This window comes from Halorubrum sp. Ea8, assembly GCF_002252925.1.
In the GTDB taxonomy this organism is placed as follows: domain Archaea; phylum Halobacteriota; class Halobacteria; order Halobacteriales; family Haloferacaceae; genus Halorubrum.
This window is the reverse complement of sequence record NZ_NHPF01000100.1, coordinates 57,672-113,528: the sequence shown is the minus strand read 5'-3', so window position 1 is coordinate 113,528 and position 55,857 is coordinate 57,672. Positions and strand designations below refer to the sequence as shown.

Below are 55,857 nucleotides of genomic sequence, written 5' to 3'. Positions count from 1 at the left end.
CCCCGTCGGCGGCCCGGCCTCGGCCAGCGCTTCGAGTCCGACGGACGCCGGCTCGCCGAGCTCGTATATCGGATTCTCGCCCTCGTGGACGGCGTACGCCCCCGGCGTGACCCAGACGGCGCCGTCGGTCGACGTGTCCGCGGGATAGAACTCCGCGGACGCGACGTTCTCGATCCGGACGCGGACCGTGGCGGATTCCGTCATCTCGTCGTCGCCGTCCATCTCATCGCCATCGTCCATTCCGTCGCCACCGTCCATCTCATCGCCCTCGTTCATGCCGTCGTCCGTTTCGTTCCCGTCCATCCCGTCGTCGCCGTCCGCGTCGGCGCCGTCGCTTCCGCCGTCGCCGAGGCAACCGGCGAGCCCCAGCGTTACCAGTCCACCGCTCGTCGTCAGGAACCGTCGCCGCGTGTCTCGGTCCGTCATGTTCCGGACGAGGGCGATGACGGGGATATAGATTTTTCAACTACCGGACAACTTTGGTGCAGAGTCGGTCCGGGATCCGTTCAAACTTCGGTCGGGATCCGGACGCCGTCATCGATATCCGGTCGAGGTCCGGACGCCACGGCCGGAACTCGCGATGGGAGGGGTATCGTCGGAAGCGCGGAAGCGAGCGGGCAGAGAGAGGAACGAGAGCGCCGGAGCGAGCGGGCAGAGAGAACAGCGGGGGCGCGAGCGACGTCGGGTCAGGCCTCGCCGAGGTCTCGGAACATCGCGCGGTAGTCGTCGGAGGAGAGCGTCTCGCCGAGGTCGTCGATGTCGGTGTCGAGGTTCTCCAGCCGATCGACGAGATCGGCGTACGCCTCGTTGCCCTCGCGCTGGGCGGCGGGCTTCTGCGAGCTGAGGACCGCGCGCTTGCTCGCCAGCGCCGCCGCCTCCTGAACGAGGTCGTCGTACTCGCTGCGGGTGAGAAGGGTCTCGATCGCCGTCAACAGCTTCGAGCGGCTGACGGGCTTGGTGAGGTACAGATCGAACCCCATGTCGATGATGTCGAAGTCGGGCTCGACCGCGGTGACCATCGCGACTCGGCAGTCGTGGCCGGCCTCGCGGATGTGTTCGAGCACGTCGTCGCCGCTCCCGTCGGGGAGTCGACGGTCGAGGAGCACCACGTCGACGCTCGCGTCGACCCGGTCGATCGCCTCCGCGGCGGTCTCGGCGAGGTCGACGTCGTACTCCGCCTCGAGGAAGCCGGCGTACAGCGCGGCGATGTCGGGTTCGTCCTCGACGACGAGGACCGAAGGGTCGCTCACCGCCGATCACCGCCGGGGTCGACGGGAGACGCTTCACCGGGCATATACAAACGGGCGGCGTGTCGAGAAATAAAGCTGTCGGCGTCGGTTCGACCGATCGGCCGCGTCGGATCGTCTTTTATATACTCCCGTCGCCAATGGTGGGACGAATGTCAGAACTCGTCTCCACCGGGGTCGAGGGGCTCGACTCGATCCTCACCGGCGGCATCACGAAGCGGTCGACGGTGCTCGTCTCCGGGAACCCCGGGACCGGCAAGAGCATTTTCGGAATCCAGTACCTCTACCACGGCGTCACGGAACACGACGAGCGCGGCGTGTACGTCTCGTTCGAGGAGGACGAAGCGGACATCCGCGGCGCCGCGGAGTCGATCGGTCTCGACGGGTTCGGCGACGCCGTCGACGACGGCGATATCGTGATCTTAGACAAGCGGGAGATGCTGCGCGAGACCGACTTCTCGACGGCGGTCGACCGACTCCTCGACACGATCGAGGACGCCGACTTCGACCGGCTCGTGCTCGACTCGCTGTCGATGTTCCAGCTCTTCTTCGACGCCGAACAGGAGAAGCGGACGTATCTGTTGAAGTTCTCCGACATCCTCAAGGCGAACGGGCTGACCTCGCTGCTCATCAACGAGCAGGGCGCCGTGTTCCCGGACACGGAGGTCGGGCTGGAGAACTTCCTCACGGACGGGAACATCTACTTCATCCAGACGCCGACGGATTCGGGCGTCAACCGGTACGTCTGGGTGGCGAAGATGCGGAAGCAGGACATCGACACCGACATCTTCCCGATGGAGATCGGCGACGGCGGGATCACCGTCCACGAGCGGGCCGGCGGGTTCTCGATGATGGGGCGGTCCGACGAGCCGTCGTTCTGACGCGGACCGAGAGGGGAGACCGCGCGTCTCGGCGGCGCGGAAGGGGGAGGCGGTGCGGGAGGTCTCGGGACGCTACTGACTCGACGAGAGGTCGCGCCACACGTCGTCCAGCCGGTTTTTCACCGCGGACCGATCTTCGACCTCGACAGTGAGCCCGTCCGTGAAGTCGACCTCGACGCCGTCGACTTTCCGGCGGTACACCTTCACGCGCCGGTGCTCGTCCGAGAGCGGTCGGTCGTGGAGCTCGAGGAGGTCGGCCTCCTCGAGCTCGTTGATCCGGCGGTAACACGTCGCGATCGGGACGTCGAGCTCGTCGCTCAGGTCCTGCGCGGACATCGCGTCTCCGGTCGCGGTCAGGATGTCCGTGTTGTACTTGTTACCGAGCACTGTGATCAGGTCGTCCCCCACCATTCACGTTATCGCTGTTGATTTTTGCGTCTTAAAAGGATACCGGTGGTTGCAGGCGGCGTAGATTCCGGGACGGGGCCGCGTCGGGAGCCGTACCGGGCTCTGCGGGTCTGTCACCGCGAAATGCCGTGTTATCGCCGGTGATAGCCGCCACCGTGGGTTTATGTGTCGACTCCGAGGAGGGCCGGTATGGAGCTCATCGAGGGGTTGTATCTCGTGACGACCACCGTGTTGGCGGGCGCGAGCGCGACGCTGGCGGCGTTCGCCGTCGCCGCGTACCGGTCGTCGGGCCGCACCGCGATGGCGTACTTGGCCGTCGGCTTCGGACTGGTCGTCGTCGCGGCCGTCGCGACGCCCGTCGCCGGCTTCCGGACGTCGTTCGCGGACGCGGCGGCGCTGCTTTTGATCAACACCGGGCTGCTGGCGGCGTCGATGGCGCTCGTCGCCGGGAGCCTCGCCGTCTACGAACCCGGGACGCGGGAGCTCGTGATCCCCGAGTCCGAGCTCGCGCGGATCCAAGACCGGTAGCGGCTCGCGAGGCATCGAAACGCGGGGCGTGGGAAGCGATTCCACTCGTTCGTCCGCCTGTTCGTCCGCTCTTTCCAGGGACGTGACTCGTCGACCAGCCTCGGCATCGAGTCGACCCCGTCTGTATCGACGGCGGATCACCCGTCGTCCGCGCGGACGCACAGCGACGGCCCGAGTATCTAATCCGATAACCGAAACGAGACATCGTTAATAATTATAGAAATTATTGTCTCGTAATTAACGCGATAATCGCATGACTGCAGTTTTTTATCAGTTCGGATAATCTGCACGGAGTCTTTATTAGTGAAATACCACTTCGTAGCGATAACGCCCGCCGGGCAGACCGGGGGCCGACGCAACACACAATGTTCGAAACCATACTGGACGAGGAAGAGCGCGGTCAAGTGGGGATCGGGACCCTCATCGTGTTCATCGCGATGGTGCTGGTGGCGGCGATCGCCGCCGGCGTCCTGATCAACACGGCCGGCTTCCTCCAGACGCAGGCGGAAGCAACGGGCGAAGAGAGTACACAGCAAGTGAGTGATCGGCTTCAGGTCGTGAGTCAGTCTGGAACGTTCGACGATAGTCAAGGGAACGGACAGATCGTCGAGCTGGACTTCGTGCTCGCTCAGTCGCCGGGCGCATCCAATATCGACCTGAGTGAGACCTCGGTTGAATTGATCGGGGAGAGCGGGCAGGCGACGTTCACACTGAGTGAGAGCTCTGGCGATGGGACGATAATCGACATGTTCAAAGGCGAAAATAATGTCGTCTTCACCGATTCCAGTGATCGGGCGCAGGTGACTATTACTCTTGACGATGGTGGCAGCCCGACGACTGGTGGGGCTAACGCTGGTGACAGCGCCTACGTGCTTGAGGAAGGCGACTCTATGGTGGTAACGTTCACCACGGCGAGTGGTGCGACAACGACCTCAGAGATCCGCGTGCCGAGTACCGTCGTCAGCGAATCAGTGAGGCTGTAACAATGTTCGAATTTATCACTAACCGCGAGGATCGCGGCCAGGTGGGGATCGGAACCCTCATCGTGTTCATCGCGATGGTCTTAGTGGCGGCGATCGCCGCCGGCGTCCTGATCAACACGGCCGGGTTCCTCCAGACACAAGCAGAGGCAACGGGCGAAGAGAGCACGGACCTCGTCTCCGAACGGATCGACGTGATGAGCGAGGTCGGGATCGTCGGTAACCCGAGTCCTGGTGAGTTAAGCGAAATCCGGCTGGGTGTTTCCGGCGCTCCCGGTGCTGATCAGATCGACTTGACGGAAACGACCATTCAGGCGGTCGGTCCCGGCGGGCAGGAGAACCTCGTCTTCACGAGCTCCGCGTCCGGCGCGAGCGAAGTGACGCAGGTGTCCGTGCCGTCGCTCACTGCCAGTCAGCCCCAGGTGGACATCTCCGTGGATTATAGTAATATTGACGGGTTTAGCTCTGGTGACTCTCTGACGATGGAGGTCGGAATTGACACTAATGACGATGGGAATGCCGACGTGACAGACTCGATAACTGCTAGTGACCTCTCTACTACGACCGTCAGCTTCAGTGATGGTTCTGGTGGTGACATTGCGTTCGACGGAACATCACTGAGTTCGGGGGACGACGTCATCGTCGATGTCAAAGACGGTGGCAGTAGCGTTCTAGAAGAAACGGTTACCCAAACGGTCGACGGAGTTGCACTCTCGGCGGGCCCTATTTCGGACGGTGCAACCGAAGTTACTGTGAATCTTAACTACGACAATATTGAATCGATCGACGACTCGGATGACACCCAAGAAGTGCTGGTTACATACACTCCGTCAGGTACTACGACAACAGTAACGGCTGCCGACATCACCAGTGGCTCGGTGACGATCACTGCGGTCGACGGTACCGCTAGCGGTAATACGGAAATTGATGCCTCCGGCGGCGCCACCGCTGGCGAGTTCAGTTCGACCGAAGACATCACATTTGAATTGTCTGACAGTAGTACCAGCCTTGGCACTACTACAACGACTGTTGGCGACGCTAGCGCAGCAGAACTCATCTCAACCACTACGGCCAAGGCGACGGCTATCTTCAGCAACAAGGTCGCTAACCTCGGCGCGAACGAGTTCGCCATCGGTTCGGACGGTAACTTCCGGACTTCGGCGGTGCTCAACGAGGAAAAGGACTTCACGATCCTGATCAATCCCGACGCCGGGGCGCTGAAAGACACGAACGCTAACGAAGCGTTCGGTGAGAGTGACTCAGCCACGCTCGACATTGTCTCCCCCGCCGGTGCGACGACGAGTGTCGAACTCCGCGCACCAGACCTATTCAACAATAAGGGCGAGGCAGTCCGGCTCTAACCAGCCCCGAACCACCCGCTAACCACTTTCAGCGGAACCGATCCGCCCGGAACACCTATTTTCTCGCGCGTTCACGGCGTTACTATGAGCGACCGCGATGCACCGGCCGCCGACCCCGACGCGCCGCCGGCCGACCCCGACGAGCTCGACTTCACCGACGACGAGAACGTCGTCGAGATCGAGGAGGGGCGGTACGTCGTCGGGACGAACGGCCGCCCTAACGTCGGACGATCGCGGGAGCGGCAGCGGGAGCAGCGGGCGAACGAGGGATCCGGATTTACCGCCGCGGAGCCCGCGAGCCCGGACGACCGCCGGCCCGCCGGCGACGACCCGCGCGCGAACGCGGCCGGGCCCGGCGTCGAGGACCGCGATCGGCGACAGGCCGGCGGGGAGGGTCACGCAGCCGGACAGGGACGCGGCGGCGGAGGCGGACGGAACGACCGCCGGGAAAGCGCCGGTGCGGGCTCAGGCGGACAGCGGTCCTCGACCGGCGCGGACGCAGTCGACCGGCAGGCGGTGAGCCGGTGGCTGGCGAGCTCCTTCGACGGCGACGGCTTCGACTACGGGATCGACGCGACGCTCCACGCGGAAGGCGACACCACCCGCCAGCGGACCGTGTCGAACGACGTGACGGCGACGTTCGACACGCTCCTCACGTGGTTCGCGTCGAACGCCGGGCCGAGCTCGCCGACGCCGGAGGCGATCGGGCTGCTGCTCGCCGCCTCCGAGACGACGGTCGACCTGCCGCCGGTGATGATCAAGCGGTTCGCGGCGAGTCAGGGGCTCTCCGCGAGCGACAGCATCGGCGACTTGGTGCGCGCCGCCGAGGACGCGGGTGGATTCCGAATCGACTGAATCCGCTGACGGAACACTACAGCAGGAACAGCAGCGCGGCGCCGATCACCGCGAAGATCGCGTACAGCCCCGCCATCACCTCGCGTTTCAGCGGGCTCCCGAGCGGCTCGGCGGTGAGTCGCCGTATCGGCGGGAGGATCGCGACCCCGGCGAGGATCAGCGGGAAGGCGCCGACCGCCGGAACGAGCGTGAGCGCGACGACGACGGTCCCGTACCCGACGACGTAACAGCCGCGCCGCCAGAGCTGTTCGCGGTCGCTGAGGTCGGCCATGTCCGCGAACCCGTCGGAGTCGCCGGCGTCGCCGCCGCCTCCGCCACTGCCGGCGACCTGTTCCGCCTGTCGCTGGACGTACTCGTCGAGCTCCTCGGCCGCGTCCTCCGTCTGCGGGGCGCCGCACTGCGCGCAGTACCGGGCCTCTTCGGTTACTGACGCCTCACAGCGGGGACACGATGGCATCGTGATTGGAAGCGCGCTCGCGTCGGATATAATTCTTCGGGAGGCAAGTCGACGGTTACCCCGCCGGAGTCCCCCGATTTCCGTCTCCGAGGGGGTTCGGCGAGCCTTGCGGTTCTCCGCGTTGATAATCCGGGGCGTACGTTTTAGTCGTCGACCCGCGGAGCCGAGGACGAACGACGCGGGCCGCCGACCGGCGGCCCACGCGCCGACTACACGATGTCACGGACACTCTCGCACTCCCCGAAGGACGCCCGCTCGCCCTCCGCCGAGCCGTCGACCGCTCCCGGCCGGTCCGACCGACGCCGCCGAACTCGCCGACTCGCGCGCCGTGTCGCGTGGCTCCTCTGTGCCGCGCTTGTCGCGTCGCTGCTCGTTGCCGGCGCCCCCTCGGCCGGCGCCGTGTCAGCGGACGGCGCGCCCGCGAGCGACGTGTCGGGCCTCGATCGCGGCGCGGCTTCGGCGGCGATCGACGCGGACGCCCTCGGGGACGCGCCGGCCCAAGCGAACGCCACCTTCAGCCGAGAGATATACGCGACGACCGCCGGCGATCCGGTCGAGTTCACCGTCCTCGTCGAGGAGCAGGCGTACCTCCTCGTCGGCGGGAACCGCCTGAGCGACTCCGGGACGTCGGTGGGATTCACCGACGTGATCAAACTGGAGCCCGGCGACGGGACTCGGATGGACGTAACGCTCAACACTCGCGTCGCAGGGACGGGAGCGGAGTACGTCTCCGTCTCTGGCGACGGGACGGCGACCAGCTGTTCGATCAGTGGCTGTAATCTTGATTTCATCGACGAGAACGGCGGCGACGTCAGCAGCCTCTCCGAGCTCTCTACCGCGACCGGCGCCGGCGGCCTAGTTCGGCCGCTCGCCGCCGAGCGGTACCGACTCGCGGCCGTCGAGAACGCGACCTTCACGGTCACAGGCGACGGCGTCGTCTCCCCGGCGGCCCCCGCGACGCGGTCGAACGTCCTCGTGGTCGAGCCCGAGCGACACCTCGGCGAAGAGATCGACCTGTTCACCACGATGCCCTCGGATTCGGACGGGTCGGTCGAATCCCTCGGCGCGCTCCGGAGTGAGGGCCTCGAACGGTCCGCCGTCACGAAGGGCGACCGGCTCGTGATCGGCGTCGAGGCCGCCGGGATCTGGGGGGCGCTGTCGCACGTCGCAAACGACGGCGGTGCCCCCGGCACCGCCGTCGTTNNCACCGCCGGCGACAACGCGAGCGGCGAGGTGCTGGAGGACCTTCTCGCCAAGGAGGAGGGGATCGACCTCCGGATCGAACACACGAACCCCGGTCAGAACCGCCAGCCGACCCGGATCGACTCGTCAGCGATTAAAGACGCCACGCTGCTGTTCGAGTCGGCCAACGAGTTCGAGGCCGCGTCGGCCGACCCGAGCGCCGGCCGGCTCTACCTCGTGATCGACACGAGTGACGACAACGCGATCGGCGAGCGGCTCGACCCCGGCGAGGAGTACCGCGTCACGTTCGAACTGGCCGGCGAACAGGGGGAACGCTACCGGTTCGCGGAGGAAGCTGACGGCCCGTTCGACGCCGCCTCGGTCGGCGACAGCTCGGTCCCGGAGCAGTTCCCGTACTTCGCGTCGGACGAGGCCGGCGTCTCAGTCGAAACGACGTTCTCGATCCAAGAGCGGTATATCGAGTACGACCATCACACCGACGAGGGGGAGATATTCGCCGACGGCAGTGAGATCACCGGCACCACGACCCTGCTGCCGGCGACCGAGCTGACCGCCGAGTTCACGTACGACGGCGGCGACAGGCCGCAGCTGTCCGAATCGACGGTCTCGATTGACGACGACGGTAACTTCAGCGCCGACCTCGGTCTCTCCGGTGTACCGCCCGGCCACCGGGTCCTGTTTGAACTCCGCGACGACTCCGGACTGCGCGACAGCCGGACGGTCATCGTCGCCGCCGACGCCGCGGACCCGCATCGACTACGGTTGACGAACACGACGACGAACGTCACGGTGACCAGGAAGGAGTCGCTTTCCGGCCTCTCGACGACGATTCGGAACGTCGGCGTGGTGGAGAACCGAAAACAGCTGTCGCTCGACGTCGCCGACGGCGCGATCGTTGAGGAGCGTTACGTGACAGTAAGCCCGGACGCACCGCGCAATGAGACGTTCGACGGTATCGATGCCGACCTCGAACCGGGCGAGTACCCTTACACGCTTTCGATCGACGAGGATCGGATCAACGGAACCGTCACAGTCGAAGCCGATCCGGCGGTAACTCGTATCGACTCGAACGGGAACGGAACGTCGGTATACGATGCCTCCGACGGGAACGGTTCGAATCCCGACTCGGACGGCGGTGAGCGGCCGGCTTCGGACGAGACCACCGGGGACGACTCAGACCCGAGTGCGTCCTCTCCCAGTAGTTCGAACAACGGCACCGATCCGAACGGAACGGATGCTGGTAATGAGACGGGCACTGGCGACGATCCCGAAGTCGGGGGCGCCCCTGGAGACGACACTCCGTCAGAGGAGCCTCCAACGGACGGGTCCGGCACCTTCCTCCCGTTCGGGATCGGCACCCGTGAGGCGTTCGGCGGGACCGTCCTCGTCGGCGTGATTCACATCCTCGGCCACTGGGTGTGAGACACGGTTTCTTTCGACGACCCGCGTCCGTTCTCAGCGCTGAGAACCGCGGGGGAGCCGTTAAGTGATCGCTGTACCCGCCTTCAGACAACAATGGCAACGCGCGTGCTTATCGCAGACGATTCGGAGTTCATGCGGAACCTCCTTCGGGAGATCCTCGAAGGGGAGTTCGAGATCGTCGGCGAGGCCGAAAACGGCGTCGAGGCGGTCAACATGTACGAGGAACACGGCCCGGACCTCGTGATGATGGACATCGTGATGCCGATCCGCGACGGGATCGAGGCGACGACGGAGATCTTAGAGGAGAACCCGCAAGCGACGGTGATCATGTGCACCAGCGTCGGTCAAGAGGAGAAGATGAAGGCCGCCATCAAGGCCGGCGCGGAGGGGTACATCACGAAGCCGTTCCAGAAGCCGAACGTGCTCGACGCCATCGGATCGGCGGTATAATGCGGGTCGACGTGCGTGCGCTCGGCGCGTGTAACCGCCTGGCGGAACGCGGGGCCGAGCAGGCCGCCGGCGCGCTCGCCGACCTCACGGGGACCGACCTCGCGGTCGAGGTCACGGGCGCGAGCGTCGCCAGCGGCGAGGACCTCGCCGAGGCGTTCGCGGGTCGCGAGTCGATCGGCGTGAGCGTCGGACTCCGCGGCGGGCTGGACGGCGAGGCGGTGCTGGCGTTCGACGCCGCCAACGTCGACGCCCTGCTCTCGCTGCTCCCCGGCGGCGCGTCGATGGAGCGCAGCGCGGTGACCGAGGTCGGCAACATCGCGCTCGGCGGCTTCCTCGACGGCTGGGCGAACTACCTCGGGAAGGCGATCGACATGACACCGCCGCGCTACTTCGAGGCCGACGGCGCGGCCGTCCTCCCGGACGGGGCGCTGGCCGGCGACGGCGTGTTCCTCTTCGAGAGCCGGCTGGACGCGACGACGACGGACCTCGACTTCTCGATCTACATGCTGCCCGACTCCGGTCCCTTCCGCGACCTCATCGTCGGGAAGACGGCGCCGGCGGCGACGGCGGGGGCCGAGGCGACGGGAGACGGCGGACCGGGGGCCGGAGCCGCCGGCGAGGGCGGGAGCACCGCGGTCCCGTACGAGTCGCTGTCGACGTTCGCGTCGCTGGCGAAGCGCGGCTCGGCGAACGCCGCCGACAACATCGCGATGATGACCGGCCTCGACACGACCGTCGACGTGAGCCGCCTCCGGTTCGTCCCGCTCGCGGACGTGCCCGCGGAGGTCGGCGTCGAGCCCCACGCCGGCACCGTCTTCGAGTTGCAGGGGGAGCCGAGCGGCTACCTCGCGATACTCTTCGAGGAGGAGTCGGCCGCGGCGATCGCGGAGTCGATGCTCCCGACCGAGCCGGACGAGCCCCTCGGCGGGATGGCGGAGAACGCGCTCTGCGAGCTCGGCAACGTGATGACGAGCGGGTTCATCGACGGCTGGGCGAACGTGCTCGGCACCTCGATCAGCCACTCGCCGCCGGAGTTCGTCCACGACATCGGCTCGGCGACGATCAGCCCGCTGGTCGCCAAGCTCAGCCGCCGGCAGGACTACGGGTTCGTGATCGACGCCGCGATCCAGACGGAGGGCGTGCAGGCGCGCTGCGACGTGTACGCGCTCCCGGACGAGCGCGAACTGGCCCGGGCCCTCGACCGCCTCTCAGAGACGTGAGCCACCCCTCGTCGTCCCGCGGTCGCGGGTCGCGAGACCGCGACGGGAGCGACGGCTCCGCGAAGCGCGGCGACGGCCAAGCGCCTGGAGACGTCGGGACCGGCGGTGCGACCGAGCGCCGGATCAAGGTCGGTGTGGGCGAGCTGGCCGTCGCGACGCGGGGGGAGACGCTGACGACGAGCGGACTCGGCTCCTGCGTCGCCGTCGCCATCGCCGACGAGCGGGCGAGCGTTCGCGGCCTCCTCCACGCGATGCTGCCGACGGGCGACGAGACGCGTACGGCCGCCGCCCGTCGAGGGAAGTACGTCGACGCCGGCATCGACGCGCTCGTCGACGACCTCGTCGACGCCGGCGCGGTGCCCGGTCGATTGGAGGCGCGCGTCGCCGGCGGCGCCGAGATGCTCGACCTCACGGACGCCGTCGGTCCCCGAAACGTCGAGCGGGCCGAGCGGTGCCTCGCGTCCGCCGACGTTCCGGTCGTCGCCAGCGACGTCGGCGACGGCGTGGGCCGCACGGTCCGGTTCGTCGCCGGCGGCGGGCTCGTCGTCCGGGCGGCCGACGGGTTCGAGCGCACGCTCTGATCCGGGCGCTCGGCGCACCCGTTGAGCGAGTCGGACGACGGGCCCGCCGCGGACGTGACACGCGTTCGCCGTCCCCGAGTGTGGTGTTTTCTCACTGTTGATATTTTGAGGGGTGAATTGAAGTGTGTTCTGCGGGTCGTACTCGGTAATGGGCCTCGAACTACCGGTGTGGGGAGCTCCAACGGCCACCTGGATAGTCGCCACGCTGGGGCTCGTCGGTGCGAGCGTCCTCGACCGTTTTCTCGACGACGGCGGCTCCGACGACGACTCCGGAGGCATGGGCGGCGACGACGATCCCTTCGGCGGCGGAGGGATGGGCGGCGGCGGCGGTGGCGGCGGTAGCGGCGGTGGCGGCGGCATGGGCGACGACTTCGACGACTTCGACGGGATGGACGAGTGGGACGACGGCTTCGACGACGGCGGCGGCGGTGGCGGCGGCGGTGCCGGCGCCGACACGGACGAGCTGGAGAAGCGGCTCGACGACCTCGAGAACGAGGTCGCGTCGCTCTCCTCGACGGTGTCCACGGTCCGGTCGGAGAACGAGGAGATCTCGGCCGCGGTCGACGATATCGAGGAGGACGTCAGGAACCTGCTCGACATCTACGAGATGGTCACCCGCGGGATCAACCCCTTCGTCGACGACTCCAGCGGCTTCGACAGCGTCAGCGGCGGCGGCGAGGGGTCGTTCGGCCTCTTCGACGACGAGGAGGAGGACGACGCGGGGGACGACCTCGACGAGGACGTCGCGAACGCGGACGCCGACGGGTTCTTCGACGACGAGATGCTCGACGACGACTTCGACGACGGCGGCGACGAGTTCGGCGAGCTGGACGGGGAACCGGACGACGACCACACGGACGACGGCGACTCCGCCGACGCCTCGTCCGAGACCGCGGCGGCGGACGAGGGAGACGACATGAACGACGACGGAAAGAGCTTCAGCGAACTGAAAGAGGAGTACGACGCCGGGGAGGCCGACTGGGCCGACGAAGAGGGGGGAGACGGCGACGCGGCCGCCCCCGCGGACGAGGACCCGTTCGACGACGGGGACGCCTCGTTCGACGACGACCTCGGCGACGAGACGGATCCCTTCGACGACGACCTCGGTGACGAGACGGACCCGTTCGACGACGGGGACGACTCGTTCGACGGGGAGCCGGCGACCGACGCAGACCCCGCGACGAACGGCCACGAGCCGGACCCCGAACCGGAACCGGACCCCGAACCGGAGCCGGCGGCCGATCGCACGCGCGGCCGACAGCCCGGCGGCGATCCGGCCGAGGCGAACGGCGGCGGCTTCGAGTACGTCGGTGAGGACGACCTCTCCGGGAGCCGCGGAAAGCCGTACCTCACGGAGCTCCCCGGCGACTACGTCGGCGACCTCCTCGTGATGGAGTGGCTGGAGTTCCTCGTCTCGGAGAGCGACGTCACCGACGCGGTGCGCGCGATCAACTACTACGAGCGCATCGAGTGGGTCGGCCCGGAGGCCGCCGCGCGGCTCCGCGACTTCCTCTCCGGCTTCGGCACGATCGACCGCAACCTCGTCGACCGACCGGGGACCGATCGACTGGTCCGGGAGCACCACACTCGTAGCCTCCGGTACGTGACGCAGCTCAACGGGACGAGCGGACACCTGCTGCTGCTCGACCGGTGGGACGACCTCGCCGGGGGCTCGCTGGTCGGCGGCGGCGCGCCGCGGGTCGGCGGGCGAGACCACGGGCGGGACCGACGCGAGGAACGCGGCGGCCGGCGTCGAGACGGCTCCGAGGAGCGCCGGCACGACGGCTCCGAGGAGCGCCGGCACGACGGCTCCGAGGGGCGACGCGCGAACGGCCACGGCGACGCTGAACGGCGGGACGAGCGGTCGGGACGCGCAGAGGGGCGGACGGACCGCGGCGGCGAGCGACCCGACGGACGCGAGCGGAACGGCGGCTCCCCGCGTCCGATGAACGACCCGAACCCGCGTTCCGACCGCGCCGACCCGGCCGACGGAGGGTGGGGAGATGGGCGTTAGCGTCTCCGCGTCGACGGCCATCATCGTCGCGGGGCTGTTCTTCGCGTTCACCGCGTTCTACCCCGTCGCGGCCAACGGCTTCGACCGCGTCACCGACGCGCAACAGGGGATCCAAGAGCGCTCGCTGGAGCGGCAGAACACCGAGTTCGCCGTGACGAACGCGACGTACGACGACGGCGCGGGCGAACTGGTCGTCAACGCCACCAACGACGGCTCGGTCGGGCTGGTCGCGAGCGACGCGACGCTGGTCGTCGGCAACGAGTACGTCGACGTGGGCGGACCGAACGCGACCACGACCGTCGACGGCGACGGCGACACCGAGCTCTGGCTCGGCGGCGAGACGCTGACGGTGACGGTCGACACGACGACCGTCGACACCGCGATCACGACCGGGAGCGACCCCACTCGCGTCGTCCTCGTCGTCGAGTCCGGCGTCCGCGACGCGGCGGAGGTGAGCGCGTAGATGGCCAGCGTACCGGTCTCTCACCTCATCCTGTTCATCGCGAGCCTCGTGATCGCCGCGGGCGTCGTGGGCACGATCACGACCGGCGTCGACCGGGTGAGCGCGGCCGTCGAGGACGCCGGGATCGACGCGACCGAGCAGCTCCGGACCGACGTGACCGTCATCTCCGACGCGAGCGCCGGGGTGTACAACGAGAGCGGGAACGAGAACGTGACGCTGCTGATAAAGAACACCGGGACACAGCGCCTCAACCCGGACGGCTCCGGCGTCGACGTCGTCTTCGACGGCGCCTACGTCCCGCCGAGCGCGACGGAGGGCGAGCTCGCCTCCGCCGGAACGGGCGCGGCGTGGAGCCGCGGGGACGTCCTGCGGCTCACGATCGACACCAACCGGCTGGGCGAGACGAGCGACGGTCTTGACCCCGGAACGGACCACCGCGTGTACCTCACGGTGAACGGCGACGAGGAGCTGTTCCAGTTCCGCACGGAGGCCAACTGACATGCCTCGCACAGACAATCTGCTTTCCATCGGACTCGGCGAACGCGACCGCTTGAATAAGGAGCTCGGTGGGGGGATCCCCCGCGGCAGCATCGTCCTCATGGAGGGCGACTACGGGGCCGGGAAGAGCGCCATCTCGCAGCGGTTCGCGTACGGACTCGTCGAGGAGGGAGCGTCCGTCACGATGATGTCGACGGAGCTCACCGTCCGCGGGTTCATCGATCAGATGCACTCGCTGGAGTACGACATGGTGAAGCCGCTCCTCCAAGAGGAGCTGCTGTTCCTCCACGCCGACTTCGACTCGGGGGGCGCGTTCTCCGACGGCGACGGCGAGCGGAAGGAACTGCTCAAGCGGCTGATGAACGCGGAGGCGATGTGGAACTCCGACGTCATCTTCCTCGACACGTTCGACGCCATCTTCCGGAACGACCCGACGTTCGAGGCGCTCGTCCGGAAGAACGAGGAGCGGCAGGCCGCCCTGGAGATCATCTCCTTCTTCCGCGAGATCATCTCGCAGGGGAAGGTCGTCGTGCTCACCGTCGACCCGTCGGCGGTCGACGACGAGGCCATCGGCCCGTTCCGCTCGATCGCCGACGTGTTCCTCGAGCTGGAGATGATCGAGGTCGGCAACGACATCCGCCGGCAGATCAACGTGAAGCGCTTCGCGGGGATGGGCGAACAGGTCGGGGACACGATCGGGTTCTCTGTCCGGTCGGGTACCGGAATCGTCATCGAGAGCCGCAGCGTGGCGTGATGACGCCGCCCGCCCGCGACGGACCCGCCGTCCCGCGCGGGCGGGACGCGAACGACGGACCGCTCGCGACGGCGCGCGCGGTCAGGACCCGCGGAGGCGGCGAGTAGACCATGACCGAACACGGAACCGCGAAACCGTCGGAAGAGCTCCGCAAGGCCGCCATGCGGCGGCCCCACCTCCGGGAACACCTCCGGGAGTTCAAGCAGATCACGGGGGAGTTCCCGCAGTTCATCGAGGAGCCGAAAGGCGAGTACGAGTCGAACCGGCCGAACGTCATCTACCCGGTCGGGGGGCCGATCTACAGTCACATCTACGGCGACCTCGGACAGGACACGAAGTACTACGCCATCGAGCCGGAGATCACCGGTACCCAGGCGGAGGTCCTCACAGAGGTCAAGAACCGCCTCCTCAGGACGAGCGGGCAGCACACCGCTCCCGACAGCGAGGCCGAGTACGACGACCTCATCGAGGAGCTGTTAGAGGAGGTCACTCACATCGACGGGCAGAACGAGGGCATCCGAGGGAACCTCTCGAAGGTGCTGAACATGGGGAAGCTCTCCGTCACCGAGGAGACGTACGAGAACATTCGCTACCGGCTCAACCGCGACATCGTCGGACTCGGACCGCTCGAGCCGATAATGCGCGACCCGGCCAACGAGGACATCCACGTCATCGGCCCGAAGGAGTGCCACGTCGATCACGGCACCTACGGGATGTTGGAGACGACCGTCGACTTCGGGACGCCCCAGGAGTTCGACAACTGGCTCCGCAACATGGGCGAACGGATGGGCGACCCGCTCTCCGACTCCGACCCCATCGTCGACTCGACGCTGCCGGACGGGTCGCGTATCAACATCATCTACTCCGACGACGTGTCGCTAAAAGGCTCCTCGCTCACGATCCGGCAGGGCGACGAAGTGCCCCTGTCGATCAACCAAATCACCCACTGGGGAACGCTCTCGCCGCAGCTGTCGGCGTACCTCTGGCTCTGTCTGGAGAACGAACAGACCGTGTTCGTCGTCGGGGAAACGGCGTCGGGCAAGACGACGACACTGAACGCGATCCTGTCGTACATCCCGGACGACTCGAAGATATACACCGCGGAGGACACCGCCGAGGTCATTCCCCCGCACAACACCTGGCAGCAGCTGCTGACCCGCGAGGGCGGCGACGAGGGCTCCTCCGACGTGGACATGTTCGACCTCGTCGCCGCCGCGCTGCGGTCGCGGCCCGACTACATCATCGTGGGCGAGGTCCGTGGCGCCGAGGGTCGTATGGCGTTCCAGGCGGCTCAGACGGGTCACCCGGTCATGCTGACGTTCCACGCGTCGGATATCGTCTCGATGATCCAGCGGTTCACCTCCGAACCGATCAACGTCCCCGAGACGTTCATGGACAACGCCGACGTGGCGCTGTTCCAGAACCGCGTGAAACAGGGCGACGACGTCCTCCGCCGCGTGACGAGCGTTCAGGAGATCGAGGGGTACTCCAAGGAGATGGAGGGGGTCGTCACCCGGGAGGTGTTCAGCTGGGACCCCGTCGAAGACGACATCGTGTTCCAAGGGATGAACAACTCCTACGTCCTCGAAGAGCAGATCGCGACGCTGCTCGGCTACGCCGACACCCGCGACATCTACGACGACTTGGACTTCCGCGCGGAGCTGATCGAGCGGATGATCCAGGAGGGGATCATGGGGTACCACGAGGTGAACGAGGCGATCAACTCCTTCCAGCGCGACGGCGTCGAGGGGCTTCCCTTCGACATGCACCGGAACGTCGGGTGAACCGACCGATGAGCGAGGCTGACGTGTAATGGCGGTGAAACAGGTCGGAAACGGGCTCGCGACCGCGGCCGAGCTGACCTCGGCCGTCATGGAGTCGTACGATAAACTCGACATCTCGAAGCGGAAGTACGTCGGGCTCGTGTTGATCCCGGCGCTGCTCGTCTTCGCCGCGAGCGTCGTCGGCCTGTTCGCGCTCCCGCTCCCGTTGGCGGCGCGGGTTCCCGTCCCGATGTTCGGGGGGCTGGTGTTGGTGGCGGCGGTGATCTACCCGAAGATCTACCTCTCCAGCCTGGAGAACCAGATCGACAACCAGCTCCACCTCGTGATGACGCACATGACCGTGCTGTCGACGACGAACATCGACCGCATGGAGGTGTTTCGGACGCTCGCAAAGGAGGAGGAGTACGGGGTCGCCGCCGAGGAGATCGGCCGCGTCGTCCACCTCGTCGACACGTGGAACCAGAGCCTCGACGACGCCTGTCGCCGGCGCGCCGAGGAGGTACCCTCAGACGCGATGGCCGACTTCTTCGACCGCCTCGGCTACACGATGGGGGCGGGCCAGTCGTTAGAGGAGTTCCTCGTCTCAGAGCAGGACGTCATGCTCGCGAAGTACGAGACGGTGTACGAGTCCTCGCTGGCGAACTTAGAGGTGATGAAGGACCTGTACATGTCGATGATCCTCTCGATGACATTCGCCCTCGTCTTCGCGATCGTCCTCCCGATCCTCACCGGGAACAATCCGACCGCGACGGTGGCGGCCGTCATCGTCCTGTTCGTCTTCGTCCAGCTCGGCTTCTACGCGATGATCCGGGCGACCTCGCCGTACGACCCGATCTGGTTCCACCCGGACGAGCGCGCCCCGGGCGACCTGAAGCTGTGGGCGTCGCTCGGGGTCGGCGGCGGGCTCTCCTTCCTGATCATCGGGATCACCGCGGCCGGGATGTTCGGCTACGGCTCCGGGCTCCCCGGGCTGCTCTTCTTCGTCGACGACGTCCGGCTGCCGCTGTACCTCGCGGTCCCCATCTCGCCGCTCATCATCACGGGCGTCGTCCTCAGGCGAGAGGAACAGCAGATCACGGCCCGCGACGGCGAGTTCCCCTCCTTCGTGCGCGCGCTCGGCGCCACCGAGAGCGCCAAGCAGTCGACGACGACCGACGTGTTGACCACGCTGCGCGACAAGAACTTCGGCGACCTCTCGCCGGCGATCGAGCGGCTCTACCGCCGGCTCAACATGCGTATCAGCACCGAGGGGGCGTGGGAGCAGTTCACGTACGACACGAGGTCGTACCTCATCCAGAAGTTCTCCGAAATGTACCTCGTCGGCCGGCAGATGGGGGGAGACCCGAAGATGCTCGGCGAGCTGATATCGAAGAACATGAACGCCGTGAATCAGCTGCGTGAGCAGCGGCGACAGGCGGCGATGACGTTCATCGGCCTCCTGTACGGGATCACGGCGGCGGCGACGTTCGCTTTCTTCATCGGGCTGGAGATCGTCGCGATCCTGGCCGAGCTCACGGCCGACTTCGGGCTCGAGGAGATGGACATCGGCCAGATCGTCTACCCGGGCGCGTACGACATCCCGCTGATCGAGTACCTCCTCCTGACGGTCGTCCTCTTCAACGCCGCCCTCTCCTCGCAGATGATCCGGCGGATCGACGGCGGCAACCCCGCGAACGGCTACATCCACTTCGTGCTGCTGACGTGGCTCGGCGCGGCGACGGCGATCGCGACCCGGACGCTGGTGAACGCGATCCTGACGATTTAGGAGACGGGGCGGGCTGTCGTATGTATATACGTCGTTCTCGGCGGTACAGCGTGCGGCTCCGAGATCGCGGCCGTTCGTAGAGAAAGTTCGTTCTACCAACAGGTATTTTATGTACTGGTGATCTGGGAGCGATATGGCACTCAGTGCTCGCAACAGACTCACGGGAACAGTCAAGTCCATAAAAACGAACGACGTCATGGCAGAAGTGGTCATCGAACTGCCCGACGGACAGGCGATCGCGTCTACTATCACTCGGTCATCCGCCGATCGGCTCGATCTCGCCGAGGGCGACGAGGTTCAGGCTGTTATCAAGGCCAGCGAAGTGATGGTCAATAAGGATTGAAGCCGCACCCTCCGACTGAGAACCGTTCGAACTGCGGGCACCCACCAGTCAGTACGCGCTCTTCAGTAACCGGGGTTTCAGCGTTATCTCTGAAGACGGATTTCAACAGCGTCCAAGACTCCGTTCGGCGTCTATCGCTCGAACAGGACCGGTTCGGGGACGCCCTCGTCGGCCGCCTCGCGCCACGACCGACTCGGCGTCCACCCGAACAGCCGCTCGGCCGTCGCGACCGCGTAGGCGCCCCGCTCGTCGCCCTCGGCGAGCGCGCTCTCGTCGACGGCGCAGTCGTTCGGAATCGCACCGTACGACTCCCGCAGGAGGCCGAGTAGGGGCCGACCGAGCGCGTTGTCGGCGGCGACGCAGTTGACCGCCTCGTGGGACCCCGGAGCCACCGCCGGGTCGGGCCCCGCGGTCTCCGCGAGCGCCGCCGCGACGAGGTCGGCGACGTCGCGGGCGTCGACGTACGACCAGAAGTTGCCGGCGCCGGCGTCCAGATCCCCGACGTACTCGTCGCTCCGACAGGCGTACGCGCCGGGGTACTGGATCCACGACGGCCGGATGGAGACCGCCGGGACGCCCTCGCGGCGCGCGACCGCGCCGGCGGCCGCCTCCGCCGTCACCTTCGAGAGCCCGTACGGGTCCTCCGGGCGGAGCGGGTGGTCCTCGGTGATCGGCAACTCCTCCGGAAACGGCGTCGGATCGGCGAAGAAGAAGCCGTACGCGCCGTCGCTCGACGCCTGCACGACCCGGGCGTCGACGCGACCGGCGGCGTCGAGGACGTTCTTCGCGGCGCGGACGTTCGTCTCGAACACGCGACCGTCGGGGTAGGTGCCCGCGACCGGGATCGCCGCCCAGTGGACGACCGCGTCGGGGTCGACCGCGTGGACGACGTCGAGCGCCTCGCCGCGATCGGCGAGGTCGGCCGCGCGGAACGAGACGTTCGGGACCGGGTCGGCGTCGAGGCCCGGGTGGTCGTAGTCGACGACGACGACCTCGTAGTCGCCGGCGAGTCGGTCGACGACCCAGCGCCCGGAGGCGCCGCGGCCGCCGGTGACGAGGACGGTCTCCATGCGGGCGGGTCGGCGCGGCGGCGGAAAAACGCACCGTCGTCCGGCGACCGAGCGGCCGCGGCGTCGCTCCGGGAACCCCGGCAGGCTTTAATCCGACGAACGGTAAAACTCGGGTATGGAATGGAAGACCGACTGGGGACTCCGTGGGCGGATGGCGTTCACGATGTTCCTCCTCTTCGCCCTCTACGTCGTCTTCGTCGGCGTGCTCACCGTATACTTCGGCGACTTCCTGTTCCCGCTGGTCATGCTCGGCGGGTTCGCGATCGCCCAGTACTTCTTCAGCGACAAGCTCGCCCTGCGGAGCATGGGCGCCCGCGAAGTGAGCCCCGACGAGTACCCCGACCTCCACCGGCGGGTCGAGCGACTGAGCCAGCAGGCCGACCTCCCGAAGCCGACGATCGCGGTCGCGGACACGCAGGTGCCGAACGCGTTCGCGACCGGCCGGAACAAGAAGAACGCGACCGTCGCGGTGACGACCGGGCTGCTCCGATCGTTAGACGAGGACGAGCTCGACGGCGTGCTCGCCCACGAGCTCGCGCACGTGAAGAACCGCGACGTGATGGTGATGACCATCGCCTCGTTCCTCTCGACGATCGCCTTCTTCATCGTCCGGTGGGGATGGCTGCTTGGCGGGAACAACCGTCAGGGCGCGCCCGTCATCGTCGCGGTGCTCGTCTCCATCGTCGTCTGGATCGTCTCGTTCCTGTTGATCCGCGCGCTCTCGCGGTACCGCGAGTACTCCGCCGACCGGGGCGCCGCGCTGATCACGGGGAAGCCCGGTGCGCTCGCGTCGGCGCTGATGACGATCGACGGGCGGATGGACCGCGTGCCGGAGGAGGACCTCCGCCAGGAGGCGGAGATGAACGCGTTCTTCATCATCCCGATCAAGGCGGGGTTCGTCGGCAAGATCGCCTCGACGCACCCGTCGACCGAGAACCGCATCGAGCGGCTCCGGGACCTCGAGCGCGAGATGGAGACGGCCTGATTCGGGCCCGGTCGCTCGCCGCGGGACGGCGAGCCGGAAGCGATCCCCAAGGCCGCGGGCCGGAAGCGACCCTCCGCCGTTATCACTCGTCCGTCGGTCGACGAGACAGTCGAAGAGCCGGAGTCGCGACGCCGCCGTCGCGGCCGGAAATCCCTCCCGTCTCAGTTCGTATATGACAGACATTGGTACATCATCGTACTATTATACGTTCGAATTCGTTGGGGCGTAAGTGACGGCGAAACAAAAAGATAGATCGGACGTGAGCGACACAGCTCGGATCGGTCCGTCGCGTTTTATAGGCCCGATACACGGTACTGAGACACTCACGGTGCGAACGGAGGCCGACGAGAGACGACTGGTGATCGCCGCCGGTCGTCGCTCTCCGTAGCGTTGCGAAGAGTGTTGAAAAGCGGCCGTTGGCGGTGAAGTCGTCGTTTGAGGTCTCAGAGCAGATCGAGGGCGTAAACACCGTCGCGAGCGGAGCGATTAATTTCAGCTCCGTAATGTTCACCCGATCGTGACACACTTATGAATCACGTGCTGAGGACCCGATTCGGTGTCGGGGGTCCGGTTCGGACGGGGCGGATCGACTATCCGGAGCCGAGTTAAGATAACAAAAGTACTCCTGTTATTTTGAGCCGCGACAAGAGATCGGGCGGTTCACGGATGACCGATAACGGCGTTCTATCATATCGAACGAACGGACGCCGCGAACGGACGGACGCCGCGTACGGACGAGCACCGCGAACGGCCGGGCGCGGCGCTACGTGTGCGCGATGTTGAGTTCGAGTTCGTTCGCCGCGCCGAGCAGGAGGTCCGGGATCTCGGACTCGAGTCGATCCCCGTTCAGGCGGTGCGAGGGGCCGGTGACGCTGAGCCCGCCGATCACCTCGCCGTCCGGGTCACAGATCGAGACGCCGACGGCGTGGGTACCGCGGAGCGACTCCTCCCTGTTGAAGAAGTAGCCGCGCTCGCGTCCCGCCTCAATCTCCGCGCGGAGCTCGTCCGGGTCGGTGACGCTGTGTTCCGTCACCGGCTCGAACGACATGCGTTCGAACATGTCGGACAGTTCGGGCTCCGGAAGCTCGGCGAGGATCGCCTTCCCGGCCGACGCCGCGTACAGCGGAATGCGGCTGCCGATCCCGGGGTCGGTGCGGACCGCCCGGTCCCCGACGGCCCGCGCGAGGTACACCGCCTTCCCGTGTTCCTCGACGAAGAACTGGGCGCGCTCCCCGGTGACCTCCGCGATCTCCTCGACCTTCTGGCGCACGAGGTCGTACCCGCGGTAGCCGCTCCGTGCGGTGACGCCGATCTCGAGGAACCGGAGGCCGACGTGGTACCCCCCGTCGCGCCGGACGACGTAGCCGAGGTCCGCTAGGGTGTGGAGGTGTCGGTGCACCGTGCTCTTCGCGTAGTCGAGTTCGGCCGCCAACTCGGCCAGGGACGCGCCGTCGTTCTCGACGAGGCGTTGCACGACGTCGAACATCGTTTCGGCGGTCCGTACCGCGTCTTTTTCCGGCGTATCGGCGTCTTTCGGCCCTCCGTTCATACTCACGCGTCGGACTCCAAGTATAAAAGCGTTCGATTACGTCGAACGTTTTTTGACGGTCGCTGCCGCCTCTCGGCGACGGAGCGGGACCGCCGCGCGACCGCCTGCCCCTACGCGTAGGTTTAATCCGGACGACCGTCTGCGGCCATGCGTGGTATCCCGCTCGTCGATCGCCGGAGCCGACTCGGGGATCGTCCGAGAGCGACCCTTCCAGCTGCTGCTTCTAATCAACGTCCTCCCGCCGCTCGGCACCGCGCTCCTCTCGCCCGTGCTCGGATCGCTCGTCGAGCCGCTCGGGGCGTCGACGGCGAACATCGGGCTCATGATGTCGGCGTTCACCGCGCCGTCGATCGTCGTCATCCCGATCGCGGGCGTGATCTCCGACCGATACGGGCGGCGGCCGGTGTTGCTCTTCGGACTCGTCTGGTTCGGGCTCACCGGCACCGCCATCGCCTTCGTCTCCGCCTTCGCCGCGGCGCTCGCCCTGCGCGCGCTCCAAGGGATCGGGTTCGCCGCGCTCACGCCGATCATCATCACCAGCCTCGGCGACCTGTACGCGGGCACGAAGGAGGCGACCGCGCAGGGGCTCCGGTTCACCGGCTCCGGGCTGTCGCAGACGGCGTTCCCGCTGGCCGCCGGGGTGCTCGTCGGGATGGCGTGGCAGTACCCGTTCCTGCTGTACGCCGTCGCCTTCCCGATCGCGGCGGTCGTCTACCTGTACTTCGAGGAGCCGCTCGATAGCGAGGCGGCGGACGATGGTTCGGAGGCGGGGATCCGGGCGCAGATCGGAGACATGCGCGCGCTCGTCGCGCACCGCCGGGCGTGGACGATGGTCGTGGCGCGCGGGAGCGCGAACGTCGCGTGGTTCGGCTTCCTCACGTACAACTCGATCCTCGTCGTCGACGTGCTCGGCTACACGCCGGCGGAGGCGGGGGTCCTCGCGGCGGTCGCGAGCCTCACGTACGCGCTCGCCGCGACGCAGGCCGGGCGGATCGCCTCCCTGTTCGACGACCGGCTCTACCCGCTCGTCGCCACGAACCTGTCGATGGGCGCCGGGCTCGCGCTCGCGTTCCTCGCGCGATCGTTCGCGGTCGCCGCCGTCGGCGTCGTGTTCATGGGGATCGGGTTCGGGCTCGTGCTCTCCATCTACCGGAGCGTCATCACGACGCTCCCGCCGCCGGACCTCCGGGGCGGTCTGGTCAGCCTCGGCGAGGGGAGCGGGCGCGCGGCGGCGACGGCGACCCCGGTTGTCATGGGCGTCGCCGTCGCGGTCGCGACCCGCCCGCTCGGGTTCGAGGCGGCGGTCCGCGCGGTCGGCGCCGGCACCGGCCTCGTCGGCGCGGGCGTCGGGATCGGCTGCCTGCTCCTGATGAGCGCGTCGCCGCCGATCCGGATGGGGGAGTAGCTCCGGGGGACCGCGACGGACGCGGGCCGACGCCGCCGACGACCGCGACCCCGGGTACTTTGTCGACCGACCGCGACGCGTGGAGCATGTCCACTATCGACGTCGCGGTGCTCGACCACGACGCGCACGGAATCCCGGCGGCCGACTACGCGGAGATTCTCGACCGACGCCTCCCCGACCGGGAGGTGCGCCTCGCCGCGACGCCCGACGACCACCGGCGCTACCTGCGGGAGGCCACCGTCGTTGCCGGGAAGTACATCGACGCCGAGGAGGTGGCGGCCGCCGAGAACCTGCGGCTGTTCGCGTGCAACGCCGCCGGCGTCGATCACCTGCCGCTGGACGCGCTCGCCGATCGCGGCGTCGCGGTGACGAACGCGTCGGGCGTCCACGGCCCGAACGTCGCCGAGCACGTGCTCGGCTGGGTGCTGACGTTCGCGCGGCGACTCGACGAGGGGCGCCGCCGCCAGCGGCGCCGGGAGTGGCGCCGCTTCCAGTCGTTCACGGAGCTCGCCGGCAGCACCGTGACCGTCGTCGGGCTGGGCTCGATCGGCGAGACCGTGGTCGAGCGGTTCGAGGGGTTCGACGTCGACACGGTCGGCGTCCGCCACACCGTCGAGGACGAGGGACCGACCGACGACGTGGTCGGCTACGACGACCTCGCGGACGTCCTGCCGGGGACCGACGTGCTCGTCCTCGCGTGTCCGCTCACGGAGACGACAGAGGGGCTGATCGGCGAGCCCGAGCTCGACGCGCTGCCGACGGACGCGATCGTCGTCAACGTCGCGCGCGGCGGCGTGATCGACACGCCGGCGCTCATGGACGCGCTGCGGGCGAACGCGCTCCACGGGGCCGCGCTCGACGTCACCGACCCCGAGCCGCTCCCGAGCGACCACGACCTGTGGGGGTTCGAGAACGTCTTCCTGACGCCCCACGTCGCGGGCCACACGCCGAAGTACTGGGAGCGCTGCGCCGACGTCCTCGTCGAGAACCTCGAGCGGGTCGCCGAGACCGGCGAGTACAAGGGGCTCAGGAATCAGGTCGTTTAAAAAGGCGCCGTCGGAGACGGAGCGAGCGCCGGACTACTGGTACGCCTGTATCCCCGTGATGTCCTCGCCGAGGATCAGCGTGTGGATGTCGTGGGTGCCCTCGTAGGTGTAGACGGTCTCCATGTTCGCCATGTGACGCATCGGCGAGTAGTCGGCGGTGATCCCGTTGCCGCCGAGCATCTCGCGGGCGATCCGTGACTGGTCGCGCGCCATCCGGACGTTGTTGCGCTTGGCCATCGAGACGTGTTGCGGGCGCATCTCGCCCGCCTCCTTGAGGTCGGCGAGCCGGTGGGCGAGCAGCTGCGCGAGCGTGATCTGCGTCGCCATCTCCGCGAGCTTCTGCTGTTGCATCTGGAAGCCGCCGATCGGCTTCCCGAACTGCTCGCGGTCGGTGGCGTACCCCTTGGCGACCTCGAAGCAGTCCTGCGCGGCGCCGACCGCGCCCCACGCGATGCCGTAGCGGGCCTGCGTCAGGCACGACAGCGGCCCCTTCATCCCCTCGACGCCGGGGAGGCGGTTCTCGGCGGGGACGCGGACGTCCTGGAGGCTGATCTCGCCAGTGATCGACGCGCGCAGGCTGAGCTTCTCGTCGATCTTGTTGGTGGTGACGCCGTCGCGGTCGGTCTCGACGAGGAACCCGCGCACGGGGTTCCCGTCCTCGGTGCGGTCCTTCGCCCAGACGACGGCGACGTCCGAGATCGGGGAGTTCGTGATCCACGTCTTCGACCCGTTGAGCACGTACCCGTCACCGTCGGCCTCGGCGCGCGTCTCCATCGCGGAGGGGTTCGAGCCGTGCTCGGGCTCGGTGAGCCCGAAGCAGCCGACCGCCTCGCCGGTGCCGAGCTTCGGCAGCCACTCGTCTTTCTGCTCGTCGCTTCCGAAGGCGTGGATCGGGTACATCACCAGCGCGCCCTGCACGCTCGCCATCGAGCGGAGCCCGGAGTCGCACGCCTCCAGCTCGCGCATCAGCAGGCCGTACGCCGTCTCGCTGACGCCGGGGAGACCGTACCCCTCAAGATTCGGCGCGTAGAATCCCATCTCGCCCATCTTCGGGATGAGTTCTTCCGGGAACGTGCCGTCGATCCAGTGCTGGCCGATGTCGTCGACCTCGCCGTCGATGAACGACCGGGCGGAGTCGACGAGCATCCGCTCCTCCTCGGACAGAGTCGACTCCATGTCGAAGTAATCGAGCATACGATCGCTTGCGATCCCAAGGATAAATAAGTATACTCTTGGCCGGCGAGCGGCTGGGATCGCGGGTCGCTTCGCGTGTCGATTCGCGGGTCGGGGCGAGTCGAGAGCGCGCCTGCGACGGGCGCGGCTCAGAACCCGTCGGTCCCCTCGAGAAGGTGCGCCTCGACGACGTCCATATCGAGCTCGATCCCGAGCCCGGGGGCCTCCGGCACCGCGATTCGCCCGTCCTCGATCAGCGGCTCGTCGCGCGCCAGCAGGTCGTCCCACCAGTCGACCTCCAGGGCGTGGTACTCCAGCAGGTCGAAGTTCGGCGTGGCCGCGCCGAGGTGGACGCAGGCCATCGTCCCCACCGGGCTACAGACGTTGTGCGGGGACATCGGCATGTAGTTCTCCTCGGCGCGGTCGGCGATCCGCGTCGTCTCCGTGAGCCCGCCGACCGTCGCCGGGTCGGGGGTGACGACGTCGACGCCGTGCTCGTAGATCAGGTCCGACAGCTCGAAGACGCGGAACCGGTTCTCGCCGGTCGCGACCGGCGTCCGCGTCGCCTTCGTCACCTCCTTCTGGGCGTCCATGTTCTCCGGCGGGATCAGGTCCTCCAGCCACATCAGGTCGAACTCCTCTAACTCGTGGGCGAGCCGCTTCGCGCTCTCGACGGAGTAGTCCCAGTGGCAGTCGAACGCGAGGTCGACGTCGTAGCCGATCTCCTCGCGCACGGCCGCGACGATTTCCTTCTTCTCTCGGATCGCCGCGTTCGTCAGGCGCCCGTTGTACGGGTCGTTCTCGTTGTCGGCCGGCAGGTCGAGGTCGAACTTCAGCGCCGAAAAGCCCATGTCGGTGACGCGGGCGGCCTCGGCGGCGTACGCCTCGGGGGAGTACGCCTCGGCGTCGGCGTAGGCGGTCGCGCCGTCCTCGACCGCGTACGCCTCGCCGGCGTGGCAGTCGCAGTAGAGCCGGACCTCGTCGCGGTACTTCGAGCCGAGCAGCTGGTAGACGGGGAGGCCGAGGATCTTCCCGGCGGCGTCCAACAGCGCGATCTCGATGCCGGAGGCCGCGGTGACGACCTTCCCGGTCGTGCCGCCGTGGCCCGACATCTCTTGGAAGATGTACCGAACCAGGCGCTCGACGTCGAGGGGGTTCTCGCCGACGAGGAACCGGTTCGTGTACTCGACGAGCTCCGGGACGCCGCCGCCGCGGTACGCCTCGCCGATGCCGGTGACGCCGGCGTCGGTCTCCACTCTGATCAGGTTCCACTCGAAGTTCCCCTCGACGACGCAGGCGTCGAGGCCGGTGATCTGTACGTCTCGGTCCGGGTCGCGGGTGTCGATCTGGTCTGAGTAGTCTCGCATGTGTCTGGTTGAGTGATATTTGTCGGGGTCAGTCGTCTCTGAATCGCTCCAGCGCGTCCTCGTCGAGCGGCACGCCGTGGCCGGGGCGGTCGGGGAGGTCGATCATCCCGTCGTCGCCGGGCGTCACGGGGTCGGCGACGACGTCGTCGAACGCCTTCACGTCCATGTCGCGGTAGAAGTACTCCACCCAGAGGCCGTTCTCGATGGCCCCGAGCAGCGACGCGTGGATGTTCCAGTTGTAGTGGGGCGCGATGGGGATGTCGTACGCCGAGGCGTGGTTCGCGATCTTCAGCCACTCCGTGACCCCGCCGCAGACGGTGACGTCGGGCTGGAGGATCGTCGCCGCGCCCGTGTCGGCGAGGCGGGCGAAGTTGTGCCGCGTCCCCTCCAGTTCGCCTGTGGCGACGGGGTAGTCGATCCCGTCGTTCACCTCGGCCATCGTGTCGACGCGGTCGATCATCACGGGCTCCTCGATGAAGTACGGGTCGTACGGCTCGAACGCCCGGCAGTTGCGGAGCGCCTCGGTGCTGGATCCCCAGACGCCGTTGGCGTCGAGCAGGAGGGTACGCTCGTCGCCGATCTCGTCGCGCACCGCGGCGACGCGCTCGGCCTCCTCGTCGGCCGACAGGCGCCCGACCTTCATCTTCACGACGTCGTGGCCCTCGTCGAGGTAGCGCCGCATCTCGTCACGGAGCGCCTCGTGGCCCTTGTCGTCGCGGTAGTAGCCGCCGCTGGCGTACGACGGGACCGACTCCGAGTGCCCGCCGAGCAGCTTGTGGAGGGGCATGTCGGCCGCCTTCGCCTTCGCGTCCCAGAGCGCGATGTCGACCGTGGAGATGGCGCGCAAGAAGAGACCGGTCCGACCGATCTGGACGTTCCCCTCGTACATCTCGTGCCACAGGCGCTCGGTGTCGCGGGGGTCCTCGCCGACGAGGATCGGTTCGAGCAGCGACTCGACCGCGTCGGCGATGAGGCCGGCCCCCTCGTACCCCAGCGAGTAGCCGACCCCCTCGTGACCGGTGTCCGTTCGCACGTACGTGATCGCGTGGTCCCGGTAGGTGAGCGTCCGGTTGGAGAAGGAGACGGGCGACTCCAGCGGCAGCTTGATCGGGAACGACTCGACTTCGGTTATCTGCATACGTGCAGCGGCGTCACACGGGTACAAGTAGACCCCCGTATCGGCAACACTCTCAGGCGCGGTGCCGACCGCAGCCGCGCCGACCACCCGCAGTTTTTGTATCGTCGCCACGAGGAGGCCCACATGGAGTTCCCCGACCGATCCGACGTCGACGGGCTCATCGACCCGCAGCCGCTCCCGGGGTTCGCGCGGGTGCGGTACGAGCCGGAGACCGAACGCCTCGACGACCCCGTCGGGGCGGCGCGCGAGGCGCTCGGCTCGCTCGACCTCGACGGCCTCCCCGCGGGCGCGACCGTGGCCGTCGGGGTCGGCAGCCGCGGGATCGACCGGATCGACGAGGTCGCGGCGGCGGTCGTCGACGAGGTCGCCGAGCGCGGGTTCGACCCCGTGGTCGTCCCCGCGATGGGCAGCCACGGCGGCGCGACCCCCGAGGGGCAGCGCGAGGTGCTGGAGGCGCTCGGGATCACGGAGGAGACGGTCGGCGCCCCGATCGACGCGCGGATGGCCGCCGAAGCGCTGGCGACGGCGCCCGTGGGCGACGTCGACATGCCGGTGTACTTCTCGGAGGCGGCGCTCGCGGCCGACGCCGCCCTCGTCGTGAACCGCGTGAAGGCCCACACCAACTTCACCGGGCCGATCGAGAGCGGGCTCGCGAAGATGACCGTCGTCGGGCTCGGCAAGCAGCGCGGCGCCAAGTCGTTCCACTCGACGGCGATCGCCGAGGGGTACGTCGAGACGCTGACCGCCGCGCTCGACGTTATCGAGCGCGAGACGCCGCTGATCGGCGGGATCGCGCTCGTCGAGAACTTCGAGGAGGAGGTCGGGCACCTAGCGGCCGTCCCCGCGGGGTCGTTCCTCGACCGCGAACCGGAGCTGTTGGAGCGCGCGTACGAGGAGATGCCGACGCTCCCGATCGACGACGTCGACCTCCTCGTCATCGACGAGATCGGCAAGGAGATATCCGGCGCCGGGATGGACACGAACGTCATCGGGCGCTACCGCGTCCTCAACGCGCCCGACCCCGAGACCCCCGACATCGACCTCATCTACGTGCGGGGGCTGACCGAGGCGACGAAGGGGAACGGCAACGGGATCGGCCTCGCCGACCTCACCCGGCGGGCCGCGGTCGACCAGCTCGACCTGAAGAAGACGTACGCGAACGCGCTCACGAGCGGGTCGCTCTCGAAGTCGAAGCTCCCCGTGGTGGCGCCCGACGACGAGTTCGCGCTCCGGACCGCGCTGGCGGCGCTCGGGGGGTACGATCCCGAGACCGTCCGGATCGTCTGGGTCCGGAACACGCAGGACCTCGGGGAGCTCCTGGTCTCCGACGCCGCCGTCGACGACCTCCCGGAGGCGGCGACGGTGGTCGGCCGCGAGACGGTGGGGTTCGACGACGGGACGGCGGGGTTCGAGGACGCGGCGGGTGAGGTCGACGCCGAACCGGCGACCGACCCGTCGGGCGGTCCGGACGCATAGCGCCCCGACCGCGGTCGCCTCGTCCGACGGATTCCCGTCCCCTTGCCTGTAGGGAAACGTTTTCACGCCGCACTCGGGATGGGTGAGGCATGGACCTACAGATCGACGGGAACGCGGCCCTCGTCACGGCGTCGTCCAGCGGACTCGGCAAGGCATCGGCGAAGGCGTTGGCCCGCGAGGGCGTCGACGTCGTCATCAACGGCCGCGACGAGGAGCGGCTGGCGGCCGCGAAAGAGGAGGTCGAGGCGGTCGCGACCGGCGAGGTCGTCGCGCAGTCCGCCGACCTGACCGACGCCGACGAGGTCGCGGCGCTCGTGGAGACGACCGTCGACGAGTTCGGCACGATCGACCACCTGGTGACGAGCGCGGGCGGCCCGCCCTCGGGCGCATTCCTCGACACCGACGACGAGGACTGGCAGCACGCCTACGACCTGCTCGTGATGAGCGTCGTCCGGCTGGCGCGGGAGTCGTACCCGCACCTCAAGGAGGGCGACGGCGGCACGATCGTCAACATCACCTCCCGGAGCGTGAAGGAGGCAATCGACAGCCTCGTGCTGTCGAACGCCGTCCGGATGAGCGTCATCGGGTTGGAGAAGACGCTCTCGAAGGAGTTCGCGCCGGAAGTGCGCGCGAACGCCGTCCTGCCCGGCCCCCACGAGACGAGCCGCATCCGCGACCTCGTCGAGGCCGCCGTCGAGCGCGGCGACTACGACTCCTACGATGAGGGGCTCGACGACTGGGCCGGGAACCCGCTGGAACGCATCGGCGACCCGATGGAGCTCGGCAACACCGTCGCGTTCCTCTCGTCGCCGAAGTCCGGCTACGTCAACGGCACCGCGCTCCCGATCGACGGCGGCTCGACCGGAGCGAACTTATGAACCCGGTCCCGTTCGACGAGGCGGAGACGTACGAGCCCGAGGAGGGCTGGCGGCGCGTGGCGATGGCGGGCAGCGACCGGTTCTCCTTCGAGTGGTTCGAGAAGCCGCCGGGCCACAGCTCGCCGATGCACGACCACGAGAACGAGCAGGTGTGCCTCTGTCTGGAGGGCGAGCTCACGGTCGCGACCGAGGACGACTCGGTCACGCTCCAGAAGAACGACTCCGTCCTGCTGGAGTCCAACGAGGCCCACCGGGTCGAGAACACCGGAGACGAGCGCGCCGTCGGCCTCGACGTGTTCGCGCCCGGGCGCTCGTTCGACTTCTGGACGGACCGCGAGGGGTGAGATGAACGGAGCGACCCCCCGATGAAGTACCTCGCACGCACGGCGACCGGCGACCCCCTGCTCGGCGGCGACGAGGGGTACGTCCCTCTCGGCGCCGTCGAACCGGATCTGGAGAGCGTCCGCGACGCGCTCCCCCGGGCGGCCGCGGGGACGCTCGGCGACGTCGCCGACGCGACCGCCGACCCCGTCCCGGCGGCGGACGTGACGTTCGGCGCTCCCCTGGCGTCGTTCGGGAAGCTGTGGGGGATCGGGCTGAACTACGAGGAGCACGCCGGCGACCTCGACGAGGAGCGCCCGACGGAGCCGGCGAGCTTCATGAAGCCGCGGTCGGTCCTGACGGGGCCCGGCGGTCCGATCCGACTGCCGCCGGAGTCGCAGAGCGAGCGGGTGACCGCCGAGGCGGAGCTGGCCGTCGTCATGGGCCGAACGTGCCGGAACGTCGACGAGGGCGACGTCGACGACGTGATCGCGGGGTTCCTGCCCGTGATCGACATGACCGCCGAGGACGTCCTCCAGCGGAACCCGCGCTTCCTCACGCGGGCGAAGAGCTACGACACGTTCCTCGTGCCCGGCGCCGCGCTCGCGGTGCCGGAGGAGCCGCTCGACCTGGAGCCGCTCTCGGTGCGGACCGAGGTCAACGGCGAGGTGCGGGCGGAAAACGAGATCCGGAACATGCTGTTCCCGCCGGCGGAGATCGTCTCGTTCCACTCCGACGTGATGACGTTAGAGCCGGGCGACCTGTTCAGCACGGGGACGCCCGGCGCGGCGCCCATCGACCCCGGCGACGAGGTGCGGGCGGTCGTCGAGTCGATCGGCGCGGTCGACGCGCCGGTGACGCGGTAGGCGGTCGGCGCGGTAGGCGGTCGGCGTGGTAGGCGGTCGGCGTGTCGACCGGGGGGCGGCGTCCGCCGACCGCGCCGCCGGCAGCCATCTTTATTACCCGCTGTTCGGTTAGGTGTCGATATGTACCGCGTACTGCTCCCCGTCGGCGGGGACGTCGAGCACGTACTGGCCGCGGCTGACGCCGTCGCGTCGCTGCCGAACGCCGCCGACGAGGTCGAGGCGGTGATACTCAACGTCTACGAGGGGTTCGAGGTCAGCGGCGAGGGCGGCCGCGTCGACTCCGAGGACGTGTGGAACGAGGAGAACTACCCGGAGGCCGTCGGGACCGTCGAGGACCGGCTGGCGGAGGCCGGCGTCGAGACGGCCAGGCGGCGCGAGCACGGCGACCCCGCCGAGACGATCATCGAGGTCGCCGCGGAGCTCGACGTCGACAACATCACGATGAGCGGGCGGCGCCGGAGCCCGACCGGCAAGATGCTGTTCGGGAGCACGACCCAGTCGGTGCTGCTCGCGGCCGACCGTCCGGTGACGGTGATCCTCGAGGACTAAGTCGGCGGCCGCGACGTGTTCGACAGGGTTCACGGCGTGGAGTATTCTCTCCGTTTAAACTGAAACAAACAGGTACATTGTTAATGATCGACCGAATGTACACGGTTGAGCATGGCAGATAACTCAGTCAATCGGCGCAAGTTCCTGTACGGCACGGGCGCGGTAGGTATCACCGGACTCGCGGGTTGTGCCGGCGGCGACGGCGGAGACGGCTCCGACGGCTCCGACGGTTCTGACGGCTCCGACGGCTCCGACGGTTCTGACGGTTCTGACGGCTCCGACGGGTCGGACGGCTCCGATGGCGACGACAGCGCGGAGCTCTCGCTCCGAGTCGGGACGTCCGCCGGCGGGACGCAGGACGTCGGGCTCGCCGTCGAGCGCGCGGTGAGCCAGGAGAGCGACACGCTCGACTACTCGACCATCGAGAGCCCCGGCTACATCGGGACCATCTATCGGATGGCACAGAACCAGTTCAACGCCGGCATCACCGACAACAACTCGCTCAACAAGGCGCTCGACGACCGCGGCCGGTTCGCCGAGCAGTCGGTGTCCCGAATCCCCCAGTACGGGTTCGCCGCGTTCCCGTACAGCATCTACATCGTCGCCCGCGACGGCACGGGCATCGAGACGTTCGACGACCTCGCCGGCGCGAACGTCTACCCCGCCGAGCCGGGGTACTCGACGCGCGCGACGACCCTCGACGTCTGGTCGCAGGACCCGACCGCGGACGTCTACGACCAGATGAACATCCAGGACATGGGCGTCGGTGACGCGCCCGGCGCGATGGAGGAGGGCACCATCGACGCGTCCATCGCGTACGGCTCGCCGGGCGTTCGGTACACCGGCTTCGTTCAGGAGATGGCCTCCCGGGTCGACCTCCACTACGTCGAACCGACGGACGCGCTCATCGAGTCCGCGGAGTCGTACTCCGGCGCCGGCACGACCCGGACGTCCTACAGCGACTGGGAGATCGCGGGCACGGACATCGGCACCGACGAGGTGTTCACCTGGGACCTCGAGGTCAACTACACGTTCAATCCCGAGGCCAATCCCGACGCCGTCTACGAGCTGTGCCGCGTCGTCGACGAACACAACGACGTCGTCAACGACGGCGAAGCGCAGTTCAACGACTTCGGCGGCACCGCGGACATGCTCGCCTACGCGCAGGAGCGCATCCCGGTCCACGCCGGTGCCGTCCAGTACTACAAGGACAACGACGCCTGGGACGACAGCCTCCAAGAGGGCGACACGGCGTAACCCCTCCCGAGGCGTAGTTCCGACTGGCGAACCGGGATCCAACTAATATTTTACTACAAACAAACGCATACCCAAACATGGCTACACAATCCGAACGGCAGACCGGTCCCGCGGGGTGGCTACGAGGCCTCGACATCGGCGTCACGCTCACGGCCGTCCTGTTCTGGGCGGTCGTCCTCTGGTGGGCGTCCACCCAGCAGTGGTCGCCGGTCAAGTACGCCGTGCTGTTCGTCGGCGGCATCATGACGGTGTACGCGCTCAACGAGACCCGCGAATCGATCGAAGAAGGCAGCCGGATAGACGCCTTGGTGTTGCTACCGGCGGCCGGCGTGCTCATCACGGCGTCGTTCTACTTCTTCCTGAACTTCGAGATGGTGTATCTCCTGCGTCAGGGGTTCGCCAGCGAACACGAGTACATGCTCGCGCGACTCATCATCATCTCGCTGCTGTACCTCACGTGGCGCGAGTTCGGGAACCTCTTCCTCGGGCTCGTTATCAGCGTGATGCTGTACGCGATGTTCGGCGACGCCGTTCCGGGCGTCCTCGGACACGCCGGGATGAACCAGCTGACGCTCCTCCAGGCGACGGTCACGGACCTGTACGGGTTCTACGGCTCGCTGACGCAGCTGACCGCGTCCTGGATCGCGCCGTTCCTCCTGTACGCCGGGCTGTTGTTCGCGTACGGCGCGTTCGACCTGATCCTCCGACTCGCCATCGTCGCGGCCGGCCGCATCCGCTCGGGCGTGGCCCAGACGGCCGTGCTCTCCTCGGCGGTCATCGGCTCTATCAACGGCTCGTACACGGCGAACGCCGCCATGACGGGGTCGTTCACGATCCCGACGATGAAAGAGAGCGGGATGTCCGGCCACCGCGCGGCCGGCATCGAGGCCGTCGCCTCGACTGCAGGACAGGTGCTCCCGCCGGTCATGGGCGCCTCCGCGTTCGTGATGGCGTCGTACCTCGGCGTGGCGTACCTCAACATCGTCGTCGCGGGGCTGGTCCCCGCGGCGATCCTGGTCACGTCGATCGCCATCGCGGTCCACTACACCGCGATCAGCGACTCCAGCGACCAAGACATGGAGTTCTCGGAGTTCTTCGACGAGACGCTATCGCGCAACGAGAAGATCGCCGAGGCGCTGCGGTTCGGCATCCCGTTCGGCGTCCTGATCTACTACCTCGGCTTCGCCCAGTACACGGTGATGACGTCGGCGATGTACACCGTGTTCGCGATGATGCTCACGGGCGTTCTGATGCCGCCGCTCCAGCGGCTCGTCGACAGCTCGGATGTCTCGCCGGTCTCGGAGTTCGTCACGCAGATCAAGAACACGATTCACGGCTTCCGGCGAGGGGCCATCATCCTCGCGCCCATCGCCATCATCCTCGTGGTCATCAGCGGCGTCGTGAACCTGTTCTCGACGACCGGCGTTCCCGCGAAGATCGCGCTGCTGATGATCAACCTCTCCGGCGGGGTCCTGCTGTTCGCGGTGCTGCTCGGGATGGCCGTCGCCATCGTGATGGGCGTCGGGATGCCGACGGTGGCCGCCTACGTCATCGTGGCTATCCTCATCGTCCCGACGTTCGTCTCCGAGTTCGGCGTCGCGGAGATCACCGCTCACTACACGATGTTCTACGCGGCCATCTTAGCGGGCATCACGCCGCCGGTGGCGACGGCGGCCGTCGTCGCGGCGGGCATCGCGGAGGCGAACTTCTGGCGGACCTGCGGGGCGGCGCTGAAGATCGCCGCGCCGCTGTTCGTCCTCCCCATCGCGTTCGTCTACAACCCCGCCCTGATCTCGATGTCGCCGGGCGTCAACACGCTCTTGACCGGCCTCCTCGTCGTGATGGGCGCCATCTCCATCATCTACGGGCTGAACTACCCGTTCGAGATGTCCGTCGGGCGCGTAGTCCTCACCCGGGGCGCGCTCGCGGTGCTCGGCGTCCTCGTCATGACGTACCCGATGATGCTCGCGAAGGTCGCGGGCATCGCCGTCTTCGTCGCCGTCTTCGTCGCGGAGAAGGTGATGGTCCGCGGTCTCAAGAGCCCGTTCACCAGGGAGGTGAAACAATGAGCCCGAGCAGAGAGGCCCCCGAAGACCAGGTCGACACGTCCGATGTGGGCGGCCTCGCGGAAGTCGTTCCGGATCCGCTGATGCCGGTCTGGCGGCGCATCGAGCTGATTCAGGAGTTCCGGAGAACCCACGGCGACACCTACGTCACGGGCTTAGAGATACTGACGGCGATCGCGCTGGCGGTCGGCTACGGTTGGTGGGTGTTACTTTACTTCACCGGCGGCGGCGTCAGCCTGTAGCCGCCGTCCGACCGGTCGACCGTTCGCCGCTCGCTCGCGGCGCTTCTCGCTGCGGGCTCGCCCGTAGAAACGGGCGAGGCCGCGCTCACTCGAACCACTCGGCGGCGCGCTCGACGTCCTGCGGGATGTGATACTCCCGCTCGCAGACGTCGTCGAGGTACGAGCGCAGCTCGGGCGCGAACTCGGGATGCGCGCAGCGGTCGACGATCAGCTCCGCGCGCTCGACCGGGGAGAGCCCGCGCACGTCGGCGACGCCCTGCTCGGTGACGAAGACGTCGACGTCGTGTTCCGTGTGGTCGACGTGGAAGGTCTGCGGGACGACCCGCGAGACCGCGCCGTCGTTCAGCGCGGAGGGGAGCGCACACACCGTGATCAGCGAGTTCCGGTTGAAGTCGGCCGAGCCGCCGACGCCGTTTATCATGCGTTCGCCGCGGACGTGCGTGGAGTTAACGTTGCCGTAGAGGTCGAACTCGATGGCGCTGTTCACGCCGATCACGCCGAACTGGTCGATGAGCCCCGGGTGGTTGGAGACGTCGGCCGGCCGGAGCACCACGTCCTCGGCGTAGCGCTCGACGTCCTCGAAGAGCCGCTCCTGCCCCTCGTCGGTGAGCGCGAGCGACGTGGCGCTCGCGGCCGCCAGCCCGCCTTCGTCGAGCATGTCGAAGAGCCCGTCCTGGATGAGCTCGCCGAAGTAGACGACCTCGCGGTCGCCGAAGTCGAGCGCCTGGAGCTCGCCCATCAGGGCGTTGCCGAGCGATCCGACGCCGAACTGGAGGTGGACCGCGTCGTCGAAGACGGGGGAGCGATCCAGCTCCTCGCGGAGGAACGAACCGAGGTTGGCGGCGATCGCGAGGTCGTCGTCCGTCGGGTCCCGGAAGGTGTACGTCGAGTCGGGAATCTCCGTCTCGACGACGCCCGCGAGCTTCTCGGGGTCGAAGCCGACGTGTGCGGTGCCGATTCGCTCGCCGGGGTCGGAGAGGGGGATCGGTCCGCGGTCCGGCGGCGCGTCGGGGCGGTAGACGTCGTGGAGCGCCTGCAGTTCGAGCGGCTGGTGGCGGTTCAGCTCGACGTACAGCTCGTCGGCGGCCTCGACGAAGGCGGGCACCTGCCCGAGCGACGTGGAGGGGACGAACCAGTCCTCGCCGACCGCGACCGCCTCGACGACGGCGACGTCGGGGTCGACGAGCCCGCCGTACTGGACCTCGTCGCCGATCGAGGAGGCGTTACGGTCGCTGAAAGCGATCTCGCGGGCGTCGGTCTTCTCGCGGGCGACCCGCGACGACTGGTAGGAGAACCGGCGCTCGACCTGCCCGGAGCCGACGAGGTCGACGTCGATCTCGTCGCCGACCTTCCCGCTGGCGACCAGCGTGAGCGACAGGTCGCGGGGCGACGACGCCAGCGCGAGCGGGATCGCCTTCGGGTAGCCGACGCTGCCGAAGCCGCTCGTGAGCACCGTCGCGTCGGCGTCGACCGCGGCGGCCGCCGCCTCGGCGTCGACGATCGGCACGTCGCCGTGGAGCCGGCGCTCGACCGGCCGCCGGTCGGGACCGCGGCTCATCGGTCCCCTCGGTCCGGACGGGTGGAGCGCTCGCGAGTGGCGTGGCGCTCGCGAGGAGCGGTGCGACCGTCGACGGCGGCCCGGGCGGGGCCGCCGCGAGTCGGGATGGGCGTGTGTGGTGTCATGGGTCCGACGCGGGGCGTGCGGTGGGGAGCCCGGGCTCCGGCGCCGCCCCGTGAGTGGCGGTCGCAACGTCGGCCGGCCGGGACTTAAACGGTCACCTTCGCCGCGAGCCGCTCCGCGATGTGCTCGCCGAACGGCAGCGAGGAGGTCAGTCCGGGGGAAACGGCGTTGAGGACGTGGACGGCGTCCTCGCGCTCGACGAACAGCGGCTCTTTCACCAGCTCGCCGTCGGCGCTCACGAGCTGCGCGCGGATCCCGGCGTAGCTCTTCCGGAGGTCCTCGGCGCGCACGTCGGGGACGAGCTTCTGGGAGGCCGCCGCGAACTTCTCCTTCCGGTACGACTTGTTCAGCTCCGCCCACGCGACCGAGAGCATCAGCGGCGAGGCGAGCAGCCGCCGGAAGCCGCCGTAGGTGAGCGTCTCCAGCAGTTCGCGGGGGTCGACGTCGGTGTTGTCGTACGCCTCGCGGCCGAACGCGAGGACCGCGTTCGGGCCGACGATCACCTTCCCGTCCGTGCGGCGGGTGTAGTGGACGCCGAGGAAAGGGAGCTCGGGGTTCGGCGTCGGGTAGATCATCGTCTCGCAGAGCTCGGCGCGCTCGGGCCGCACCTCGTAGTACTCGCCGCGGAACGGGACCACTTGGTACTCCTCGCCGACGCCGACCTGGTGGGCCAGCGTGTCGGCGTGGAGCCCGGCGGCGTTGACGAGGGAGGAGACCTCGAAACGGCCGTTGCTCGTGTCGAGCCGGTACCCCTCGGCCGCCTCCTCGATCCGCGAGACCTCGTAGCCCGTATAAATGGTAACCCCGAGGTCACGGGCCTCGCGGGCGAGCGCGTAGACGTACTGCTCGGAGTCGACGGAGGCGGCCTCCGGGGCGTGGAACGCGGCCTGGCCCTCCGCGTGCGGCTCGTGCTCGCGGATCGCCTCGCGGGAGTCGAGCAGCTCGTAGGCGACGCCGTTGGCCTCGGCCCGCTCGGCGAGGTCGTCGAGCCGCGCCTCCTCCTCGTCGTCCGTCGCGACGACGAGGACGCCCAGCTCCTCGCAGGGGAGGTCGTGCTCCTCGCAGTACGCCTTCATCCGGGCGGTGCCCTCGGTGGCGAACCGCGCCTTCTTCGAGCCCGGCGGGTAGTTGAACCCGGGATGGAGCACGCCGGAGTTCCGACCGCTCTGGTGGGCGGCGAGGTGGTGTTCCTTCTCTAGGACGGCGACGTCGAGGTCGGTTCGCTCGGCGAGGTGTTTGGCGACCGACAGGCCGACGCAGCCGCCGCCGACGATGGCGACGTCGTGGCGCATCATTGCGTGTCCGACGGATCCGGGAGCGGTGGCATATAGGTGCCGTTCGGCGCGGGCCGGCGGGGGGTCGCGGCGCCGTCTCCGAGCGGTCCCGCCGCCGCCCCTCGGGGCCACGGTAACGCCTATATCGCTGCCCGACTGTGGTACCAACGAATGACCGATACGAGCGGCGGGCGCCGGAACAAGGTGGCGCGCCTCGTCGACGAGTACGACTTAGACGGCGTCGGCGACGAGCTGGAAGCGCGGTGGACGGCGACCGGCGACGACCACACGAGCCTGCGCGACCTCGCGTACGAGTTCAACCGCGAGCTCGTCGAGTCGCGGCTCGACGAGACCGGGGTGCGCCTGTCGGCGCGGGAGCTGGACGCGGTGGTGCGCTCGCTGACGGGCGACGACGTCGCCGCCGCCGACCGGACGCAGCTCCGCCGGCGGCTCGAACGCGAGGGGGTCGACGTCGACGCCCTCGACTGCGACGTGGTCACGTACCAAGCCGTCCGGAGCTACCTCCAAGACCACCGCGGCGCGGAGTACGAGCCCGACGACGGCGACCGCGCGACGACCGCGGCCCGGGCCATCGGGAAGCTCCGCGGCCGGCTGGTCTCGGTCGCGGAGTCGAAGCTCCGGGGACTCCGGAAGACCCCGGCGCTCACGCTCGGGGAGTTCCGGGTGCTGGTGGACGTGAGCGTGCTCTGTACGGACTGCGGCTCGCGGTACGGCGTCGCCGACCTGCTCTCGTCGGGGGGCTGTGACTGCGAGGCGACGGAACCGGAGGAGTAGGCCGACGGGGAAGACGGACGCGTAGCCCGACGGCGGCGCTACAGGTCGTACTGGTCGCGGACCGGCCCGTCGAGGCCGCGGTCTTCGAGGACGGCGAGCGGCGCCAGCATGTCAAGCTGGACGACGCCCGGGAGCCGCCCGACCTGGACGCCCCCGGTGAACGTGCAGCGCCCGCGGACCTCGCCCTCGCTCATGTCCAAGAGCTTCGTCGCGCGGTCGAAGGCGTTCTGCGTGGCGTCGTTGACGGTGGCGCCGGAGCCGACGACCTGAATCGGCGCCATCTCCGTCTCCGTCTCGACGCCGTGCTCGGCGCCGAGCTCGCGGCCGGCCTCGCGCTCGGCGTCGGTGTACGGCGCGCTGATGAACGGGAGGTCCTCCTCGTTCGGGAGCAGCACGGGGCCGTCGAGTTCAAGCCCCTCGATCACCTCCACGTCCATGGTGACGGTGCCGCTCACGTCGGTGGTGTGGAGGGAGAGCTCGCCGTCCCCCTGGTTCGCGTGGAGGTCGCCGACGTAGATCCCGGCGCCGTCGACGTCGACGGGGCAGATCAGCGTGGCGCCCGGCCGGACCTCCGGGATGTCCATGTGGCCGTCGGTGCGCTTCTCGAGGTCCGCCTCGGTCTCGACGCCGTAGTCGTGGTCGGCGCCGATGAGGCTCTGCCCGAAGTCGCCCGCGTTGTGCGAGTCGGGCATCGTCACCGACGGCGTCGTCCCGATGTTGCCGATAAACGGCCGGAGGCGACCGAGCGTGCCGGGCATGCCGTCCGGCTCGTACAGCAGGATCGGGTGTTGCCGGGAGTTCTCGGGGATGTCCATCACCTCGTCGGCGTCGAGCGCGAGCTCGTGGGCCCCCTCCTCGTCGAGCGTGACGCCGACCGCGTTCTCGTGGTCGAACGCGACGGTGTAGCCGTACTCGAAGCCGAACGACGAGGCGTTGGCGCCGCACTCGGCGCAGCGGATCGCGTCTTCGCCGGTCCCCTCGACGTAGGAGTCGGGCCACGTCGTCCCGCACTCCGGACAGCGGTGGTCGACGAACGGGTCGTCGCGGAACGCCGCCTCGCGTTCGGCCATCGACCCCGTGCTCGTCGCCATGCTCGTCACCTCCACGTCGCGGATGCGGATCGCGACGGCGTCGCCCACCTCGGCGCCCTCGACGCGGATCGGTCGCGTCACCTCGTGGCCGCCCCGGAACGAGGGGGTGACCATCGGCCCCCAGCAGCCCGGCGGCGTGTACGTCGTCACCGTGCCGCCGTCGGCGACGGTGCCGGCCCACTCTTGATCGGGACCCACCAGCCCGAGCGTGTACTGGTCGACGTACAGCTCCTCTTCGATCTCTTGCTGTGACATAACACACCATAGTACGGTGCACACCGAAATAATGCTACTGCTCGCGGAACCGCGGCGGCGGTCTCGCGGAGAGAGGATGTTTCAAAACAAATAGTAAATGAGATACCAGTCATTTCGAGGTACAAAACGTCGACGAGCCGGGAACTGAACGCAGATCTGGGACTTACCGTCCGCTAAACGCCGTTTAAATGGATTTTAGAGGGCTATTCTCGGTGAGTTCGACGGTGACCGGCGTGAGTCGGAGACACGAGCGTACGCGGGCAAAAACCCGCAGAAACGGCGTTCTCGCCGGACCGGCGACGACGACGACTGAAATTTCGATGTCGAACAACGGTCCAATTCGAAGAATACTCGCGTTTCTTATAAGTGTCGGCTTCGGGGCCGGGGTCGGCGTGGTGACCCGACTACGCCGCGCGGTCGGCGGCGCCGTCGACCAGCTCCTCGGCGACGGTCGCGGCGTCCATCAGGGCCGGGTCGATCGCGAGGTCGGCGACGCCCGCGACGAACTCCGGCAGGGACCGCTCGGCGTACGTCACGGCGAGGACGCCCGGGTGCAGCTCCTTAGCGATCGGGATCCCGGTCGCCTCCTCGACGTCGGTGAGGACGAAGTAGGCGGCGTCGGCGATGCCGGCGTCGGTGAGCGCGTCGGCGGTGACGAGCCCGTCGATCCGGCGGATTTCGACGCCGAGCGCGGCCAGCTCCTCGCCGAGGCCGTGCTCGTCGGGGCCGGCGACGACGGCGAGCGCGCCGCCGTCAGGGCCCGTCTCGCCGGCGCGGTCGCCCTCGGCGCGACCGCCGTCGGGGCGAGCGGATTCGCTCGCCATCACTCGTACTCGATCGTCGCGGGCGGCTTGTGAGTCACGTCGTAGACGACGCGGGCGACGCTCTCGTTCTCGCCGGTGATCCGGCTCTGGATCCGCTGGAGCGTGCTCCAGTCGAGCTCCTGCGCGCGGGCGGTCATCCCGTCGCGGCTCTCGACCGAGCGCACGGCGACGACCCAGCCGTGGACGCGGTTGTCGCCTTTCACCCCGGTCGCCTTTCCGAGGACCGCGGCGAACGCCTGCCACGGGTCGTACTCCTCCAGCTCCTCCTCGACGACGTGCGTCGCCTCGCGGGCGACCGCGGCCTTCTCCGGGGTCACCTCGCCGACGATGCGGACGGCGAGCCCGGGGCCGGGGAACGGCATGCGCTCGGAGATGATCTCCTCCAAGCCGAGTTCGCGGGCGACCTCGCGGACCTCGTCTTTGTACAGGTCGCGGACCGGTTCGACTATGCCCTCGAAGTCGACGACCTCGGGGAGCCCGCCGACGTTGTGGTGCGACTTGATGTTCCCCTCGGACTCGATGCGGTCGGGGTAGATCGTCCCCTGCACGAGGTAGTCGGCGTCGGCGTCGCGGGCGACGCTCTCGAACTCGTCGATGAACCCCTCGCCGATGACGTGGCGCTTCTCCTCGGGGTCGGTGACGCCCGCCAGCCGCTCGAAGAAGCGGTCCTGCGCCTCGATCACCCGCAGCGACTCCATGAACGAGAACGTGTCGCGGATCTCCGCCGTCTCGCCCTTCCGCATCAGCCCCGTGTCGACGTAGACGGGGGTGAGCTGGTCGCCGACCGCCTCGTACGCGAGCGTCGCCGCGACCGAGGAGTCGACCCCGCCGGAGAGAGCGATCACGGCGTTCGCGTCGCCGATCGCTTCCCGGATCTCGGTTATCGCCTCGTCGATGAATGCCTCCGTCTCGACCATCTATAGCCTCACGTCCGCGTTCCGCTCGGTTGTGTCCGTCGATCCCAGCGCCGCCTCCACGAGGGCGACGAACGGCGGGCTCGCGCGGTCCGGCCGCGACCGGAACTCGGGGTGCGCCTGCGTCCCGAAAAAGAACGGGTGGTCCGGGCGCTCTAAGATCTCCATCCGGTTGTCGGCGCGCCCGGAGAAGGTCAGCCCGTCGGCCTCCAGCTCCTCGATGTACTCGGGGTTCACCTCGTAGCGGTGGCGGTGACGCTCCGTGCAGGAGTCGGCGTCGTACACCCGCGCCGCGAGCGTGCCGGGCTCGATGGCGGTCTCGTGGGCCCCGAGCCGCATCGTCCCGCCCATGTCCTCCGTCTCGTACTGTTCCGGCAGCAGGTCGATGACCGGATAGGGCGTGTCCGGGTCGATCTCGGCGGAGTGCGCGCCCTCCAGCCCGAGCACGTGGCGCGCGTGCTCGACGACCGCCATCTGGAAGCCCAAGCAGAGCCCGAGGAAGGGGACGTCGTTCTCGCGGGCGTACCGCACGGCCTCGATCTTCCCGTCCGTGCCGCGGGAGCCGAACCCGCCGGGGACGACGACCGCGTCGGCGGACGCGAGCCGCTCCTCGTGGCGCTCGGTGGTCTCGTCGGCGTCGACCCAGAGCACGTTCACCTCGGTCCCGGTCTGGATCCCGGCGTGTTTCAGCGCCTCGTGGATCGACATGTACGCGTCTTCGAGGGCGTACTTGCCGACGAGGGCGACGTCGAGCTCCTCGTCGCGGTCGCGGGTGACCAGCTCGCGCCACTCCGTCGAGCGCTCCGCCTTCGGGAGCGCCTCCTCGGCGAGGCCGAGCCGCTCCATCACGTGCTCGTCTAACCCCTCGTCTTCCACCATCAGCGGGACGTGGTAGATGTCCTCGACGTCCGGGTTCGAGAAGACGGCGTCCGTGGGCACGTCGCAGAACAGGGCGATCTTCTCTTTCGTCTCCCGGTCCAGCCGGTCCTCGGAGCGGCCGACCAGGATGTCGGGCTGGAGCCCGATCGAGCGCAGCTCCTTCACCGAGTGCTGGGTCGGCTTCGTCTTCTGTTCGCCGTTCTTCGAGTAGGGGACGAGCGTGACGTGGGTGAAGAGGATGTCCTCGTCGTCCTCCTCGTGGGCGAACTGCCGGAGCGCCTCGAGGAAGGGCATCGACTCGATGTCGCCGACCGTGCCGCCGATCTCGACGAGACAGACGTCGGACCCCTCGGCGGCCTCCCGGATGCGGCGCTTGATGTCGTCGGTGACGTGCGGGATGATCTGGACGGTCTTGCCGAGGTAGTCGCCGGCGCGCTCGCGCTCGATGACGTGCTGGTACGTCTTCCCCGTGGTGACGTTGTGGTCGAACGTCATGTCGGTGCCGAGGAAGCGCTCGTAGTTGCCCAAGTCGAGGTCGACCTCGCCGCCGTCCTTGAGCACGTACACCTCGCCGTGCTCGTAGGGGTTCATCGTCCCGGCGTCGACGTTGAGATAGGGGTCCACCTTCACCGCGGTGACGTCGAAGCCCGCGTTCGCGAGGAGCCGCCCGGTGCTGGCGGCGGTGATCCCCTTCCCCAGCCCGGACATGACGCCGCCGGTGACGAACACGAACTTCCGACCCAGCGACGGGTCGTACCCTGTGTCGGGATCCGTTGGCATATCGACCGTCCGTCAGGGGCCGGCAAAACCGTTTCGGACCCTCCGTTTCAAGTGGACGTTCGTGACGTTACGCGGCGCACCGACGGTCGCCGTCGGAAGTCGGCGGCGAGTCCCAGACGGGTCGCCGTCGGAAGTCGACCGTGGAGCCGAGGCAGGGCGCTGACCGCGCTACTCCGGCGCGGCGAGCTTGTAGCACATCCCGGCCTCGTCGGAGTCCTCCGGGGCGCGCTCGGCGTAGTAGACCGCGTCGTCGGTGACGAGCGGTGCGCTGGTGACGTCGCCCTTCCCCTCGACGGCCCACGTCACCGAGCCGTCCGCGCGGTCGAGCGCGTAGAGGTGCGCGTCGTACGAGCCGGCGAGCACGTGTCCGTTCGTCGCGGTGACGCTGCCCGTCACCCAGCCGTTCACCGGGGTGGACCACTCCTCCTCGCCGGTCGCGAGGTCGATCGCGTACACGTTGCCGTCGTGGCTCCCCACGTAGACCGTCCCGTCGTGAACCGCGGGCGCGCACATGACCATGTCGTCGGTCTCGAACTCCCAGAGCCCCGTGCCGTCGGCGACGTCGACGGCGGTGACCGTCTCCGCCCACGACGGGACCACCGCGATCCCGCGACTGACCGCGATCGGCGCCTTGACGTCGCCGCCGGTGTCGTAGGTCCAGGCGCGCTCGCGGTCGGAGACCGACCACGCGTAGACGTGACCGTCGTTCGAGCCGAAGAGGAAGCGGTCGCGCTCCAAGTCGACGGCGACCGTCGAGTGCGGGTGGTCTGTCGGCCGGTCGTCGCGCCACTCCACGTCGCCGGTCTCGGCGTCCATGACGACGACCGTCCCGCTCGGCGTCGCGTACTCGACGGCGACGTACAGCCGCCCCTCGTGGTAGGTCGGGCTGGCGGCGGCCGCGTCGCCGACGTCGGTCTGCCACAGGATCTCGCCGTCCGCGACCGACACCGCGGAGACGACGCCGTCGTAGGTCCCCACGTAGGCCGTGCCGTCCGCGATCGCGGGAGTGCCGTGGCTCCCGCGGGCGTCGTCGGAGATCGAGGTCGACCAGTTCGGCTCCCCGTCGGTCGCGATCGACTGGACGCGGCCCGTGTCGTCGGCGACGAGGACGTCGCCCGACGGCGCCAGCATCGGGCTTCCCTTCGAGGCGGTGTGGTCGCCGCGGTTCGCCGGCACCGCCCACCGCACCTCCACGGTCTCCGGAACCGTCGCGTCGATGTGGCCGTGGTTCCGGAGCCCCTGTCGGAACTGCGAGGCGAGTCCGTCGGGCGACTGCGGCCGGTCGTCGAGGGCCAGCGGGAGGTCGACGCCCTCGAAGTCGGAGTCCCCGTCGTCGCCGTCGCCCGACGGGTCGCCGCCGAGCGCGCTACACCCCGCGAGGCCCGCGACGCCGACGCCGCCGGCGACGCGGAGCCAGTCGCGTCGCGTCCGTTCGGTCATGGGGTCCGGTTCGCGGGTGAGGATAAAAAGGCATGCCGCTCGGACGCGGGCGGCAGGGCGGCGCGCGGGAACCGATCCCGCGGCGAAAAGCACTCGTGGCTCGCGGCCGCACCGCTCGCCGTCATGAACTTGTCCCCGATACCCCCCGCGGTCGCGGCGGTCGCCGCGGTCGCGACCGCCGTGACGCGTCGCCTCCCGCCCCTGCTCGTCGGGTCGTCGATACCGAGTCCGTCGGCGGAGCGCATCGCGCTGTACACGCTCGGCGGGCGCTTCGTCTCGTTCGCCCTGATCTACGGCCTCCTGCTCGGCGTCGCCGTCGCGGTCGGGAGTCGCCGGGCGTCGACCGACGGCGACGGGGCGACCGCGCTGGCGACGGGCGTCGTCGCCGCGGTCGCGTACCTCGTCGCGAGCGCCGCCCTGCTGGTCGTCCTCGATCCGAACCGCGTCCTCACGAACGCGGTCGCCGGGGTCGGCTCCGCCGTCGGCGTCGGCGTCCAGCTGGCCGTCGTCGTCTTCGCCGGGCTCGCGCTGGCGGATCGTCGGCAAACCGGTGCGTAAAGGGCATAAAACGACGAAGTGACCTTCCCGCGGCTCGTCGGTTCGAGTGTGAGATTTTGCGAGGGAAGAGCGCTCCGAGAGCGTCTTCCGCATCACGGGGGTGGACCCCGGCGATGCGAGGGGAGGGATTTGAACCACGGTCGCGCCAGAGGCGCTCCCTGATTCAAATCTTCCCCCCTTGTGCATTCGCGCGTTGTGGACGCGCTCATGCGAGGGGAGGGATTTGAACCCACGGACCGCCGCGAGACGGTCCGGCTCGCTTCACTCGCCGGCTGCGACTCGCGTGCTCTCGTTCGCTCGCGGTGCTCGCTCACGAGACCTCTACAGGAGCGGATCTTGAGTCCGCCGCCGTTTCCGGGCTTGGCGACGCCGGCGGCTAGGAGTGAATCGGGTGTGAGATTTTGCGAGGGAAGAGCGCTCCGAGAGCGTCTTCCGCATCACGGGGGGTGGACCCCGGCGATGCGAGGGGAGGGATTTGAACCACGGTCGCGCCAGAGGCGCTCCCTGATTCAAATCCTCCCCCCTTGTGCATTCGCGCGTTGTGGACGCGCTCATGCGAGGGGAGGGATTTGAACCCACGGACCTCTACAGGAGCGGATCTTGAGTCCGCCGCCGTTTCCGGGCTTGGCTACCCTCGCACGCAGGCGGACCGACGCCCCCGCGGAGATTTAAACCACCGATTTCCGCGCCGGCGACCCGCGGGGGACGGGCTCGCGGGACCCGTTACTCCGGAGCGACGTCCGCCCACACGAGACGGTGGTCGGAGGCGGCGGTCACGTCGTCCGAGAGCCCGCGCTTGTTCGCGTTCGCGCTCGGCCAGACGACAGAAGACGAACGCAGGGAGAGATCCGGCGAGGGAAGCACCCAGTCGACGTGGGCGATGCCGAACTCGCCGAAGTCCGCCGTCGCGTCCGGGTCGCCCTTCTGTGCCCCGCCGGGGCTGGTGGGAAGGCTGCGGCTGTCGAAGTCGTCGTTCTCGATGAAGTACTTCGTCGCCGGGTCGAGCGGCTCGTCGCCGGGGCCGGCGTTCATGTCGCCGAGGAGAACGTATGAGGCGTCGTCGCTAAGCCCGCCCTCCGTTCCGGAGTCGTCGTAGATGTAGTCCGCGCCGGAGACGTAGTCCGCCCAGAACCGGTTCTCGTCGTGGTTCTAGCGACCGTTGAAGTTGTTGGCTCCGTCGAAGCCGGTCGGCGTCGGGTGTGAGAACAGGCCGTGGACGGTGTCGCCGTCGACGTCGAACGGCACGTCGATGTGCGTCTTCGAGGAGAGCCGGAAGGCGCCAAGCTCCGCCTCGGTCAGGTAGATATTCCCTTCCGAGGTGTCGACACCGTCGTCGTCCGCGAGCGGGATCAGGTTGTCGGGCATGTCCGCCCACAGGAACTCCTGGAACGACCGGATCGCGTCCTCGTCGAACGGGTACCTGCTCGCGATGCCGAACGCGTACTGGCCGGGATAGACCCCGAATCCGAAGGCGTCGCCGGGACGCTCGCCGGCGACGCCGTCCTTGTTGAAGTCGTAGTCGTCCTCCGAGAGGAGTCCGGTGTTGCTCTCGGGCTGGAGGGTGTACTCGTACTTGATCCCCTCCAGGTTCTTCCTCTGCGGCTCGCTGAGGTAGTTGTCGACGAACGCCTCGACGTTGGTCTGATCCGTGGGGACGGAGTCGTCGACCGTCGCCTCCTGAACGTTGTTCGCGAGCTCGTTGACGACGAGCACGTCCGGGTCGATCTCCTGTATCACGCGGGCGGCGGCCGCCGCCTGTTCGTCGCCCTTCTCCTGTACCTGGCCCGTCTCGAAGTTTTCGACGTTGAACGCGGCGAACCGCGGGATGGGCGCGTTGCCCCGCCCCGCGGCGGTGCCGACGATGCCGGGCACGGTCGCGGCCCCCCCGATCGCTTTGAGCACGCTCCGCCGTGAGGTATCGTGTGGCATGCGACCGCTTATTTTATTTATCAGATGTTAAATTTTTAAATATACCCCAATTATCTAATGATAATATATTCGGCGTCGGACGGGCGGACTCGCCGCGCCCTCACAGCGCGATCATCGAGACGCCGACGACCGCGAGGAGTGCGGCGACGAGGCGGACGCGGAAGTAACGCTCGCCGAGGAGGATCCCGCCGAGCACGACGGCGATAATCGCCTGCGTGTTGATCACGGGCGAGGCGACGCTCGCGGGGAGCGACGCGAACGCGACGGTGGTCAGGTGCTCGCCGAGCGCGACGAGCGCGCCGGCCGCGAGGAACTTCGGCGCGTCGCGGCGGGTCACGGCGGGCGGATTCCGGATCGCGGCGGGGAGCAGCACTAGCCCGGCCCCCGCGAGGAGCAGCGGCACCCACAGCGTCCCGGGGATCGCGAGCTCCTGGAGGGCCACGCGCTTCCCGAGGTCGGCGAGGGCGTAACAGGCCGCGCTCACCAGGGCGAGCTGAGCGGGCCGAGAGTGGACGGCGCCGACCAGCGGCGCGAGCAGGCTCCCGGGCTCGTAGTTCGCCACGTAGACGGCCGCCGTAGCGACGACGACGCCCGCGACCTGGATCGGCGCGAGCACCTCGCCGAGCAGCAGCACCTCCAGCGGGAGCACGAACATCGGGACGACCTTGTTGATCGGGGTCACGTAGGAGACGTCGCCGAGAGCGATCGCCCGGAGGAAGAGCACGAACGCGGCCGCGGTCGCCGCCGCGGTCCCGGCGACGACGGCGACCGCCGCTGGGTCGACCGCCGCCATCGACCCGGCGATCCGCCCGGGCGCGGCGGGCGGGTCGCTCGCGATCGCCGCCGCGCCGAGGTCGTTCGTCGCGACGGTCACCGGGAGGAACCACGCGATCGCCGCCGCGTTTATCAGCACCGTGAGCCCGGCGGGCGGATAGCCCGAGAACGAGCGCTTCAACACGAAAATGTAGCTACCCCACACGAATGCGGCCCCGATCGCGAAGGGGAGCCCGAGATCCATCGATCGACCCGACGCCCGGTCGGGGAAAGAAGCGTTCGATTCCGGCCGCGTCGCGCGCGATCGGGCGCGGCCCGGGCCGCGAAACGGTTAGGTCGTTGGGCCCGAGAGGCGTTCGCATGGACGAACACACCCGGGATCCCGGCGTCGCTCCGCCGCTCGGGAACCCGACCGGGTGGCACGCGGGCGGCGACGAGGCGGACCGGTCGGGCGACGGCGACGCGGACGCCGACCCCGCCGGCGACGCCCGGGTCGCCGGCGGCCACTGGGAGCACGCCACGCTCCGCCGGGCGACCGAACACGGCGTCAGGCTGTTCAACGCCGGCGCGTACCACGAGTCGCACGACTGCTTCGAGGACGAGTGGTACAACTACGGGAGCGGGACGACGGAGAGCGCCTTCCTCCACGGGATGGTGCAGGTCGCCGCGGGCGCGTACAAGCACGTCGACTTCGAGAACGACGACGGGATGCGGTCGCTGTTCGAGACCGCCCTGCAGTACCTCCGCGGCGTCCCGGACGACTTCTACGGCGTCGACGTCGCCGAGGTGCGCGCGACGCTCCGGGCCGCGCTCGACGATCCGGCTGCGCTCGACGGCTGGAAGATCTCGCTGGACGACGCCCGCCCGGAGGCGTACCCGGCGGACTACGAGTACGCCGAGCGGGTCGACGAGGCGCACTGAGGGGCGTCGACGAGGGAGGCTGAGGGGCGTCGACGAGGCGCACTGAGGGGCGTCGACGAGTACGCCGAGCGGACCGGCGGCCGCGGCGATCCGAACGCGACTTACCCGCCGAGCGCGTCCGACGGGTATGGACGTGTACGAACTGGGCGAGGGCGAGCCCGAGGTCGCGGTCGTCGGCGCGATCCACGGCGACGAGCCCTGCGGCGCCCGCGCGGTCCGACGGCTCCTCGACAGCGACGTCGACGTCGAGCGCCCCGTGCGCCTGATCGTCGCCAACGAGGCGGCGCTCGACGCCGGTGTGCGCTACCTCGACGCCGACCTCAACCGGGCGTTCCCCGGCGACCCGGAGTCGGCCGCCCACGAGGAGCGACTGGCCGCCGAGCTCCTCCCCGAGGTCGAGGGGTGTACCACCCTCGCGATCCACTCGACGCAGTCGTCCGCGGAGCCGTTCGCGGTGATCGACTCGATGGACGAGGTCACCCGCGCGGTCGCTCCGCACCTCCCTGTCGACGTCGTCATCGAGACCGACGCCTTCACCGAGGGCCGGCTCATCGAGCACCCGCACACGCTCGAGGTGGAGGCCGGCCTGCAGGGGTCCGACGGGGCCGCGGACAACGCCTACTGGCTGACGCGGGCGTTCCTGGCCGCCACCGGGGCGCTCCCGGCGCCGGGGGCCGAAGACGTGGTCGACGCGGGCGGCCGCGACGACGTCGAGGTGTTCCGGCTCCGCGACCGGATCCCGAAGCCGGACGCCGAGCGGTACGAGGTGTTCGCGCGCAACTTCGAGCGCGTCGAGGTCGGCGAGGCCTTCGCGGCCGCCGGCGACGAGCAACTCCGCGCCGACGAGCCCTTCTATCCCGTGTTGCTGTCGCCGTACGGCTACCGCGACCAGTTCGGCTACGTCGCCGACCGGGTCGGGACGATCGAGTGAGCGGCGAGGGAGCGACGGGTCACTCGACGAGTTCGATCGCGTCGTCGCCGTTCGGCACCGCGCAGATGAACGCCCCCGTCTCGTCGCCGTCGTTCCGGTACCAGTGCTCGACGCCGGCCGGGATGAGGAGCGCGTCACCCGGAGAAACGGCGTGCTCCGTCTCGCCGATCCCGACCACGTACTCGCCGGCGAGCACGTACTGCTCGTGTTCGACCGCGTTCGTGTGACGCGGGACCGCGGCGCCGGGCGCGATCTCGAACCGCCGCATCGCGAAGTGCGGGGCGCCGTCCGACTCGTCTAAGAGCACGCCCTTCCGGAGCCCGTCCGCGGCGTCGACCGCCTCGTACCCGACCTCGTCGCCGCGTTTCAGGACCGCGTCCGATGCGCTCGCCGCTGCGTCAGTGGAGTCTCCCATACCGACCGATCGGCGGCAAGGTGTTTATAAACGACGGCGGCGCGCGTCGGCGTCGGTCGGGCCGAGTCGCCGTCGCGGGTTCTCGGGAGCGTCGGCGTCAGGACGTTTAACCTCCCACCCGACGTATTCGGAGGCATGCGTGGACTCAAGATCGGGACGGCGCTGGGGATCCCGGTCAGGCTCAACTGGACGTTCCTGATCGTGTTGCCGCTGTTCGCCTACCTCATCGGCTCGCAGATCGAGATGATCGCCGACGTGATGAACGAGTCGCTCGGCGCCGGCATCGACCCGGCCGCGCTCGCCGGGGGGCTCACGCCGTGGGCCCTCGGGCTGGCGGCGGCGGTCGGGCTGTTCGCCGGCGTCCTCCTCCACGAGTTCGGCCACTCGATCGTCGCCATGCGGTACGGCTACGAGATCGAATCGATCACGCTGTGGCTGCTCGGCGGGCTCGCCAGCTTCAGCGAGTTCCCCGAGGACTGGAAACACGAGTTCTGGATCGCGATCGCGGGGCCGGTCGTCAGCATCGCGGTCGGCGCCGGCTGTTACGCCGTGTTCGTCCTGGCGCCGGTCGGGTCGAACGCGGTGTTGTTCGTGTTCGGCTACCTCGCGCTGTTGAACGTGGTGCTCGCCGTCTTCAACATGCTTCCGGCGTTCCCGATGGACGGCGGGCGCGTCCTCCGCGCGCTCCTGGCCCGGAACCAGCCGCACGCGCAGGCGACCCAGCGCGCCGCCGCGGTCGGGAAGGCGTTCGCGTTCGTCATGGGGATCGTCGGGCTGTTCAACTTCCAGCTGCTGTTGATCGTCCTCGCCTTCTTCATCTACATCGCCGCCTCCGGCGAGGCCCAGCAGACCACGCTGAAGGCCGCCTTCGAGGACGTCACCGTCGGCGACGTGATGACCGGCCGCGAGGACCTCCACACCGTGCGCGAGAACACCTCGGTCGCCGAGCTGATGAGCCGGATGTTCGAGGAGCGGCACACGGGGTACCCCGTGCTCCGCGGCGAGAGCCTCGTCGGGATGGTGACCCTGGAAGACGCGCGGTCGGTCCGGGAGGTGGAGCGCGACGCGTACACCGTCGGCGACGTGATGGCGACGAACGTCGTCGCCGTCGGCCCGGAGACCGACGCGATGACCGCCCTCCAGACGATGCAGGAGAACGGCGTCGGCCGTCTGCCCGTCGTCGACCGCCAGGAGCGGCTCGTCGGGATCATCTCTCGCTCGGACCTGATGACCGCGTTCAACATCATCCAGACGGGCGGCACCCCGAGCATCATCAGCGGGCGGCGACAGATCGGCGACGACCCCGACGTGTTCTGAGGCGGACCGAGTCCGCGTCGCGTCCACCGACGCGCGGCGGCGCCGATCGGCGACCGAAAGCGACTCGTCGTCGACGACACTACCGGCTCGCATGAGCGATACGGACGCGTCGGTCCCGGTCCCGGTCACGGTGTACACCCGCGAGGACTGCGCCCTCTGTGACGCCGCACGGGAGACGATCGAGGAGACCGCCGCCGGGCTCGACGTGGCGATCGACCTCGAGATGGTCGACGTCGACGAGGACCCCGAACTCGTCGACGAGTACGGCGAACGCGTCCCCTACGTGCTGGTCGACGGGCACCCGGCGTTCAAGTACGAAGTCGACGAGCGCGAGCTGCGGCTGAAGCTGCTCGCGGCGTCCTGAACGGCTGAAAAAAACGGCTCGGCCGGCGACCGCTACGCGACCGTCTCCTCGCCGGCGCCCGGGGCGTTCGTCTTCAGGTTCGTGACGGCCTCGACCGCGTTCGACCGGGAGGCGTACCCCTGGCCGGAGTCGGCCACGATGTTCCCGTTGCGGTGCCGGAGCCGCCAGCGCCACTCCCCGCCCGCGTCCTCGAACAGCTCGAACGTCGCCGCGCTCTCGATCCCCTCGTCCTCGCTCGGAACCGCCACGGCCGGCTCGTCGGCGTCCTCGGGTTCCGGCCCGTCGTCGGCCGCGACGGCCTCCGCCTCCTCGACCGGCGTCTCGATCCGGAGGAGCCCGGCGCCGCGCGCGTTCCGCCGGACGCTGTGGAGCCCCTGCTGTGCCTTCCCGAGGCTGCTGTACCCCTGGCCCGACGTCGCGATCACGTTCCCGTTGCGGTGTCGGAGCCGCCAGCGCGGCTTCCCGCCCGCGTCCGTGAACAGCTCGAAGCGGGCCTTGCTCTCGCGGAGCGACGCCGCCTCGTCGCGCGCGACCGCGACCTCCGCGTCGAGGTCCTCCGCGCGCTCCTCGGCGGCGGCCAACTCCTCTCGCGTCGACGCCAGTTCGTCGCGGACCGACGCCAGGTCAGCCTCCGTCGACGAGAGCTCCTCGCGGGTGGCCTCCAGTTCGGCGCTCGTCTCGTCGCGCTCCGCCGTCGCGGCGGCCGTCTCGTCGCGCATCCGCTCGTAGTCCTCGTACACCGGATCGGAGAGCAGCGGGACGACCGTCCCCGCGAGCCCGATGAGGAGCAGCCCGACCCCGTACAGCGTGATCACGGTCGAATCGCCGGAGGCGGTGAACCACCTATCGGGGAAGATGTTCACGAACCACACGACGCCGAGGACGCTCACCGCCGTCCCGAGGTAGCCGAGGTACGTTCCGGTCCGGCGTAGCGGGAAGCGTATCACCGCCCCGAGCATGACGAACGGCGGCGCCAGCGCGGTCAGCGCGTACGCGATGCCGCGGGTCGTCGTCGCCGACTCGGTGACGAAGAACAGCGCGACGCCGGCGGCCCCGAGCAGCACGCCGACCCCGAACAGCCAGTAACCGTTCACCTCGTCGCTCGTGGTCGGCTCGCCGATCCGTCGCGCGTACAGTCCGCCGCCACGGTCCGGGTTGTCAGGAGTTGGCATGGGTGCGGAGACTTTGACCGTCGGTTTATTACTGATGGTGTGTGACACGATAACAAGTGTAAATTCCGGACTACCGCGACCCGAGCGTTTACCCGTCGAACGGTCCCCCATATGGTATGTACGTACTCCGAGGCGGACGGGTCGTCGACGCGGCGGGGAGTCGCGAGGCAGACGTGGCAATCGCGGACGGCGAGATCGTCGCGGTCGGCGACGACGTCGACGACGCGGGTGACGTCGACGAGGAGATCGACGCCGCCCGGAAGACCGTCGCGCCCGGGCTGATCGACGCGCACGTCCACGTGATGATGGACGGCCGCCCGGACGTCTCGACCGCGGTGTCGGAGAGCGACTACGCCGCGAGCTACCGCGCCGCGAGCAACCTGCGGGCGGCGGTCGAGGCCGGAGTCACGACGGTCCGCGACCTCGGGAGCAGAGGGACGCTCGCGCTCGACGCGGGCGAGGCGGTCGCCGAGGGCGAACTCGACGGCGCGCGGGTGCTCGCGTGCGGTCGCAACGTCATCATGACCGGCGGCCACGGCAACTGGTTCGGGCGCGAGGCCGACGGGCCGGCGGAGGTCCGGAAGGCGGCCCGCGAGCAGCTGAAGGCGGGCGCGGACGTGCTCAAGTGCATGGCGACCGGGGGCGTCCTCACCGAGGGCGCGGTGACGGGCGCCCCCGAGCTGACGCCCGAGGAGCTGGCGGCGTTCACCGACGCGGCCGCGCCGACCGACACGCCGACCGCGGCCCACGCCCACGGCGAGGCGGGGATCAAGAACGCCGTCGAGGCCGGGATCACGAGCGTCGAACACGGCACCTTCATGGACCGTGAGGCCGCCGAAATGATGGCCGACCGGGGCACCTACTGGGTGCCGACCGCGAGCGCGCTCCGCGGCATCGTCGACAACGGGATCGAGGCCGGGATCCCCGAGGACGCCGTGGCG

General features: G+C 68.6%; 53 protein-coding genes, 2 tRNA genes and 2 pseudogenes (2 of these 57 running past the window's edge). 34 read left to right on the top strand and 23 right to left on the bottom strand.

The window, feature by feature from the left end:
* Window positions 1-426, bottom strand: partial view of a spondin domain-containing protein gene (locus DJ74_RS11495; RefSeq protein ID WP_094527333.1) — the beginning only. It extends 498 nt beyond the left edge of the window; the window shows 426 of its 924 coding nt (coding positions 1-426); its start codon is at window positions 424-426; its stop codon lies beyond the left edge, outside the window.
* A 260-nt stretch (window positions 427-686) separates the two neighbouring features.
* Window positions 687-1,250, bottom strand: coding sequence for a HalX domain-containing protein (locus DJ74_RS11490; protein ID WP_094524749.1), 564 nt, complete (start codon window positions 1,248-1,250; stop codon window positions 687-689).
* A 149-nt stretch (window positions 1,251-1,399) separates the two neighbouring features.
* On the opposite strand from DJ74_RS11490, the gene DJ74_RS11485 reads away from it, so the two are divergent.
* A complete protein-coding gene (locus DJ74_RS11485; protein WP_094524748.1) occupies window positions 1,400-2,128 on the top strand; it encodes an ATPase domain-containing protein in 729 nt (242 codons plus the stop codon).
* Between the two features lie 72 nt (window positions 2,129-2,200).
* Here the strand turns inward: DJ74_RS11485 and DJ74_RS11480 are convergent, their stop codons facing one another.
* Window positions 2,201-2,539: a helix-turn-helix domain-containing protein gene (locus DJ74_RS11480; protein ID WP_094524747.1), complete on the bottom strand. Its 339-nt coding sequence runs from the start codon at window positions 2,537-2,539 to the stop codon at window positions 2,201-2,203.
* Between the two features lie 186 nt (window positions 2,540-2,725).
* Here DJ74_RS11480 and DJ74_RS11475 point away from each other — a divergent pair, with 186 nt between their 5' ends.
* From DJ74_RS11475 to DJ74_RS11460, 4 genes and pseudogenes are all read left to right on the top strand, one after another.
* The gene (locus tag DJ74_RS11475; RefSeq protein ID WP_094524746.1) at window positions 2,726-3,064 is read left to right on the top strand and encodes a hypothetical protein; all 339 of its coding nucleotides are present in this window, start codon (window positions 2,726-2,728) and stop codon (window positions 3,062-3,064) included.
* A 365-nt stretch (window positions 3,065-3,429) separates the two neighbouring features.
* Entirely contained in the window at window positions 3,430-4,047 is a 618-nt protein-coding gene (locus tag DJ74_RS11470; protein ID WP_094527332.1) for an archaellin/type IV pilin N-terminal domain-containing protein, read from the top strand.
* A 2-nt stretch (window positions 4,048-4,049) separates the two neighbouring features.
* A pseudogene (locus tag DJ74_RS11465) lies at window positions 4,050-4,610 on the top strand (archaellin/type IV pilin N-terminal domain-containing protein); the annotation flags it as partial.
* An 879-nt stretch (window positions 4,611-5,489) separates the two neighbouring features.
* Window positions 5,490-6,260, top strand: a complete 771-nt coding sequence (locus DJ74_RS11460; protein ID WP_094527331.1) for a hypothetical protein — start codon at window positions 5,490-5,492, stop codon at window positions 6,258-6,260.
* Window positions 6,261-6,276: 16 nt separating this feature from the next.
* On the opposite strand, the gene DJ74_RS11455 is transcribed toward DJ74_RS11460, so the two are convergent.
* The gene (locus DJ74_RS11455; protein ID WP_094527330.1) at window positions 6,277-6,717 is read right to left on the bottom strand and encodes a zinc ribbon domain-containing protein; all 441 of its coding nucleotides are present in this window, start codon (window positions 6,715-6,717) and stop codon (window positions 6,277-6,279) included.
* A 399-nt stretch (window positions 6,718-7,116) separates the two neighbouring features.
* Here DJ74_RS11455 and DJ74_RS19905 point away from each other — a divergent pair, with 399 nt between their 5' ends.
* The 11 genes from DJ74_RS19905 (at window position 7,117) to DJ74_RS11400 (ending at window position 19,214) form a co-directional block, all read left to right on the top strand.
* Entirely contained in the window at window positions 7,117-9,342 is a 2,226-nt protein-coding gene (locus DJ74_RS19905) for a BGTF surface domain-containing protein (RefSeq protein WP_094527329.1), read from the top strand.
* 93 nt (window positions 9,343-9,435) lie between these two features.
* Window positions 9,436-9,792, top strand: a complete 357-nt coding sequence (gene cheY / locus DJ74_RS11445) for a chemotaxis protein CheY (RefSeq protein WP_094525237.1) — start codon at window positions 9,436-9,438, stop codon at window positions 9,790-9,792.
* Window positions 9,792-11,012, top strand: coding sequence for a chemotaxis protein CheC (locus tag DJ74_RS11440; protein ID WP_094525238.1), 1,221 nt, complete (start codon window positions 9,792-9,794; stop codon window positions 11,010-11,012). The genes cheY and DJ74_RS11440 overlap by 1 nt, the downstream gene beginning before the upstream one ends.
* Window positions 11,009-11,593: a chemotaxis protein CheD gene (locus tag DJ74_RS11435; protein WP_094527328.1), complete on the top strand. Its 585-nt coding sequence runs from the start codon at window positions 11,009-11,011 to the stop codon at window positions 11,591-11,593. The genes DJ74_RS11440 and DJ74_RS11435 overlap by 4 nt, the downstream gene beginning before the upstream one ends.
* 148 nt (window positions 11,594-11,741) lie before the next feature.
* Window positions 11,742-13,607, top strand: a complete 1,866-nt coding sequence (locus DJ74_RS11430; protein WP_094527327.1) for a FlaD/FlaE family flagellar protein — start codon at window positions 11,742-11,744, stop codon at window positions 13,605-13,607.
* Complete coding sequence (locus tag DJ74_RS11425; RefSeq protein WP_094527326.1) at window positions 13,597-14,070, top strand: flagellin; 474 nt, start codon at window positions 13,597-13,599, stop codon at window positions 14,068-14,070. Before DJ74_RS11430 ends, DJ74_RS11425 begins: the two co-directional genes overlap by 11 nt.
* Window positions 14,071-14,568, top strand: coding sequence for a flagellar protein G (locus DJ74_RS11420; protein ID WP_094523811.1), 498 nt, complete (start codon window positions 14,071-14,073; stop codon window positions 14,566-14,568). It begins immediately after the preceding gene.
* 1 nt (window position 14,569) lies between these two features.
* On the top strand, window positions 14,570-15,322 hold the full coding sequence (locus tag DJ74_RS11415) for an ATPase domain-containing protein (protein ID WP_094523810.1): 753 nt from the start codon (window positions 14,570-14,572) through the stop codon (window positions 15,320-15,322).
* 110 nt (window positions 15,323-15,432) lie between these two features.
* Window positions 15,433-17,106 carry a type II/IV secretion system ATPase subunit gene (locus DJ74_RS11410; protein ID WP_094523809.1) on the top strand — a complete coding sequence of 558 codons (1,674 nt, stop codon included), beginning with the start codon at window positions 15,433-15,435 and terminating at the stop codon, window positions 17,104-17,106.
* Between the two features lie 28 nt (window positions 17,107-17,134).
* Window positions 17,135-18,871 (top strand): archaellar assembly protein FlaJ, encoded by a 1,737-nt coding sequence (gene flaJ / locus DJ74_RS11405; RefSeq protein ID WP_094523808.1) that lies wholly within the window; start codon window positions 17,135-17,137, stop codon window positions 18,869-18,871.
* A 133-nt stretch (window positions 18,872-19,004) separates the two neighbouring features.
* Window positions 19,005-19,214 (top strand): molybdopterin-binding protein, encoded by a 210-nt coding sequence (locus tag DJ74_RS11400; protein WP_094523807.1) that lies wholly within the window; start codon window positions 19,005-19,007, stop codon window positions 19,212-19,214.
* Window positions 19,215-19,345: 131 nt separating this feature from the next.
* Here DJ74_RS11400 and DJ74_RS11395 read toward each other — a convergent pair whose 3' ends face one another.
* Window positions 19,346-20,284, bottom strand: a complete 939-nt coding sequence (locus tag DJ74_RS11395) for an NAD(P)-dependent oxidoreductase (protein ID WP_094527325.1) — start codon at window positions 20,282-20,284, stop codon at window positions 19,346-19,348.
* A 115-nt stretch (window positions 20,285-20,399) separates the two neighbouring features.
* Here DJ74_RS11395 and htpX point away from each other — a divergent pair, with 115 nt between their 5' ends.
* Window positions 20,400-21,269: a zinc metalloprotease HtpX gene (htpX, locus tag DJ74_RS11390; RefSeq protein ID WP_094523805.1), complete on the top strand. Its 870-nt coding sequence runs from the start codon at window positions 20,400-20,402 to the stop codon at window positions 21,267-21,269.
* A 763-nt stretch (window positions 21,270-22,032) separates the two neighbouring features.
* Here the strand turns inward: htpX and DJ74_RS11385 are convergent.
* A complete protein-coding gene (locus DJ74_RS11385) occupies window positions 22,033-22,818 on the bottom strand; it encodes an IclR family transcriptional regulator (RefSeq protein WP_094523804.1) in 786 nt (261 codons plus the stop codon).
* 151 nt (window positions 22,819-22,969) lie between these two features.
* Between DJ74_RS11385 and DJ74_RS11380 the strand changes: the two genes are divergently transcribed.
* On the top strand, window positions 22,970-24,223 hold the full coding sequence (locus tag DJ74_RS11380; protein WP_094527324.1) for an MFS transporter: 1,254 nt from the start codon (window positions 22,970-22,972) through the stop codon (window positions 24,221-24,223).
* Between the two features lie 86 nt (window positions 24,224-24,309).
* Window positions 24,310-25,269 carry a D-2-hydroxyacid dehydrogenase gene (locus tag DJ74_RS11375; protein WP_094527323.1) on the top strand — a complete coding sequence of 320 codons (960 nt, stop codon included), beginning with the start codon at window positions 24,310-24,312 and terminating at the stop codon, window positions 25,267-25,269.
* A gap of 33 nt (window positions 25,270-25,302) precedes the next feature.
* Here the strand turns inward: DJ74_RS11375 and DJ74_RS11370 are convergent, their stop codons facing one another.
* The 3 genes from DJ74_RS11370 to DJ74_RS11360 form a co-directional block, all read right to left on the bottom strand.
* Window positions 25,303-26,463, bottom strand: coding sequence for an acyl-CoA dehydrogenase family protein (locus DJ74_RS11370; RefSeq protein ID WP_094527322.1), 1,161 nt, complete (start codon window positions 26,461-26,463; stop codon window positions 25,303-25,305).
* Window positions 26,464-26,591: 128 nt separating this feature from the next.
* Window positions 26,592-27,809 (bottom strand): mandelate racemase/muconate lactonizing enzyme family protein, encoded by a 1,218-nt coding sequence (locus DJ74_RS11365; protein ID WP_094527321.1) that lies wholly within the window; start codon window positions 27,807-27,809, stop codon window positions 26,592-26,594.
* Between the two features lie 28 nt (window positions 27,810-27,837).
* Window positions 27,838-28,947 carry a mandelate racemase/muconate lactonizing enzyme family protein gene (locus DJ74_RS11360; RefSeq protein WP_094523799.1) on the bottom strand — a complete coding sequence of 370 codons (1,110 nt, stop codon included), beginning with the start codon at window positions 28,945-28,947 and terminating at the stop codon, window positions 27,838-27,840.
* A gap of 123 nt (window positions 28,948-29,070) precedes the next feature.
* Here DJ74_RS11360 and DJ74_RS11355 point away from each other — a divergent pair, with 123 nt between their 5' ends.
* The 8 genes from DJ74_RS11355 to DJ74_RS11320 all read left to right on the top strand — a co-directional run bounded on the left by DJ74_RS11355 (window position 29,071) and on the right by DJ74_RS11320 (window position 36,602).
* Window positions 29,071-30,423, top strand: a complete 1,353-nt coding sequence (locus tag DJ74_RS11355; protein WP_094527320.1) for a DUF362 domain-containing protein — start codon at window positions 29,071-29,073, stop codon at window positions 30,421-30,423.
* Between the two features lie 89 nt (window positions 30,424-30,512).
* Window positions 30,513-31,301, top strand: coding sequence for an SDR family oxidoreductase (locus DJ74_RS11350; protein WP_094527319.1), 789 nt, complete (start codon window positions 30,513-30,515; stop codon window positions 31,299-31,301).
* Window positions 31,298-31,645, top strand: a complete 348-nt coding sequence (locus DJ74_RS11345) for a cupin domain-containing protein (protein ID WP_094527318.1) — start codon at window positions 31,298-31,300, stop codon at window positions 31,643-31,645. Before DJ74_RS11350 ends, DJ74_RS11345 begins: the two co-directional genes overlap by 4 nt.
* A 21-nt stretch (window positions 31,646-31,666) precedes the next feature.
* Window positions 31,667-32,488 carry a fumarylacetoacetate hydrolase family protein gene (locus DJ74_RS11340; protein ID WP_094527317.1) on the top strand — a complete coding sequence of 274 codons (822 nt, stop codon included), beginning with the start codon at window positions 31,667-31,669 and terminating at the stop codon, window positions 32,486-32,488.
* Window positions 32,489-32,608: 120 nt separating this feature from the next.
* Window positions 32,609-33,037 carry a universal stress protein gene (locus DJ74_RS11335; protein ID WP_094527316.1) on the top strand — a complete coding sequence of 143 codons (429 nt, stop codon included), beginning with the start codon at window positions 32,609-32,611 and terminating at the stop codon, window positions 33,035-33,037.
* Between the two features lie 111 nt (window positions 33,038-33,148).
* Window positions 33,149-34,294: a TAXI family TRAP transporter solute-binding subunit gene (locus tag DJ74_RS11330; RefSeq protein ID WP_094527315.1), complete on the top strand. Its 1,146-nt coding sequence runs from the start codon at window positions 33,149-33,151 to the stop codon at window positions 34,292-34,294.
* A gap of 77 nt (window positions 34,295-34,371) precedes the next feature.
* Window positions 34,372-36,363: a TRAP transporter fused permease subunit gene (locus DJ74_RS11325; RefSeq protein WP_094523792.1), complete on the top strand. Its 1,992-nt coding sequence runs from the start codon at window positions 34,372-34,374 to the stop codon at window positions 36,361-36,363.
* Window positions 36,360-36,602: a hypothetical protein gene (locus DJ74_RS11320; protein ID WP_094523791.1), complete on the top strand. Its 243-nt coding sequence runs from the start codon at window positions 36,360-36,362 to the stop codon at window positions 36,600-36,602. The genes DJ74_RS11325 and DJ74_RS11320 overlap by 4 nt, the downstream gene beginning before the upstream one ends.
* Window positions 36,603-36,687: 85 nt before the next feature.
* Here DJ74_RS11320 and DJ74_RS11315 read toward each other — a convergent pair whose 3' ends face one another.
* Window positions 36,688-38,160, bottom strand: a complete 1,473-nt coding sequence (locus tag DJ74_RS11315) for an acetyl-CoA hydrolase/transferase C-terminal domain-containing protein (RefSeq protein ID WP_094527314.1) — start codon at window positions 38,158-38,160, stop codon at window positions 36,688-36,690.
* A 209-nt stretch (window positions 38,161-38,369) separates the two neighbouring features.
* Window positions 38,370-39,578, bottom strand: coding sequence for an L-2-hydroxyglutarate oxidase (lhgO, locus tag DJ74_RS11310; protein WP_094527313.1), 1,209 nt, complete (start codon window positions 39,576-39,578; stop codon window positions 38,370-38,372).
* A gap of 150 nt (window positions 39,579-39,728) precedes the next feature.
* On the opposite strand from lhgO, the gene rdfA reads away from it, so the two are divergent.
* A complete protein-coding gene (gene rdfA, locus DJ74_RS11305; RefSeq protein WP_094527312.1) occupies window positions 39,729-40,352 on the top strand; it encodes a rod-determining factor RdfA in 624 nt (207 codons plus the stop codon).
* A 38-nt stretch (window positions 40,353-40,390) separates the two neighbouring features.
* Here the strand turns inward: rdfA and DJ74_RS11300 are convergent, their stop codons facing one another.
* The 5 genes from DJ74_RS11300 to DJ74_RS11280 all read right to left on the bottom strand — a co-directional run bounded on the left by DJ74_RS11300 (window position 40,391) and on the right by DJ74_RS11280 (window position 46,535).
* Window positions 40,391-41,698: an acetamidase/formamidase family protein gene (locus DJ74_RS11300; protein WP_094523787.1), complete on the bottom strand. Its 1,308-nt coding sequence runs from the start codon at window positions 41,696-41,698 to the stop codon at window positions 40,391-40,393.
* A 404-nt stretch (window positions 41,699-42,102) separates the two neighbouring features.
* A complete protein-coding gene (locus DJ74_RS11295) occupies window positions 42,103-42,522 on the bottom strand; it encodes a CTP synthetase (protein ID WP_254922168.1) in 420 nt (139 codons plus the stop codon).
* A complete protein-coding gene (guaA, locus tag DJ74_RS11290; protein WP_094523786.1) occupies window positions 42,522-43,439 on the bottom strand; it encodes a glutamine-hydrolyzing GMP synthase in 918 nt (305 codons plus the stop codon). The genes DJ74_RS11295 and guaA overlap by 1 nt, the downstream gene beginning before the upstream one ends.
* Window positions 43,440-45,095 carry a CTP synthase gene (locus tag DJ74_RS11285; RefSeq protein ID WP_094523785.1) on the bottom strand — a complete coding sequence of 552 codons (1,656 nt, stop codon included), beginning with the start codon at window positions 45,093-45,095 and terminating at the stop codon, window positions 43,440-43,442. It lies immediately after the preceding gene.
* 168 nt (window positions 45,096-45,263) lie between these two features.
* Window positions 45,264-46,535, bottom strand: a complete 1,272-nt coding sequence (locus tag DJ74_RS11280) for a PQQ-binding-like beta-propeller repeat protein (RefSeq protein ID WP_094527311.1) — start codon at window positions 46,533-46,535, stop codon at window positions 45,264-45,266.
* 123 nt (window positions 46,536-46,658) lie between these two features.
* On the opposite strand from DJ74_RS11280, the gene DJ74_RS11275 reads away from it, so the two are divergent.
* Entirely contained in the window at window positions 46,659-47,093 is a 435-nt protein-coding gene (locus DJ74_RS11275) for a hypothetical protein (protein ID WP_094527310.1), read from the top strand.
* A gap of 266 nt (window positions 47,094-47,359) precedes the next feature.
* On the opposite strand, the gene DJ74_RS11270 is transcribed toward DJ74_RS11275, so the two are convergent.
* The 5 genes from DJ74_RS11270 to DJ74_RS11255 form a co-directional block, all read right to left on the bottom strand.
* Window positions 47,360-47,467: transfer RNA gene (locus DJ74_RS11270), tRNA-Leu, on the bottom strand.
* Window positions 47,468-47,647: 180 nt separating this feature from the next.
* Window positions 47,648-47,731, bottom strand: a tRNA-Leu gene (locus tag DJ74_RS11265).
* Window positions 47,732-47,816: 85 nt separating this feature from the next.
* Window positions 47,817-48,191: an endonuclease/exonuclease/phosphatase family protein gene (locus tag DJ74_RS19945; protein ID WP_394338314.1), complete on the bottom strand. Its 375-nt coding sequence runs from the start codon at window positions 48,189-48,191 to the stop codon at window positions 47,817-47,819.
* Between the two features lie 51 nt (window positions 48,192-48,242).
* Window positions 48,243-49,022: an endonuclease/exonuclease/phosphatase family protein gene (locus tag DJ74_RS19940; protein WP_343124835.1), complete on the bottom strand. Its 780-nt coding sequence runs from the start codon at window positions 49,020-49,022 to the stop codon at window positions 48,243-48,245.
* A 100-nt stretch (window positions 49,023-49,122) separates the two neighbouring features.
* Complete coding sequence (locus tag DJ74_RS11255) at window positions 49,123-50,040, bottom strand: EamA family transporter (protein ID WP_094527309.1); 918 nt, start codon at window positions 50,038-50,040, stop codon at window positions 49,123-49,125.
* Between the two features lie 116 nt (window positions 50,041-50,156).
* Between DJ74_RS11255 and DJ74_RS11250 the strand changes: the two genes are divergently transcribed.
* A complete protein-coding gene (locus DJ74_RS11250) occupies window positions 50,157-50,717 on the top strand; it encodes a DUF309 domain-containing protein (RefSeq protein ID WP_094523780.1) in 561 nt (186 codons plus the stop codon).
* 127 nt (window positions 50,718-50,844) lie between these two features.
* Entirely contained in the window at window positions 50,845-51,648 is an 804-nt protein-coding gene (locus DJ74_RS11245) for a succinylglutamate desuccinylase/aspartoacylase family protein (RefSeq protein ID WP_094523779.1), read from the top strand.
* A gap of 19 nt (window positions 51,649-51,667) precedes the next feature.
* Here DJ74_RS11245 and DJ74_RS11240 read toward each other — a convergent pair whose 3' ends face one another.
* Window positions 51,668-52,063: a cupin domain-containing protein gene (locus DJ74_RS11240; protein ID WP_094523778.1), complete on the bottom strand. Its 396-nt coding sequence runs from the start codon at window positions 52,061-52,063 to the stop codon at window positions 51,668-51,670.
* A gap of 135 nt (window positions 52,064-52,198) precedes the next feature.
* Here DJ74_RS11240 and DJ74_RS11235 point away from each other — a divergent pair, with 135 nt between their 5' ends.
* Window positions 52,199-53,380 (top strand): M50 family metallopeptidase, encoded by a 1,182-nt coding sequence (locus DJ74_RS11235; protein ID WP_094527308.1) that lies wholly within the window; start codon window positions 52,199-52,201, stop codon window positions 53,378-53,380.
* 91 nt (window positions 53,381-53,471) lie between these two features.
* Window positions 53,472-53,744: a glutaredoxin family protein gene (locus DJ74_RS11230; protein ID WP_094527307.1), complete on the top strand. Its 273-nt coding sequence runs from the start codon at window positions 53,472-53,474 to the stop codon at window positions 53,742-53,744.
* Between the two features lie 53 nt (window positions 53,745-53,797).
* On the opposite strand, the pseudogene DJ74_RS11225 reads toward DJ74_RS11230, so the two are convergent.
* Window positions 53,798-54,916, bottom strand: a pseudogene (locus tag DJ74_RS11225) (DUF1508 domain-containing protein); the annotation flags it as partial.
* Window positions 54,917-55,032: 116 nt separating this feature from the next.
* Between DJ74_RS11225 and DJ74_RS11220 the strand changes: the two are divergent.
* A protein-coding gene (locus DJ74_RS11220; protein WP_094527305.1) for an amidohydrolase family protein crosses the window boundary here: on the top strand, window positions 55,033-55,857 show its 5' portion. Its footprint extends 339 nt past the window's final position; the window shows 825 of its 1,164 coding nt (coding positions 1-825); its start codon is at window positions 55,033-55,035; its stop codon lies off the right edge, out of view.

Coding starts and splice junctions, on each gene's coding strand:
- cheY (WP_094525237.1), top strand. CDS start 9,436: ATGGCAACGCGCGTGCTTATCGCAGACGATTCGGAGTTCATGCGGAAC.
- DJ74_RS11245 (WP_094523779.1), top strand. CDS start 50,845: ATGGACGTGTACGAACTGGGCGAGGGCGAGCCCGAGGTCGCGGTCGTC.
- DJ74_RS11425 (WP_094527326.1), top strand. CDS start 13,597: ATGGGCGTTAGCGTCTCCGCGTCGACGGCCATCATCGTCGCGGGGCTG.
- DJ74_RS11230 (WP_094527307.1), top strand. CDS start 53,472: ATGAGCGATACGGACGCGTCGGTCCCGGTCCCGGTCACGGTGTACACC.
- DJ74_RS11400 (WP_094523807.1), top strand. CDS start 19,005: ATGGCACTCAGTGCTCGCAACAGACTCACGGGAACAGTCAAGTCCATA.
- DJ74_RS11455 (WP_094527330.1), bottom strand. CDS start 6,717: ATGCCATCGTGTCCCCGCTGTGAGGCGTCAGTAACCGAAGAGGCCCGG.
- flaJ (WP_094523808.1), top strand. CDS start 17,135: ATGGCGGTGAAACAGGTCGGAAACGGGCTCGCGACCGCGGCCGAGCTG.
- DJ74_RS11330 (WP_094527315.1), top strand. CDS start 33,149: ATGGCAGATAACTCAGTCAATCGGCGCAAGTTCCTGTACGGCACGGGC.
- DJ74_RS11440 (WP_094525238.1), top strand. CDS start 9,792: ATGCGGGTCGACGTGCGTGCGCTCGGCGCGTGTAACCGCCTGGCGGAA.
- DJ74_RS11345 (WP_094527318.1), top strand. CDS start 31,298: ATGAACCCGGTCCCGTTCGACGAGGCGGAGACGTACGAGCCCGAGGAG.
- DJ74_RS11470 (WP_094527332.1), top strand. CDS start 3,430: ATGTTCGAAACCATACTGGACGAGGAAGAGCGCGGTCAAGTGGGGATC.
- DJ74_RS11255 (WP_094527309.1), bottom strand. CDS start 50,040: ATGGATCTCGGGCTCCCCTTCGCGATCGGGGCCGCATTCGTGTGGGGT.
- DJ74_RS11285 (WP_094523785.1), bottom strand. CDS start 45,095: ATGCCAACGGATCCCGACACAGGGTACGACCCGTCGCTGGGTCGGAAG.
- DJ74_RS11340 (WP_094527317.1), top strand. CDS start 31,667: ATGAAGTACCTCGCACGCACGGCGACCGGCGACCCCCTGCTCGGCGGC.
- guaA (WP_094523786.1), bottom strand. CDS start 43,439: ATGGTCGAGACGGAGGCATTCATCGACGAGGCGATAACCGAGATCCGG.
- DJ74_RS11295 (WP_254922168.1), bottom strand. CDS start 42,522: ATGGCGAGCGAATCCGCTCGCCCCGACGGCGGTCGCGCCGAGGGCGAC.
- DJ74_RS11275 (WP_094527310.1), top strand. CDS start 46,659: ATGAACTTGTCCCCGATACCCCCCGCGGTCGCGGCGGTCGCCGCGGTC.
- htpX (WP_094523805.1), top strand. CDS start 20,400: ATGGAATGGAAGACCGACTGGGGACTCCGTGGGCGGATGGCGTTCACG.
- DJ74_RS11410 (WP_094523809.1), top strand. CDS start 15,433: ATGACCGAACACGGAACCGCGAAACCGTCGGAAGAGCTCCGCAAGGCC.
- DJ74_RS11235 (WP_094527308.1), top strand. CDS start 52,199: ATGCGTGGACTCAAGATCGGGACGGCGCTGGGGATCCCGGTCAGGCTC.
- DJ74_RS11320 (WP_094523791.1), top strand. CDS start 36,360: ATGAGCCCGAGCAGAGAGGCCCCCGAAGACCAGGTCGACACGTCCGAT.
- DJ74_RS11300 (WP_094523787.1), bottom strand. CDS start 41,698: ATGTCACAGCAAGAGATCGAAGAGGAGCTGTACGTCGACCAGTACACG.
- DJ74_RS11350 (WP_094527319.1), top strand. CDS start 30,513: ATGGACCTACAGATCGACGGGAACGCGGCCCTCGTCACGGCGTCGTCC.
- DJ74_RS11430 (WP_094527327.1), top strand. CDS start 11,742: ATGGGCCTCGAACTACCGGTGTGGGGAGCTCCAACGGCCACCTGGATA.
- DJ74_RS11250 (WP_094523780.1), top strand. CDS start 50,157: ATGGACGAACACACCCGGGATCCCGGCGTCGCTCCGCCGCTCGGGAAC.
- DJ74_RS11395 (WP_094527325.1), bottom strand. CDS start 20,284: ATGGAGACCGTCCTCGTCACCGGCGGCCGCGGCGCCTCCGGGCGCTGG.
- DJ74_RS11240 (WP_094523778.1), bottom strand. CDS start 52,063: ATGGGAGACTCCACTGACGCAGCGGCGAGCGCATCGGACGCGGTCCTG.
- DJ74_RS11360 (WP_094523799.1), bottom strand. CDS start 28,947: ATGCAGATAACCGAAGTCGAGTCGTTCCCGATCAAGCTGCCGCTGGAG.
- DJ74_RS11375 (WP_094527323.1), top strand. CDS start 24,310: ATGTCCACTATCGACGTCGCGGTGCTCGACCACGACGCGCACGGAATC.
- DJ74_RS11415 (WP_094523810.1), top strand. CDS start 14,570: ATGCCTCGCACAGACAATCTGCTTTCCATCGGACTCGGCGAACGCGAC.
- DJ74_RS11480 (WP_094524747.1), bottom strand. CDS start 2,539: ATGGTGGGGGACGACCTGATCACAGTGCTCGGTAACAAGTACAACACG.
- DJ74_RS11280 (WP_094527311.1), bottom strand. CDS start 46,535: ATGACCGAACGGACGCGACGCGACTGGCTCCGCGTCGCCGGCGGCGTC.
- DJ74_RS11385 (WP_094523804.1), bottom strand. CDS start 22,818: ATGAACGGAGGGCCGAAAGACGCCGATACGCCGGAAAAAGACGCGGTA.
- rdfA (WP_094527312.1), top strand. CDS start 39,729: ATGACCGATACGAGCGGCGGGCGCCGGAACAAGGTGGCGCGCCTCGTC.
- DJ74_RS11335 (WP_094527316.1), top strand. CDS start 32,609: ATGTACCGCGTACTGCTCCCCGTCGGCGGGGACGTCGAGCACGTACTG.
- DJ74_RS19940 (WP_343124835.1), bottom strand. CDS start 49,022: ATGCCACACGATACCTCACGGCGGAGCGTGCTCAAAGCGATCGGGGGG.
- DJ74_RS11365 (WP_094527321.1), bottom strand. CDS start 27,809: ATGCGAGACTACTCAGACCAGATCGACACCCGCGACCCGGACCGAGAC.
- DJ74_RS11370 (WP_094527322.1), bottom strand. CDS start 26,463: ATGCTCGATTACTTCGACATGGAGTCGACTCTGTCCGAGGAGGAGCGG.
- DJ74_RS11485 (WP_094524748.1), top strand. CDS start 1,400: ATGTCAGAACTCGTCTCCACCGGGGTCGAGGGGCTCGACTCGATCCTC.
- DJ74_RS11475 (WP_094524746.1), top strand. CDS start 2,726: ATGGAGCTCATCGAGGGGTTGTATCTCGTGACGACCACCGTGTTGGCG.
- DJ74_RS11315 (WP_094527314.1), bottom strand. CDS start 38,160: ATGAGCCGCGGTCCCGACCGGCGGCCGGTCGAGCGCCGGCTCCACGGC.
- DJ74_RS11355 (WP_094527320.1), top strand. CDS start 29,071: ATGGAGTTCCCCGACCGATCCGACGTCGACGGGCTCATCGACCCGCAG.
- DJ74_RS11420 (WP_094523811.1), top strand. CDS start 14,071: ATGGCCAGCGTACCGGTCTCTCACCTCATCCTGTTCATCGCGAGCCTC.
- lhgO (WP_094527313.1), bottom strand. CDS start 39,578: ATGATGCGCCACGACGTCGCCATCGTCGGCGGCGGCTGCGTCGGCCTG.
- DJ74_RS11460 (WP_094527331.1), top strand. CDS start 5,490: ATGAGCGACCGCGATGCACCGGCCGCCGACCCCGACGCGCCGCCGGCC.
- DJ74_RS11325 (WP_094523792.1), top strand. CDS start 34,372: ATGGCTACACAATCCGAACGGCAGACCGGTCCCGCGGGGTGGCTACGA.